54 protein-coding genes and 1 other annotated feature (2 of these 55 only partly in view) are annotated in these 56,586 nt (G+C 61.0%); of the genes, 23 read left to right on the top strand and 31 right to left on the bottom strand.

Features of this window, described 5'->3' with window-relative positions:
- From rplW to glf, 15 genes are all read right to left on the bottom strand, one after another.
- Positions 1 to 143, bottom strand: the beginning of a protein-coding gene (gene rplW, locus ACTQ3R_RS01755) for a 50S ribosomal protein L23 (RefSeq protein ID WP_441777415.1). 157 nt of this gene lie to the left of the window's left edge; 143 of the gene's 300 nt are visible here — the first part of the coding sequence; the start codon lies at positions 141 to 143; the stop codon falls past the left edge of the window.
- Positions 143 to 763, bottom strand: a complete 621-nt coding sequence (rplD, locus tag ACTQ3R_RS01760) for a 50S ribosomal protein L4 (RefSeq protein WP_441777414.1) — start codon at positions 761 to 763, stop codon at positions 143 to 145. Before rplD ends, rplW begins: the two co-directional genes overlap by 1 nt.
- Positions 764 to 782: 19 nt before the next feature.
- Complete coding sequence (rplC, locus tag ACTQ3R_RS01765) at positions 783 to 1,511, bottom strand: 50S ribosomal protein L3 (protein ID WP_441777413.1); 729 nt, start codon at positions 1,509 to 1,511, stop codon at positions 783 to 785.
- Between the two features lie 148 nt (positions 1,512 to 1,659).
- Positions 1,660 to 1,971, bottom strand: coding sequence for a 30S ribosomal protein S10 (gene rpsJ, locus ACTQ3R_RS01770; protein WP_441777412.1), 312 nt, complete (start codon positions 1,969 to 1,971; stop codon positions 1,660 to 1,662).
- Between the two features lie 419 nt (positions 1,972 to 2,390).
- Entirely contained in the window at positions 2,391 to 3,116 is a 726-nt protein-coding gene (locus ACTQ3R_RS01775; RefSeq protein ID WP_441777411.1) for a hypothetical protein, read from the bottom strand.
- Positions 3,113 to 3,910 carry a permease prefix domain 1-containing protein gene (locus ACTQ3R_RS01780; RefSeq protein ID WP_441777410.1) on the bottom strand — a complete coding sequence of 266 codons (798 nt, stop codon included), beginning with the start codon at positions 3,908 to 3,910 and terminating at the stop codon, positions 3,113 to 3,115. The genes ACTQ3R_RS01775 and ACTQ3R_RS01780 overlap by 4 nt, the downstream gene beginning before the upstream one ends.
- A 19-nt stretch (positions 3,911 to 3,929) precedes the next feature.
- Complete coding sequence (locus ACTQ3R_RS01785; protein ID WP_441777409.1) at positions 3,930 to 4,610, bottom strand: hypothetical protein; 681 nt, start codon at positions 4,608 to 4,610, stop codon at positions 3,930 to 3,932.
- Positions 4,607 to 5,449, bottom strand: a complete 843-nt coding sequence (locus tag ACTQ3R_RS01790) for a permease prefix domain 1-containing protein (RefSeq protein ID WP_441777408.1) — start codon at positions 5,447 to 5,449, stop codon at positions 4,607 to 4,609. The genes ACTQ3R_RS01785 and ACTQ3R_RS01790 overlap by 4 nt, the downstream gene beginning before the upstream one ends.
- Positions 5,450 to 5,467: 18 nt before the next feature.
- Positions 5,468 to 6,232 (bottom strand): hypothetical protein, encoded by a 765-nt coding sequence (locus ACTQ3R_RS01795; RefSeq protein WP_441777407.1) that lies wholly within the window; start codon positions 6,230 to 6,232, stop codon positions 5,468 to 5,470.
- Positions 6,229 to 7,098: a permease prefix domain 1-containing protein gene (locus tag ACTQ3R_RS01800; RefSeq protein WP_441777406.1), complete on the bottom strand. Its 870-nt coding sequence runs from the start codon at positions 7,096 to 7,098 to the stop codon at positions 6,229 to 6,231. The genes ACTQ3R_RS01795 and ACTQ3R_RS01800 overlap by 4 nt, the downstream gene beginning before the upstream one ends.
- A 15-nt stretch (positions 7,099 to 7,113) precedes the next feature.
- Positions 7,114 to 7,884, bottom strand: coding sequence for a hypothetical protein (locus ACTQ3R_RS01805; protein WP_441777405.1), 771 nt, complete (start codon positions 7,882 to 7,884; stop codon positions 7,114 to 7,116).
- Positions 7,881 to 8,831, bottom strand: a complete 951-nt coding sequence (locus ACTQ3R_RS01810; RefSeq protein WP_441777404.1) for a permease prefix domain 1-containing protein — start codon at positions 8,829 to 8,831, stop codon at positions 7,881 to 7,883. Before ACTQ3R_RS01810 ends, ACTQ3R_RS01805 begins: the two co-directional genes overlap by 4 nt.
- A gap of 70 nt (positions 8,832 to 8,901) precedes the next feature.
- Positions 8,902 to 9,252 carry a PadR family transcriptional regulator gene (locus ACTQ3R_RS01815; RefSeq protein WP_441777403.1) on the bottom strand — a complete coding sequence of 117 codons (351 nt, stop codon included), beginning with the start codon at positions 9,250 to 9,252 and terminating at the stop codon, positions 8,902 to 8,904.
- A gap of 124 nt (positions 9,253 to 9,376) precedes the next feature.
- Positions 9,377 to 10,405, bottom strand: coding sequence for a glycosyltransferase family 2 protein (locus tag ACTQ3R_RS01820; protein WP_441777402.1), 1,029 nt, complete (start codon positions 10,403 to 10,405; stop codon positions 9,377 to 9,379).
- Positions 10,406 to 10,418: 13 nt separating this feature from the next.
- Positions 10,419 to 11,585, bottom strand: a complete 1,167-nt coding sequence (gene glf, locus ACTQ3R_RS01825; RefSeq protein ID WP_441777401.1) for a UDP-galactopyranose mutase — start codon at positions 11,583 to 11,585, stop codon at positions 10,419 to 10,421.
- A gap of 173 nt (positions 11,586 to 11,758) precedes the next feature.
- Positions 11,759 to 11,979 (top strand) — a binding site (T-box leader).
- Between the two features lie 43 nt (positions 11,980 to 12,022).
- On the opposite strand from glf, the gene ACTQ3R_RS01830 reads away from it, so the two are divergent.
- The 3 genes from ACTQ3R_RS01830 (at position 12,023) to ACTQ3R_RS01840 (ending at position 15,805) form a co-directional block, all read left to right on the top strand.
- Positions 12,023 to 12,271 (top strand): PF20097 family protein, encoded by a 249-nt coding sequence (locus ACTQ3R_RS01830; protein WP_441777400.1) that lies wholly within the window; start codon positions 12,023 to 12,025, stop codon positions 12,269 to 12,271.
- A gap of 47 nt (positions 12,272 to 12,318) precedes the next feature.
- Complete coding sequence (gene ileS, locus ACTQ3R_RS01835; protein ID WP_441777399.1) at positions 12,319 to 15,087, top strand: isoleucine--tRNA ligase; 2,769 nt, start codon at positions 12,319 to 12,321, stop codon at positions 15,085 to 15,087.
- A 136-nt stretch (positions 15,088 to 15,223) separates the two neighbouring features.
- Positions 15,224 to 15,805, top strand: coding sequence for an AAA family ATPase (locus tag ACTQ3R_RS01840; protein ID WP_441777398.1), 582 nt, complete (start codon positions 15,224 to 15,226; stop codon positions 15,803 to 15,805).
- Between the two features lie 43 nt (positions 15,806 to 15,848).
- On the opposite strand, the gene ACTQ3R_RS01845 is transcribed toward ACTQ3R_RS01840, so the two are convergent.
- Positions 15,849 to 16,007 carry a hypothetical protein gene (locus tag ACTQ3R_RS01845; protein WP_441777397.1) on the bottom strand — a complete coding sequence of 53 codons (159 nt, stop codon included), beginning with the start codon at positions 16,005 to 16,007 and terminating at the stop codon, positions 15,849 to 15,851.
- Between the two features lie 343 nt (positions 16,008 to 16,350).
- Between ACTQ3R_RS01845 and rpsO the strand changes: the two genes are divergently transcribed.
- The 7 genes from rpsO to ACTQ3R_RS01880 all read left to right on the top strand — a co-directional run bounded on the left by rpsO (position 16,351) and on the right by ACTQ3R_RS01880 (position 24,579).
- Complete coding sequence (rpsO, locus tag ACTQ3R_RS01850; protein WP_087395918.1) at positions 16,351 to 16,617, top strand: 30S ribosomal protein S15; 267 nt, start codon at positions 16,351 to 16,353, stop codon at positions 16,615 to 16,617.
- Between the two features lie 180 nt (positions 16,618 to 16,797).
- Positions 16,798 to 18,948 carry a polyribonucleotide nucleotidyltransferase gene (locus ACTQ3R_RS01855; protein ID WP_441777396.1) on the top strand — a complete coding sequence of 717 codons (2,151 nt, stop codon included), beginning with the start codon at positions 16,798 to 16,800 and terminating at the stop codon, positions 18,946 to 18,948.
- 127 nt (positions 18,949 to 19,075) lie between these two features.
- Positions 19,076 to 19,852, top strand: a complete 777-nt coding sequence (locus ACTQ3R_RS01860) for a TIGR00282 family metallophosphoesterase (protein ID WP_441777395.1) — start codon at positions 19,076 to 19,078, stop codon at positions 19,850 to 19,852.
- A 4-nt stretch (positions 19,853 to 19,856) separates the two neighbouring features.
- Positions 19,857 to 20,942, top strand: a complete 1,086-nt coding sequence (locus ACTQ3R_RS01865) for a metallophosphoesterase family protein (protein ID WP_441777394.1) — start codon at positions 19,857 to 19,859, stop codon at positions 20,940 to 20,942.
- Positions 20,939 to 23,449 (top strand): AAA family ATPase, encoded by a 2,511-nt coding sequence (locus ACTQ3R_RS01870; RefSeq protein ID WP_441777393.1) that lies wholly within the window; start codon positions 20,939 to 20,941, stop codon positions 23,447 to 23,449. Before ACTQ3R_RS01865 ends, ACTQ3R_RS01870 begins: the two co-directional genes overlap by 4 nt.
- 68 nt (positions 23,450 to 23,517) lie before the next feature.
- Positions 23,518 to 24,114, top strand: a complete 597-nt coding sequence (gene lepB, locus ACTQ3R_RS01875) for a signal peptidase I (protein WP_441777392.1) — start codon at positions 23,518 to 23,520, stop codon at positions 24,112 to 24,114.
- 120 nt (positions 24,115 to 24,234) lie between these two features.
- Positions 24,235 to 24,579: a YerC/YecD family TrpR-related protein gene (locus ACTQ3R_RS01880; RefSeq protein ID WP_441777391.1), complete on the top strand. Its 345-nt coding sequence runs from the start codon at positions 24,235 to 24,237 to the stop codon at positions 24,577 to 24,579.
- Positions 24,580 to 24,623: 44 nt separating this feature from the next.
- Here ACTQ3R_RS01880 and ACTQ3R_RS01885 read toward each other — a convergent pair whose 3' ends face one another.
- The 3 genes from ACTQ3R_RS01885 to ACTQ3R_RS01895 form a co-directional block, all read right to left on the bottom strand.
- The gene (locus tag ACTQ3R_RS01885; RefSeq protein WP_441777390.1) at positions 24,624 to 25,406 is read right to left on the bottom strand and encodes a hypothetical protein; all 783 of its coding nucleotides are present in this window, start codon (positions 25,404 to 25,406) and stop codon (positions 24,624 to 24,626) included.
- An 84-nt stretch (positions 25,407 to 25,490) separates the two neighbouring features.
- Positions 25,491 to 27,056 (bottom strand): histidine ammonia-lyase, encoded by a 1,566-nt coding sequence (gene hutH / locus ACTQ3R_RS01890; RefSeq protein WP_441777389.1) that lies wholly within the window; start codon positions 27,054 to 27,056, stop codon positions 25,491 to 25,493.
- Positions 27,057 to 27,187: 131 nt separating this feature from the next.
- Positions 27,188 to 28,510: a Na+/H+ antiporter family protein gene (locus ACTQ3R_RS01895; RefSeq protein WP_441777388.1), complete on the bottom strand. Its 1,323-nt coding sequence runs from the start codon at positions 28,508 to 28,510 to the stop codon at positions 27,188 to 27,190.
- A 635-nt stretch (positions 28,511 to 29,145) separates the two neighbouring features.
- Between ACTQ3R_RS01895 and recJ the strand changes: the two genes are divergently transcribed.
- From recJ to ACTQ3R_RS01940, 9 genes are all read left to right on the top strand, one after another.
- Positions 29,146 to 31,236 carry a single-stranded-DNA-specific exonuclease RecJ gene (recJ, locus tag ACTQ3R_RS01900; protein ID WP_441777387.1) on the top strand — a complete coding sequence of 697 codons (2,091 nt, stop codon included), beginning with the start codon at positions 29,146 to 29,148 and terminating at the stop codon, positions 31,234 to 31,236.
- 18 nt (positions 31,237 to 31,254) lie between these two features.
- Complete coding sequence (locus ACTQ3R_RS01905) at positions 31,255 to 33,492, top strand: RelA/SpoT family protein (protein WP_441777386.1); 2,238 nt, start codon at positions 31,255 to 31,257, stop codon at positions 33,490 to 33,492.
- 19 nt (positions 33,493 to 33,511) lie between these two features.
- Complete coding sequence (dtd, locus tag ACTQ3R_RS01910) at positions 33,512 to 33,952, top strand: D-aminoacyl-tRNA deacylase (RefSeq protein WP_441777385.1); 441 nt, start codon at positions 33,512 to 33,514, stop codon at positions 33,950 to 33,952.
- A gap of 12 nt (positions 33,953 to 33,964) precedes the next feature.
- Positions 33,965 to 34,579 (top strand): MBL fold metallo-hydrolase, encoded by a 615-nt coding sequence (locus ACTQ3R_RS01915; protein ID WP_441777384.1) that lies wholly within the window; start codon positions 33,965 to 33,967, stop codon positions 34,577 to 34,579.
- Entirely contained in the window at positions 34,576 to 36,081 is a 1,506-nt protein-coding gene (hemZ, locus tag ACTQ3R_RS01920; protein ID WP_441777383.1) for a coproporphyrinogen dehydrogenase HemZ, read from the top strand. Before ACTQ3R_RS01915 ends, hemZ begins: the two co-directional genes overlap by 4 nt.
- 28 nt (positions 36,082 to 36,109) lie before the next feature.
- Complete coding sequence (locus ACTQ3R_RS01925) at positions 36,110 to 37,048, top strand: adenylyl-sulfate kinase (protein WP_441777382.1); 939 nt, start codon at positions 36,110 to 36,112, stop codon at positions 37,046 to 37,048.
- A 47-nt stretch (positions 37,049 to 37,095) separates the two neighbouring features.
- On the top strand, positions 37,096 to 38,946 hold the full coding sequence (locus ACTQ3R_RS01930) for a glycoside hydrolase family 13 protein (protein ID WP_441777381.1): 1,851 nt from the start codon (positions 37,096 to 37,098) through the stop codon (positions 38,944 to 38,946).
- Positions 38,947 to 39,070: 124 nt separating this feature from the next.
- Positions 39,071 to 39,961, top strand: coding sequence for a helix-turn-helix transcriptional regulator (locus ACTQ3R_RS01935; protein WP_441777380.1), 891 nt, complete (start codon positions 39,071 to 39,073; stop codon positions 39,959 to 39,961).
- An 85-nt stretch (positions 39,962 to 40,046) separates the two neighbouring features.
- Positions 40,047 to 40,778 (top strand): helix-turn-helix transcriptional regulator, encoded by a 732-nt coding sequence (locus ACTQ3R_RS01940; protein WP_441777379.1) that lies wholly within the window; start codon positions 40,047 to 40,049, stop codon positions 40,776 to 40,778.
- Positions 40,779 to 40,850: 72 nt separating this feature from the next.
- On the opposite strand, the gene ACTQ3R_RS01945 is transcribed toward ACTQ3R_RS01940, so the two are convergent.
- The 11 genes from ACTQ3R_RS01945 to ACTQ3R_RS01995 all read right to left on the bottom strand — a co-directional run bounded on the left by ACTQ3R_RS01945 (position 40,851) and on the right by ACTQ3R_RS01995 (position 49,592).
- A complete protein-coding gene (locus tag ACTQ3R_RS01945) occupies positions 40,851 to 41,642 on the bottom strand; it encodes an MBL fold metallo-hydrolase (protein ID WP_441777378.1) in 792 nt (263 codons plus the stop codon).
- A gap of 19 nt (positions 41,643 to 41,661) precedes the next feature.
- On the bottom strand, positions 41,662 to 42,177 hold the full coding sequence (locus tag ACTQ3R_RS01950; protein WP_441777377.1) for a Gx transporter family protein: 516 nt from the start codon (positions 42,175 to 42,177) through the stop codon (positions 41,662 to 41,664).
- On the bottom strand, positions 42,158 to 42,532 hold the full coding sequence (locus tag ACTQ3R_RS01955) for a NusG domain II-containing protein (RefSeq protein ID WP_441777376.1): 375 nt from the start codon (positions 42,530 to 42,532) through the stop codon (positions 42,158 to 42,160). Before ACTQ3R_RS01955 ends, ACTQ3R_RS01950 begins: the two co-directional genes overlap by 20 nt.
- Positions 42,529 to 43,599 carry an FAD:protein FMN transferase gene (locus ACTQ3R_RS01960; RefSeq protein ID WP_441777375.1) on the bottom strand — a complete coding sequence of 357 codons (1,071 nt, stop codon included), beginning with the start codon at positions 43,597 to 43,599 and terminating at the stop codon, positions 42,529 to 42,531. Before ACTQ3R_RS01960 ends, ACTQ3R_RS01955 begins: the two co-directional genes overlap by 4 nt.
- Position 43,600: 1 nt before the next feature.
- Entirely contained in the window at positions 43,601 to 43,843 is a 243-nt protein-coding gene (locus ACTQ3R_RS01965; protein ID WP_441777374.1) for an RNA-binding S4 domain-containing protein, read from the bottom strand.
- Between the two features lie 70 nt (positions 43,844 to 43,913).
- Positions 43,914 to 44,210, bottom strand: a complete 297-nt coding sequence (locus tag ACTQ3R_RS01970; RefSeq protein WP_441777373.1) for an HU family DNA-binding protein — start codon at positions 44,208 to 44,210, stop codon at positions 43,914 to 43,916.
- Between the two features lie 49 nt (positions 44,211 to 44,259).
- Complete coding sequence (gene mazG / locus ACTQ3R_RS01975; protein WP_441777372.1) at positions 44,260 to 45,078, bottom strand: nucleoside triphosphate pyrophosphohydrolase; 819 nt, start codon at positions 45,076 to 45,078, stop codon at positions 44,260 to 44,262.
- 99 nt (positions 45,079 to 45,177) lie between these two features.
- Complete coding sequence (locus ACTQ3R_RS01980) at positions 45,178 to 47,034, bottom strand: putative polysaccharide biosynthesis protein (protein WP_441777371.1); 1,857 nt, start codon at positions 47,032 to 47,034, stop codon at positions 45,178 to 45,180.
- Between the two features lie 15 nt (positions 47,035 to 47,049).
- A complete protein-coding gene (locus ACTQ3R_RS01985) occupies positions 47,050 to 48,351 on the bottom strand; it encodes an amidohydrolase family protein (RefSeq protein WP_441777370.1) in 1,302 nt (433 codons plus the stop codon).
- 11 nt (positions 48,352 to 48,362) lie between these two features.
- Positions 48,363 to 49,187, bottom strand: coding sequence for a purine-nucleoside phosphorylase (locus ACTQ3R_RS01990; RefSeq protein ID WP_441777369.1), 825 nt, complete (start codon positions 49,185 to 49,187; stop codon positions 48,363 to 48,365).
- A 12-nt stretch (positions 49,188 to 49,199) separates the two neighbouring features.
- Complete coding sequence (locus tag ACTQ3R_RS01995) at positions 49,200 to 49,592, bottom strand: zinc ribbon domain-containing protein (RefSeq protein WP_441777368.1); 393 nt, start codon at positions 49,590 to 49,592, stop codon at positions 49,200 to 49,202.
- Between the two features lie 253 nt (positions 49,593 to 49,845).
- Here ACTQ3R_RS01995 and ACTQ3R_RS02000 point away from each other — a divergent pair, with 253 nt between their 5' ends.
- The 4 genes from ACTQ3R_RS02000 to argB all read left to right on the top strand — a co-directional run bounded on the left by ACTQ3R_RS02000 (position 49,846) and on the right by argB (position 55,513).
- Positions 49,846 to 50,913 carry an alanine racemase gene (locus ACTQ3R_RS02000; RefSeq protein ID WP_441777367.1) on the top strand — a complete coding sequence of 356 codons (1,068 nt, stop codon included), beginning with the start codon at positions 49,846 to 49,848 and terminating at the stop codon, positions 50,911 to 50,913.
- A 57-nt stretch (positions 50,914 to 50,970) separates the two neighbouring features.
- Complete coding sequence (locus ACTQ3R_RS02005) at positions 50,971 to 52,191, top strand: carboxylate--amine ligase (RefSeq protein WP_441777366.1); 1,221 nt, start codon at positions 50,971 to 50,973, stop codon at positions 52,189 to 52,191.
- Between the two features lie 229 nt (positions 52,192 to 52,420).
- A complete protein-coding gene (locus ACTQ3R_RS02010) occupies positions 52,421 to 53,137 on the top strand; it encodes an aspartate/glutamate racemase family protein (RefSeq protein WP_441777365.1) in 717 nt (238 codons plus the stop codon).
- Positions 53,138 to 53,149: 12 nt separating this feature from the next.
- Positions 53,150 to 55,513, top strand: coding sequence for an acetylglutamate kinase (gene argB / locus ACTQ3R_RS02015; RefSeq protein WP_441777364.1), 2,364 nt, complete (start codon positions 53,150 to 53,152; stop codon positions 55,511 to 55,513).
- Positions 55,514 to 55,637: 124 nt separating this feature from the next.
- On the opposite strand, the gene ACTQ3R_RS02020 is transcribed toward argB, so the two are convergent.
- Positions 55,638 to 56,586 carry the final stretch of a hypothetical protein gene (locus tag ACTQ3R_RS02020; protein ID WP_441777363.1) on the bottom strand. The gene runs 953 nt beyond the window's last position, so the window shows 949 of its 1,902 coding nt (coding positions 954–1,902); its start codon lies off the right edge, out of view; the stop codon is at positions 55,638 to 55,640.

Consider the following 56,586-nt stretch of genomic DNA (forward strand, 5'->3'; position numbering starts at 1 on the left):
AAGATCTCCTCGATCGCCTTGGCGATCTCGATCTTGTTGGCGGTCTTGGCGACCTCGAAGGTGTAGCGCTTCATCTCAGTCTGCTCCATGGACTGCTCGGTGATGATGGGGCGCTTGATGATGTCATAAGCCTTGGTAGCCATTACGCGTACACCTCCTCGATGATAGCCAGGGCAGCCTTGTCGATGACCAGCTGCTTGGCGTTGACGATGTCATAGACGCTGAGGATATTGGCGGTGGTGGTGACCACACCGGGGATGTTGCGGGCGGACAGAACCACGTTCTGCTCCACCTCAGGGGTGATCATCACGGACTTGGTGACCCCGGCAGCATCCATGAAGGACTGCATGGCGCGGGTCTTGACCTCGGGCAGCTTCAGGCCGTCCACCACCAGGATGGCGCCCTCGGCAGCCTTGGCGGACAGGGCGGACTTCAGAGCCAGACGCTTCACCTTCTTATTCAGGGTGTAGCGATAGGTGCGGGGCTTGGGGGCAAACACGATGCCGCCGTGGGTCCACTGGGGAGCACGGGTAGAACCCTGACGGGCGTGGCCGGTGCCCTTCTGGCGCCAGGGCTTCTTGCCGCCGCCGGAAACTTCGGCGTGGGTCAGAGCGCTCTGAGTGCCCTGACGGCAGTTGGCCAGGTGATTCTTGACCACCTCGTGGACAACAGCCTCGTTGGGCTCAATGCCGAAAATGGCCTCGGAGAGCTCGATCTCGCCGATCTGCTTACCGGCCATATCATAAAGGTTCGCTTTAGGCATGACTCAATCTCTCCTTTCCTTACTTGTTGCGGGCGGAAGCCTTCTGCGGGTTGACACGGGCAGAAGCCTTCTGCGGGTTGACGCGGCCAGCCTCGGTGGCCTTCTTCTCCACGTGGACCTTGACGGTGTTCTTCACGAACACAACGCCGCCCTTGGGGCCGGGGATAGCGCCGCGCACGGCGATCAGGCCCAGCTCCTCGTCCACCTGCACGATGTCCAGGTTCAGGACAGTGACCTGCTCGTTGCCCATCTGACCGGCGCCGTCACGGCCCTTGAAGATGTGGCCGGGAGTGGTGCCGGCGCCCAGGGAGCCCTGGTGACGGTGGACAGGGCCGCCGCCGTGGGTGTTGCGCTTGACAGCAGCGCCGTGGCGCTTAACAACGCCCTGGAAGCCGTGGCCCTTGCTGATGCCGGTCACGTCGACAAACTCGCCGGCGGCAAACAGGTTGGCAGTGAGCTGATCGCCCACCTCAAACTTGGAGCAGTCCTCCAGAGGGAACTCTTTGAGGACCTTCACGAACTCAGTCAGGCCGGCCTTCTTCTGATGGCCGATCTCAGGCTTGGTGAGCTTGCGCTCGGGGACGTTCTCGAAACCCAGCTGAATGGCCTCATAGCCATCCTTCTCGGCGGTCTTCTTCTGCACCACGGTGCAGGGGCCAGCCTGGATCAGGGTGACAGGCACCACACGGCCGGCTTCATCGAAGATCTGGGTCATGCCGATCTTTTTGCCGATGATCGCTTTCTGCATTTGGATTTCCTCCTATTAAGGTTATTGGTCGGCGTAGTTGGTCATCCCATTGGGCTGGGGGCCATTGCTCCGACGACTTGACCCGTCCATCTCAAATAACGCGATGGACTGCGGTACTAACAAAGGAATGCTGCTGAAATCAGGCCTATTACAGCTTGATCTCGATCTCCACACCAGCGGGAAGCTCCAGGCTCATCAGGGCCTCCACGGTCTTGGGGGAGGGCTTGATGACGTCGATCAGGCGCTTGTGGGTGCGGCGCTCAAACTGCTCACGGCTGTCCTTGTACTTGTGGACGGCCCGCAGGATGGTGACGACTTCCTTCTTGGTGGGCAGGGGAATGGGGCCGGAAACAGCAGCGCCGGTGCGCTTGGCGGTCTCCACGATCTTCTCAGCGCTCTGGTCGATGAGCTGGTGATCATAGGCCTTCAGACGGATGCGGATCATTTCTTTCTGAGCCATTTGGGTGTTCCTCCTTAAATACATACGAAGTTGAGTTTTATGGGTCTCGCTCGTCCTTCGTACGGTGAGAGTTCTTTGTACACGCTTTCGTGCGTATCACTCCAGGCCACGAAAAAACCGGCACAATGCAGGCCGGTTTCCTTCCTGCCAGGCGATATACGCCGTGACACGAAGCTCTCAGCCGCCCGATCGTCGGACATACTCCGCGGAAGTTACCTCGTTTCCGAGCAATCTCCCGCATCATCGCAGACTGCGCCCCTTGAGACGCTCGATTATCATACAACACTCTCCCGTGTGTGTCAAGGGTTTTTTCAAAAAAATTTCGTCGGATTTTTATTGAAGTTACCCCAGCGTTTTTGGGCACAATATCTGGACAAAACTGTGGTCTCCGCCCACAATTTGAGCGGAGACCAGGCAGCTTACCAAAAATCTCTTAAATTCAAATTTTCCGGGATTTCTCCCGTCAGCCGGGACAGCTCCTGTCCCTGAGCATCTGCCCAGATCACCGTATAGCGGTTCCCGGCAAAGTCATCGCCAATGGGCAAAAGCTGTCTCCACACCGCATCCAGGACACAGCACTGCTCCTCCCCGTGGTCGTGGGGCAGAAGGCGGAAGAAGTAATAGCCGTTTTCTTCCCGCTGGCACCGGGCGGTAAAGGTCTCGTCTTTCACGATTTCGCCAGGTACACCCCAGTCCGGTTCTACCGCTGCCACCTCCAGGGTAAGTTCTGCCTGTGCCGCCTCTTCCGGCCCCCCAAAGGCGGCCAGCACCGTGGCGTCATCCTTATCCTGAGCAGGAATCACCAGCAGCCCCGGTTCCTCCCGATCCACAATCCGGGTAATGATCGGTTCATCCCGCTCCAGGGGCCTGCTGGTACCGCTTAACTTACGCACCTGTCCGGCCGCTACCCAGCCCTCTCCCTGGAAGAGGTAACCCTGGGTGTCTCCCTGCCGGGTCCGGTAAAGGAGCTCAGAAGGGGTGAGGAGGTATTTGCCCTGCATCTTGGCCAGCGCCCCGTCCTGGGTCAGGGCGGGCCACCCCAGGGCCGCCGGGAGCAGCAGGGCCGTCAGCAGCACAAAGGTGATGTTCCGGACGGTCTTTCCGTTCCGGCTCAGTTTAGGGAGGCGCCCCCACAGCTTCTTCATGCCGCCACCTCCTTTAACTCCACTCTCAGATCCAGACCGGTCCCTGGCAGATAGCGGAGCGTAATGTACTCCAGGTCTCGGGGCACATTCTCTACCATCATATTGATGGAGAGCCCGCTAATGCCGGTCCGCTGTCCCCGTGCGGTGTAGCCCTGCTCCTCTCCGTAGGGGGTTCCCCGGTCGTCCTCCACCCACAGGTAGGCCAGGGGCCCCTCTGACCATTCCCAGGGCAAATCATAGGAGAGGCGGAGCTCCAGATAGAGGACGTTTTTCCCCTGCTCCTCCCACATGGCCGCCCGCGGCACCGAGATGGTACACCGGCCCAGTCTGGTCTCTGCCTCCGGGGCGTAGACCGCCAGGCGCTTTCCCTCCCACTGGGGCTCCCCCTCTTCGTAGAGGGCCTGGGAAATCGCTTCTCCCTCCCGATTGTCCAGCCAGTCCTCCACCCGCCAGCGTACATCCTCCCACCAATTTCCGGTCAGCAGAAGGGTGGCCGCGATGGCACAGGCCGCCAGCACCGCCGCCCACCGGCTGAGCACCCACAAATACCCCAGCCAGGGCTTGTGGATGTTCGCCAGCTCCCGGCCCAGCTCCTCCGGGTCGCCCATGGACTCCAGCACCTGGCGCTCCGCCTCCCCCCGTGTCATATCCGGGAAGATGCGCCGCAAGTCCGCCTGTTTGTCCTCCAGATGGGCAAAGAGCTCCTCCCGCACCGCCATTCGGTCCGGTTTAAAACGGATGCCACGGGTGGCGGCGTCCAGCCATCCGTATTCACTTAAATATTTTCGCTCCATGGTGTCCTCCCCATGTTCTTCACCCTCTTACCGGCACTGTCCCCGTCTGCTCCAGCAGAAGCTTACCCGCCGCATCATAACACCGCAGGGTGTAGGGCAGCCCCTGCACCCAGTCATACGAATATGAACTGAGGCGGCTTTGGAAGGCGAAGAGGCAAAGGCCCCGCTCCAGCACTTCGCTCTCCTCCTGATAGATACCCTCCTCCGCCTCCACAATCATCTCACCCCGTGCCGTTCCCTCCGGCAGTTCCAGGGCCGCCACGGCCATACAGGACTCCCGCTCCGGCCAGTCCTCGCCACGGGTGTCGCTGATGGCAGAGAGCAGCGGCGCCAGCTTCACCTGTCCCGGCTGTTCTCCAAAGGGCCAGCAGACCAGCTGATTTCCGCTGGTGGAAAAGGGATGCTTCCAAAAAGCCACGGCATAGTCCTCTCCCAGGCCCAGGATCTGTTCCTGTGTGACCTTTGGGACCGGATCGTACGGTTCGTGGGAGTGGGCCACGGTGATCTGGCCCGTACGCAGCACAATCTCAGAGGGGGGCAGCAGATTTTTCCGCTCCATGCGGCGAAACTCCAGTTCCAGGGTAGGCAGGGGACAGCCGTACTGGGCCCAGATGACCAGGGCCAACGCGGCAGCCAGCACCAGGTTGCGCACGATCTTTCCGCCACGCCCCAGCTTGGGAAGAAAGCGCCTCTTCTTCATTGGTCCCCCTCCTTTAATTCCACGGCAAAGGAAAACAGCGGCTGTGTGGGGCCGTAATCCAGATAAATCCACCCAGCTTCCGGGTCCAAATTTCGAATGTATACCTCATACCCGCTGTGGAAGGGACCAAAGCCCCACATGCCCAGGCCATTCATCAGACTCCCGTCCTTGGGGTGTTCTCCGGACTCCACTCCCAGGACATAACAGTTGCCCCGGTCGTCGGTGACCTTCATCCATTCCTCCCGCAGCACGCCCCGCTCCCAAAAGCGCCAGGTGTTGACGCGCAGATAGAGGTACAGCTCCAGTCCGTCCTCCCCCTGCCACAGGGCCGCCCGGCGAAGGGAGACGTCCTGTCCCGCAACGCGTTGCGTCTGTCCGATCTCCAGGGCCAGCAGCTGGTTGGGGTCGTCCCCAGGCAGATAGCGCAGGTCGTCATCGTCTCCCATCGTTGCGGTTCGGGGCAGGTCATCCGCATCCCACAGCTCGGAACAGGGGTGGTCGCCCAAATAGGCGTCATCCCCCCGGAAAAATCCGAAGGACACCAGCCACAGGCAGGCCAGCACCGCCAAAACCTGGCTCAGGCGCCATAAATATCCCAGCCAGGGCCTGTGGATTTTGGCCAGCTGTTTCCGCACCTCCCAGGCATCCCCCATGGACTCCACCGCCCGGCGCTGGGCCTCCTCGGGGGACAGGTCGGGGAAAATCCGCTGAAGATCGGTCTGTTTATCCTCCAGATGGGCCGCAAGCTCAGCTCGCACCGCCGCCCGGTCGGGCTTAAAGCGAATCCCCTGGGTAGCGATGTAAAGCCACTGAAACCCATTCATCTGATCCCGCTGCATGGTCTCCTCCTGTCATTTTCATAGGGGCCTGGGAATGGCTCCCTCCCGCTGCTTCAGCAATGTATCCTTCTCATCATAAAGGCGCAGGGTGTAGGAGCCCTCCAGCCACGGGGAAGGGGACTGGCCGTCCTCCCGCCAGGCTCCAACCAGCCACACTCCGCCGCCCAGGCCCCAGCTGTCCGCCTGGTAGGGCAGTATCTGCGTTCCCGTTTCCTGCCGCAGCTCCAGGCTCAGCTCCACACGCCGGGTCTCCCCCGGTACATCCAGCAGAAGAAACGGCACAAAATTGTGATAGGTATAGTGGGCGCCCACACTGTAATCCACTTCCACCCAATAGGCCCGTGGAATCTCCCACTCGGACTGGGAAAGCGGGAGCAGCAGAGGCCCGCCGTCTCTGGCATAACCCCGCAGCTGACCATCACCGGCCAGCAGCAGGCCCCGCTCCACCGAAGCGATCACCACGCTCTCTTCTGTAAGCCCTGCAAACCAGCAGTCCTCCAGATAGAGCTTTGTGCCGTCCAGTGCCTCCACCATCCGGTCCCGTTTGGATGCGGCATCGGTACCCTGTCCATACTCCGGCGTAGAAAAAACCAGCTCACTGGGGGAGAGCAGGTGCTGCCGCTCCAGACGGCGGAAGGTCATCTCCGCCGTGGGCAGGGGATAACCCCAGAAGCTCCAGAGCAGATATCCGCCCACCGCCCCCAGCGCCAGATTCCGCACCAGCTTCCAGCCCCGGCTGAGCTTGGGCCGCCGGGCCCAGGTGTTTTTCCACCAGGTTCTCATGGCTCTCCCTCCAGTACCACAGGGATGGACAGGTCCGCTCCCCCATAGGTATAGCGCAGCTTCACCTGCCCGGTCTCTCGGCTCAGCACCGGGAGTACCACTTCATAAACGCAGCTGAAAGGGGTACGGGCAAGGACGCCGCAATGGAGAAGCTGCGCCTCCCCCCACCGGGGCATATCGTCTGCGTTATGATAGTAGTCCTCGTAGCTTACGTAGCCGTTCCCCCGGTCGTCCTCCGCCCACAGTTCCCCACTGAAATTGGCGGCCAGGGGCTGGTCGGGCCGGCTCCATTTCACCCGCAGGGTGAGCAGCACCGCCTGCTCATAGGGAACAAAGCGGTTTTCGGGCATCTCCGCCAGCGGCTCCCACACCGTCCCCTCCTCCACCGTGAAGGTGTATCCTCTATATTCCACCGTCCCTTGGACAGGCAGGGGGCGGGACTGGATTTTGCTTCCAAACACGATCCGCTCCAGTTCCTCTTGCCGGTCCTCCGGCTGCTCTCCCAGCCAGGACGGGTTGGTATGGACCCAAATGTCCGGCGGATTGGACCCGCTCATGGCTCCCCACAGCGCAGCCAATACCACCAGCGTGCAGAGCACCTGGCTCATCCGCCACAAATACCCCAGCCAGGGCCTGTGGATTTTGGCCAGCTCCCGGCCCAGCTCCTCCGGGTCCCCCATGGCCTCCAGGGCCCGGACTTCCGCCTCCTGGGGCGGAATATCCGGAAAAATCCGCTGGAGGTCCGCCTGTTTATCCTCCAAATGGGCCGCAAGCTCAGCTCGCACCGCCGCCCGGTCCGGCCGAAAGCGGATGCCGGCCACGGCTTTGTCCAGCCACTGGGCTTGCCCATATTTGTCATCTGCCATGGTCTTCTCCTATTCTCACATGCCGCAAAAAAGTGTTTCCTCCGGTGAAAGGCGGGCCTCACCTATGCACACTCCCTGTTCATCATAAAACGTGGCCTGGGCTAAAAAGTCCGGGTTGTGTTCCGATCCTGTCTGGGTGTACAAGTAATCCCAGGCCAGCTCTGCCAGCGCCATCTGCTCCCCCACCCGTCTGCCGGGTGCTTCCTGCCAGGGGGTCTGGTCGTGGGCGTCCACCCGGAACAAAAACTCCCCGGACAAAAGCCGTTCTCCCTCCACAGAGTAGCTCCAGCGTTCCTGCCAGTATTCCCCCTCCCGGTTCTTGGGCAGCTCCAGGACGATTTCCTCCCGGTCCGGTCCGATCTTCACCATCCAGGCGGACAGCTCCAGCTCCAAACGGGCGGTGACCGCATCTTCCGGTGCCCTCATGGACAGCAGCCAAGTGGTGGGAACATTGACCTTCCGGCTACTCCCGGCCACCATTAGCCCCGTCCCCTCCTCCGGCAAGCTCCAAAAGGAAAGGCTGCCCCCCTCCAGGTCACCCAGAACCGCCTCTTGTTCGCCAAAACCCACTACATAGGTTTCTCCGTCCTGCTCCACCTGGGCCACAATTTGGGAAGGCTCCCGCAGATAGCGCAGCTCCAGGCGGTGGAAGTCCAAGGAAGGGGGGAGAGGGGCGCCCAGCGCCGCCCACACCAGCACCAGCAGCAGCAGAGAAATGGCCAGATTCCGCAGAATCTTGCCCCCTCTCCCCAGGCGCGGGAGGGACCAGCCCCGTTTTCCGCTCATATCCTCTCCTCCTTCAAGGGGACAGTCAAGGTCCAGTCCACCCCGCCCCAGCTGTACTCCAACCGGAACCACTCCGCCTGCGGGGGAACCTCCCACACGGACAGGCGGTACCGCTGGTTCAGTCCTTTCCCAGCCAGCTCCATGGCCAGGATATAAGCTGTCTCGGTACCGTGTCCCCCTCTGGTGTTTTGATAGGTGTTGCCCAGACTGTCAAAGCCGGAAATGTGATAGGCCGCTTCTGGGTGGAGGGGCAGGCCGGGCAGCCCCGTTACCGTCAGCTCACATTCCAGAACGTACCGGGGCGACTGCGTTCCAGGCTCCTGGATGCCCTCCCCCGCAAGCCTCCACAGGGCTCCCCGGCTCACTGCCAGGGCATAGAGCCCTGCCCGAATGGTCTCCGTCTCCTCCGCCCAGCGCACCGGAGTGCGGGTGATCCCGGTTTCCACCTCATTCTCTCCCTCTTGTTGGGGGAAGGGAGCCTCCGGGTCCCCGGCCAGGTAGTACTCATAGACCTGCTCCCCATAGGGCGCCTTGCCCTGGTTGACCTCCTCCAGCGTCCGCCGGTTTTCCAGCTCAGACAGCCCTCTTCCGCCCCAGAGCACAAGCGCCAGAGCCAGAGCCACCCCTAAGGCCCACTGGCTGGCCATCCACAGGTATCCCAGCCAGGGCCTGTGGATGTTGGCCAGCTCCCGGCCCAGCACCTCCGGGTCCCCCATGGCCTCCAGGGCCCGGACTTCCGCCTCCTGGGGCGGAATGTCTGGGAAAATCCGCTGGAGATCTGCCTGTTTATCCTCCAAATGGGCCGCAAGCTCAGCTCGTACCGCCGCCCGGTCCGGCCGAAAGCGGATGCCGGCCACGGCTTTGTCCAGCCACTGGACTTGCCCGCGTTCTCCGGTTTCCACGGTCCCGTCCTTTTGCCGGCCCCGCCTCGTTTCATCCTGATTCATATTCTCCTCCCTCGGATTCCCTAGAGGGGCGAAACGCAGTTTTGCATCAATTCTTTTGCTCCTTTTCTTTTTAAGAAAAGGAGAGGGCGTTGGCCCCGCCGGAGAGCACATCCTCTACGCCGCGGTGAAACTTCTCCCATTCGCTTTTCTTCTCTGTCAGCAGCTCCCGGCCCTTCCGGGTCAGCTTATAGTACTTGCGCATACGCCCTGTGGGAGCCTGCTGTTCGTAGGAGGAGAGATACTTTCCCTTCTCCAGGGTGTGCAGGATCGGGTAGAGGGTCCCCTCCTGCATCTGAAACACCTGGTTGGAGCGGCGGGAGAGCTCCTCAATCATCTGATAGCCATACATGTCCCCCGACTCCAGCAGCGTCAGCACCAGCATGGTGCTGCTGCCCGCCATCAAGCCCTTGTCCAGTTTCATATCCGTCATCCTTTCCCGGGAAATTCCCGTGGCAGCATACCTTGTTCTTCCAGGTATATTATACCTAGAGTTTCAAGGTATTGTCAAGAAAAAAAGAGAGCGGCAGCCGCCGCTCTCCCGAAGGTCAGTTGAACTTATAAATTTTCCGGGCCATCCGGTACAGGGCCACGGAAAGCCGCCGTCCCTGATAGGTAGGAATGTTGGTAAAGGCAGGCACGGCCAGGTAGCGCATGCGCCGGTACAGCCGGGAATCCTGCTGGCGGATGTGCTCCCAGAGCTGCTTTTTCTTCCCCAGGGCCTCGGGGCTTCCGTCAATGGTCAGGAAGATGGAGGAGATGGCCACCATCATAGCCAGGTAGTTGAACATATACTTGCCCAGCTTCCGGTGCTTGGCGGTGACCTCGTGGAGGTCGTGGGCGTCGATCATGTAGTAGTTGACCCGCAGCTGCTGGTCCACACGGGTAACCATCACGCTCTCGTTGACGCTCTGGTCGGAGCGGCCAATGAAGTAGCGGTACAGGTCCACATCCATGTAATACATATTCTTCACATAGGGGAGAGGCTGGTAGACAAAGATGTTGTCCACATAGAAGGTATGCTTGGGCAGCTCCAGCTTGCAGTCCCGCAGCAGCTGGGTGCGGTAAATGACCGAGTGCATAAGCAGGTACTGGGAGGGGCGGAAGCGTCCGATCTTGTCCCAGCCGAAGACCCGGCCGGTGGGGAAGACGTTGGTGTAGCGGATGACCCGCTGGGTGTTGTCCTCCACATGCTCATAGACATAGTTGGCAATGAGCATGTCCACCAGCTTCTCGTCCCGGACAAACTGGCGCAGCTTATTGAGCACCTGGTGCAGGGCGTCCACATCCACCCAGTCGTCGGAGTCCACCACCTTATAATAGATGCCCCTGGCGTTGCGGATGCCCTGGTTCACGCCCTCCCCGTGGCCGCCGTTGGGCTGGTGGATGGCCCGGACAATGTCGGGGTACTGCTCCTGATACCGGTCGCAGATGGCGGGGGTATCGTCCTTGGTGGAGCCGTCGTCCACCAGAATAATCTCAATGTCGTCTCCCCCCTGGAGCAGGGTGTCCACACAGTGCTCCATGTAGGCGGCGGAGTTATAGCAGGGGACCGCAAAGGTAATGAGCTTATCCATATGTTTCTCTCTCCTAATTCATGCTGTCCGCCAGCTCCAGCGCTTTGGCCGCGATGGCGTCCATATTATAATATTTGTACTCTGCCAGCCGGCCCAGTAAGTACAGGTTGCCGAATTTGGCCGCCTCCTGCCGGTACTGGCCGTACCGGGCGTTGTTTTCCGGGTTGATGATGGCATAGTAGGGCGTCTCTCCAGCCGCCCCGGTATAGGCCTTGGAGTACTCCCGGACGATGGTGGTCACGCCGGGAATGGTCTGGCCGGTGAGGTGTTTAAACTCGGTGATGCGGGTGTAGGGCTCGTCCACGGTGTAGTTGACCGTGCCATACCCCTGGAAATCGTCCTGGGGAAGGGTCTCAAAGTCGAAATCCAATGTACGGTAGGGGAGGGGACCAAAGGAGAAGCCAAACAGCTCGTCCGCCTGGCCAGTGTAGATGACTGCCCCCGTGAAGACCGCTCCGTCCACCAAAATCCGCTCCCCGTCCAGCTTCAGCCGCTTGAGAGCGTCGGTGCCCAGCTCCACGGTGATGTTGGGGTGGTCCAGCATGCGCTCAAACATGGGGGTGTAGCCCTCCAGCGGCATGCCCTGGTAGGCGTCCTGGAAATACCGGTCGTCCCGCGAGAGAAACACAGGCACACGGGCGGTGGTGTTGGGGTCGATCTCCTCGGGCTTCTGCCCCCACTGCTTCATGGTGTAGTGGACAAAGACGTGCTCATAGACATAGTCCGCCAGGTGGGAAATTTCCGGATCCGGATTCTGCCGCAGCTCCAGAATGGTCACCTTTTTCTCCGCCCCGTAGGCGGCAAGGAGCTTGTCCCCCAGGCGCTTGCCCTCCTGGGGGCCGAAGGCGGTCTCCAGGGAGGTAAGGTTAAAGGGGACGGGGTAGGTCATGCGGCCGCCCTTGCCGTCGGGAATGTTGGCAATGACCCGGTGCTGGTAGTCCCGCCACTGGGTGAACCGGGACAGCCAGTCAAAGACCTTTTTGTCGTTGGTGTGAAAAATGTGGGGACCATACTGGTGAATGAGCACCCCGGCCTCATCCGGGCGGTCGTAGGCATTGCCGCCGATGTGACCGCGCCGCTCCAAGATCCGTACCTTCTTGCCCTGTTCCGCCAGCGCTCTGGCCGCCACGCTGCCGGCGTAGCCGGCGCCCACCACCAGAACATCAAACCCTTCGTTCACGCAACTACCATCCTTTCCAGCCCCGCGCTTGGGGCGTACATTCATTCTTCCGGTTCAGTATACCATATTTCAACCCGAAAACAAATTAAATTTCCTTAATATTTCCGCATTTCTCTCCCCTTCGGCCCTTGACATTCCCAGGAAAAACAGATAAGATATTGAGCACATATCAATGAAATGCGCAGAAAAGGACAAGTACCTGCCCCCAGCACGCACAGAGAGCCGCCGTTTGGTGCGAGGCGGACGGAAAGGGGCCGGGAAGATCACCTTGGAGCAGAGGGCTGAACCAGAAGTAGGCTCCTCCGGACGCCCCCGTTACCGGGCAGAGCTTGAGTGGCCGGACGTTTTCCGGCAAGAAGAGTGGTACCGCAGAGGTTATGCCTTTGTCTCTTTGTGGAGACAAGGGCTTTTTTGTTTTTTGGAAAGGAGCGTTCCCTATGAACTGCCCCCAATGCGGACAAGAAATGCAGTGCGGCAATCTCCACACCCGAAACTACCCCTTTTGGACCCAGCAGGAGCTGCATTTTTTCCGTTCCCCCACCGATACAGTGGAGGTAGCTCCCCTGGATGACGATACCACCAGCCTGTTTACCAGAGACCCCTTTCCCACCTTTCCCGGCGCCTGGCTCTGCCGGAGCTGCGGCCTGGTCGTCTTTTCCGGCAAGCTGCTGGAAAAGAGGAAATAACCGAAGAAAACTCATTCTTTTTCAAGATCAACAGGAGGCATACAAACATGGACTACAACAAGACCATCAATCTTCCCAAGACCGACTTCCCCATGCGGGCGGGTCTCCCCAACCGGGAGCCCGGCATGCTGGAGAACTGGAACAAGATGGATCTCTATCACGAGATGCTCAAGAAGAACGAGGGCAAGCCCCGCTTTGCCCTCCACGACGGCCCTCCCTTTAGTAACGGCAACCTGCACATGGGCCACGCTCTCAACAAGTCCCTGAAGGACTTCATCACCCGTATGTACGCCATGCGGGGCTACTACACCCCCTATATCCCCGGCTGGGACAACCACGGCATGCCCATCGAGTCTGCCATCATCAAGGAGCAGAAGCTCAACCGCAAGCAGATGTCCGTCCCCGAGTTCCGCACCGCCTGCCACAACTACGCCCAGAAGTATATCGACATCCAGATGGAGGGCTTTAAGCGCATCGGCGTGCTGGGGGACTGGGAGCACCCCTACAAGACCATGGACCCCGGCTTTGAGGCCGAGGAGGTGAAGGTCTTCGGGGAGATGTACAAGAAGGGCTACATCTACAAGGGCCTCAAGCCCGTGTACTGGTGCCCCAAGGACGAGACCGCCCTGGCCGAGGCGGAGATCGAGTATCAGGACGACCCCTGTACCACCGTGTACGTGAAGTTCCAGGTGAAGGACGACCTGGGCAAGCTCAGCCCCTACGGCGACATCTCCAAGATGTACTTCGTCATCTGGACCACCACCATCTGGACCCTGCCCGGCAACCTGGCCATCGCCGTCCACCCCCGTGAGAGCTATGTGCTGGTGAAGGCCAACAACGGCGAACAGTATATCATGGCTGAGGCCCTGTGCGCCAAGGTGATGAAGATCGGCGGCTTTGAGGGCTATGAGATCGTCAAGCAGTTTGTGGGCGCTGACTTTGAGTATATGCTGGCCCAGCACCCCTTCCTGGACAAGACCTCCCAGCTTTGTACCGCCGAGTACGTCACCATGGACTCCGGTACCGGCTGCGTCCACACCGCCCCCGGCTTCGGCGCCGACGACTATGAGACCTGCAAGCGCTATAAAATCGACATGGTGGTGCCCGTGGACGACCAGGGCCGCCACACCGACTACGCCGGCAAGTACGCCGGCATGAAGACCGATGAGTCTAACCCCGTCATCCTGGCCGACATGAAGGAGAGCGGCGCCCTCTTTGCCAGCGAGGAGATCGTCCACTCCTACCCCCACTGCTGGCGCTGCAAGAACCCCATCATCTTCCGGGCCACGCCCCAGTGGTTCTGCTCCGTGGACGCTTTCAAGGACGAGGCCTGCGCCGCCTGTGACGACGTGCGCTGGGTGCCCGCCTGGGGCATCGACCGGATGAAGTCCATGATCCGGGAGCGTGCCGACTGGTGTATCTCCCGTCAGCGCCGGTGGGGCCTGCCCATCCCCGTGTTCTACTGTGCCGACTGCGGCAAGCCCATCTGCACCGACGAGACCATCCAGGCCGTCTCCAAGCTCTTTGGCGAGAAGGGCTCCAACGCCTGGTACGAGATGGAGGCCTGCGACATCCTGCCCCACGGCTTCACCTGCCCCCACTGCGGCAAAAACAGCGGCTTTACCAAGGAGGAGGACACCCTGGACGGCTGGTTCGACTCCGGCTCCACCCACTTTGCCTCCATGAAGAAGGACCAGGGCTTCTGGCCCGCCACCATGTACCTGGAGGGCCTGGACCAGTACCGTGGCTGGTTCCAGTCCTCTCTGCTCACCGCCGTGGGCGCTCTGGGTCAGGGCGCGCCCTTTAAGGAGTGCGTCACCCACGGCTGGACCGTGGACGGCGAGGGCAAGGCCATGCACAAGTCCCTGGGCAACGGCGTGGACCCCGCCGACATTTTCAAGAAGTACGGCGCCGACCTGCTGCGTCTGTGGGCGGGCTCTGCCGACTACCACGTGGATGTGCGCTGTTCCGACAACATCTTCAAGCAGCTTTCCCAGAACTACCTGAAGTTCCGCAACACCGCCCGGTACTGCCTGGGCAACCTGGAGGGCTTTGACCCCAACCACCTGGTGGCCCCCGGCGAGATGCTGGAGCTGGACAAGTGGGCGGTGAGCAAGCTCAATGAGCTGGTGGAAAAGTGCTTTGCCGCCTATGACAACTACGAGTTCCATGTGGTCTCCCACGCCATCAACGACTTCTGCGTGGTGGAGCTGTCCAGCTTCTATCTGGACATCATCAAGGACCGGCTCTACTGCGAGGAGAAGGACGGTCTCAGCCGCCGCTCCGCCCAGACCGCCCTGTTCCTGATCCTGGACACCATCACCAAGCTCTTCGCCCCCATTCTGTGCTTCACCTGCGACGAGATCTGGCAGGCCATGCCCCACCGGGACGGAGACGACGGGCGCAACGTGGTCCTCAACGAGATGAATAAGCCCTTTGCCGACTATGCCCTCTCTCCCGAGGAGATGGCCAAGTGGGACAAGGTCATCACCGTGCGGGATGCCGTCAACGGCGCGCTGGAGTCCGCCCGGAACGAGAAGAAGATCGGCAAGAGCCTGGAGGCCGCGGTGACGCTCACTGTCCCCGCCGAGGACGCCTTCCTGGCTGAGATGGATGCGGACTACCTGGCCGACCTGCTCATTGTCTCTCAGGTGAACATCACCGTGGGCGAGGCCCTCTCCGTGGCTGTGGCCCAGGCCGAGGGCGAGAAGTGTGAGCGCTGCTGGAAGCACCACCCGAAGGTGGGCGCCAGCGCTGACCATCCCACCCTGTGCCCCCGGTGCGCCAAGGTAATGGCTGCCATCACGCTGGACTAAGTTTTCCCGATTCTCCCGGAATGTCCCCTCCGGACATTCCGGGGTTCCTATTTCCCCTGACCCGGCCCCAGTGGGCCGTGCCGTTGGTGTGCCGGTGTTCCCTTGGCCCACCACATCGCTACACAGGAGGGTTATTATGAAAACACGCATCATCACCATCAGCCGTGAGTTCGGCAGCGGCGGCAGAACCGTGGGCAAGCAGACCGCCAAGCTGCTGGGCATCCCCTGCTATGACCAGGAGGTCATTGAGAAGGTGGCCCAGGAGAGCGGCTTTGCCAAGGAATTCATCAAAGAGAGAGGGGAGTACACCCCCTATGGCGGCTGGTTTGCCCAGGCCCTGACCGGCCGCTCCGCACGGGGCACCTCCCCTCAGGACGACCTGTGGGTCATCCAGCGCAAGGTCATTCTGGAGCTGGCCGAAAAGCCCTGCGTCATTGTGGGCCGCTGCGCGGACTATATCCTCCGGGAGGAGGCCGACCTGCTGAAGGCCTTTATCTACGCGGACATGGAAAAGCGGGCCGACCGCATCGTCCGGCTCTACGGCGAGACAGAGGAGGCCCCCATCAAGCGTCTGAAGGACAAGGACAAACGCCGGGCCGCCTACTATAATTTCTACACCGACACCCAGTGGGGCAGTGTCCACAGCTACCACATCTCCCTGGACAGCGGCGTGCTGGGCATTGACAAGTGCTCAGAAATCCTTGCCAGCCTCTACTAAGCCTGATCAAAACCGCCCGGCGCAAGGCTGCGCCGGGCGGTTTTCAGCTCTCTTTTCCCTTTCCTTTGGAGGAGAGGTATTCCTCCATCACCCGCACGATCAGGGCGGATACACTGCTCTTTTCGCTGCGGGCCTGCTGTTCCAGGCGGCTTTTCAGGTCCTTGGTCACCCGGATGCCCAGCTGTGCGTCAATCTTTGCCACGGCGATCTCCTCCTTTTGCCCCTATTATAAAGCCAGCCTCCCCGTTTGTCTATTTTCTTTCCCCGGCCGCAGCGTTGCCCCTGCCGTTTTTCTCTCCCCCATATCTTGTATAAGCAGGCAAATCCGGAAATTTTTTTGAAAATTCACGACTTTTTTCTTTACAGCAAGGGAAAAGTATGATATATTATCCCAGCATAAAAATGCGCAATCACGCCCATCTCCTTCGTTTCGGGGTACGGCTCGGGCAAGAGTCCGGGGCTTCACCTGCCCGATACGCAGAAGATCCGAGGTCCTCCCCCAGGGAGCCTCCCAGGGCAAATTATGATGAAAGGTGGAATTTCCCATGATTCGCAAGGACGAGAAGACGGCCGTTATCGAGGCCAACCGCACCCACGAGACCGATACTGGCTCCCCCGAGGTCCAGATCGCCATCCTCACTGCTCGCATCAACGAGCTGACCGAGCACCTGAAGGTGCACATCCACGACAACCACAGCCGCCGCGGCCTGTACAAGATGATCGGTAAGCGCCGCAAGCTGCTGGACTACCTGATGGCCAAGGACATCGAGCGTTACCGCGCCATCATCGCCAAGCTGGGCATTCGTAAGTAAGATTGTGTTTCATAGGGCAGCGTTTTACCGCGCTGCCCTATGTTCACACATGGATTAAGCCAAATTCGGAGCCAAACCGTTTTTTTAGCAGTTGAATGCGCGCCTGACCTGGGTTCAGACCCGGATTCAAGTGCTAAAAGACTGTTGTGCTCCGAGCAATTTCAGAAAAGGAGTGTCAACATGTCTACTGTAATCAAGCACAAGCAGTTTCCCAACTTCAAGACTTGGACCATGGACCTGTGCGGCCGTCCCCTGACCATCGAGGTGGGCAAGGTGGCCGAGCTGGCCAGCGCCAGCGCCCTGGTCAAGTATGGCGACACCACCGTGATGGTGGCCGTCACCGTCTCCCCCCGTCCCCGTGACGGCATCGACTTCTTCCCTCTGAGCGTGGAGTTCGAGGAGAAGCTGTACGCCGTGGGCCGCATCCCCGGCTCCTTCATGCGCCGTGAGGGCCGCCCCTCTCTGCCCGCCGTGCTGGCCAGCCGCCTCATCGACCGGCCCATGCGCCCCCTGTTCCCCTACGACTTCCGCAACGACGTGTGCATCCAGTGCACCGTCATGAGCGTGGACTACGACTGCTCCCCCGAGGTGGCCGCCATGATCGGCGCCTCCGCCTGTGTGAGCTACTCTGAGATCCCCTTCGCCGGCCCCATCGGCTGCCTGGAGGTGGGCTACTGCGACGGCCAGATCGTCCTTAACCCCAACCAGGAGCAGCGCAAGACCTCCCGCATGGACGTGACCGTGGCCGCCACCCGTGAGAAGGTGGTCATGATCGAGGCCGGCGCCGACGAGATCCCCGACGAGATCATGTATGCCGGTATCGTCAAGGCCCACGAGGAGATCCGCAAGCAGATCGACTTCATCGACCAGATCGTCGCTGAGATCGGCAAGCCCAAGATGGAGTATGACCACGCCCAGTTCAACCAGGAGCTCTTTGACAAGATCGTGGACGAGTTCATGGACGAGGCCAAGGCCGCCATGGACACCGATGACAAGAATGTCCGGGAGACCCGCTGGAACGCCATGATCGACAAGTGGCATGAGAAGTATCTGGAAGAGTACCCCGATATGGACCAGTTCCTGGAGGAGTTCACCTACAAGTTCCAGAAGAAGATCGTCAAGGCCTGGCTGCTGGAGGGCCACCGTGTGGACGGCCGCGCCAAGAACGAGATCCGTCCCCTGGCCGCCGAGGTCGGCGTGCTGCCCCGCGTCCACGGCTCCGGCCTGTTCACCCGCGGCCAGACTCAGGTTCTGTCCGTGTGTACCCTGAACACCCTGGCCGCCTGCCAGAAGCTGGACACCATCTGGGAAGAGGACGAGAAGCGGTATATGCACCACTACAACTTCCCCCCCTACTCTGTGGGTGAGGCCCGCGCTCCCCGTTCCACCAACCGCCGTGAGTACGGCCACGGCGCTCTGGCCGAGCGCGCCCTGGTGCCCGTGCTCCCCTCCGTGGAGGAGTTCCCCTACGCCATCCGCGTCGTTTCTGAGGTTCTCTCCTCCAACGGCTCCACCTCCCAGGGCTCCATCTGCGGCTCCACCCTGGCTCTGATGGACGCCGGTGTGCCCATCAAGGCCCCCGTGGCCGGCATCTCCTGCGGCCTCATCCAGGACGACAACGGCGGCTTCACCACCTTCATCGACATCCAGGGCGTGGAGGACTTCCACGGCGAGATGGACTTCAAGGTGGCCGGCACCAAGGCCGGTATCACCGCCATCCAGATGGACCTGAAGAACGACGGTCTGACCCATGAGATCATCAAGGAGGCCCTGGACATCACCCGTGACGCCCGCTTCGCCATCCTGGACGAGATCATGCTCCCCTGCATCTCCGCTCCCCGCGCCGAGGTGAGCAAGTACGCCCCCAAGATGATCACCATGAAGATCGACCCCGACAAGATCCGCGAGGTCATCGGCAAGGGCGGCTCCGTCATCCAGAAGATCACCGCCGACTCCGGCGCCACCGTGGACATCGAGGACGACGGCACCATCCACATCGCCTCCCCCAATGCCGAGGCCTGCGATGCCGCCAAGAAGATGATCGAGACCATCGTCTTCGTGCCCCAGGTGGGCGAGCTGTACTACGGCAAGGTGGTACGCATCCTCCAGTTCGGCGCCTTTGTGGAGCTGGCCCCCGGCAAGGACGGCATGGTCCACATCTCCAAGTTGGCTGAGCACCGGGTGGAGAAGGTGGAGGACGTGGTCAACATCGGCGACATGATCTGGGTCAAGGTCACCGATATCGACGACAAGGGCCGCGTGAACCTCTCCTATAAGGACGCTCTGCGGGAGATCAAGGCCAAGAAAGAGGCCGGCGAGCCCATCAAGTAAATTCCACAATTCCTCAGGGGACGGCTTGGGCCGTCCCCTGTTTTTTGTTTGCGGTTTTGCCCGCCATCCGATATAATGGAAGCAATCATAGAATGGAACCAACATCGCCTCAAAGGAGGAGTTTTGTATGCTGCTGAAGCTATTGGCCGTAGGAGACGTGGTAGGGGAGGGGGGACAGGACATCCTGTCCCGCCGGCTCTCCTCCCTGCGGGAGGAACTGGGGGCCCACTTTACCGTAGTCAACGGGGAAAACGCCTCAGGGGTGGGCGTCACCCCCGCCCAGGCCCGGCGGATGCTGGAGGCCGGGGCGGATGTGATTACATTGGGGAATCATACCTGGAATCGAATCCAGATCGGAGACTATCTGGACAAAGAACCCCGCATACTTCGCCCCGCCAATTACGCCGGGCGGGTACCCGGACGGGGGATGGGGGTCTATTCCTGCCAGGGAATGCGCATCGCGGTCCTGAACCTAATGGGCCGCCTGGAGCTCAATTCCAACCTGGACAGCCCCTTCAAATCCGCCGACTGGCTCTTAAACCGGGGCAATTATGACCTGGCGGTGGTGGACTTCCACGCCGAGGCCACCAGCGAGAAGGGGGCCATGGCCTGGTATCTGGACGGCCGGGCGGCCGCCGTGTGGGGCACCCACACCCATGTGCCCACCGCTGACTGCCAGATCCTCCCAAAGGGCACCGGCTTTGTCACGGACCTTGGCATGACGGGCCCCCGGCGTTCGGTGCTGGGGATTAAGCCCGAACACTCCATCAACCTCTTTTTAGGCGGACTTCCCCGCCGGTATGAGGAGGCTGAGGGGAACTGCAAGCTGAACGCCTGCCTGTTTACTTTTGACACGGAGAAGAAAAAGTGCGTGGCGGTGAGCCGGGCGGACATTGAGGAGTAATGGTATGGTAAAAATTATTCACGGGGCGGACTTTCATCTGGACAGCCCCTTTTCCGGCCTCAGCCCCCAGCATTCCGCCCAGCGGCGCAGCGAGCTGCGGCAGCTGCCCCGGCACCTGGCTGATTTGGCCCGGACGGAGGGAGCCGACCTGGTCCTTCTCTCCGGCGACCTGCTGGACGGAATGCATATCTACCGGGAAACCGTCCAGGCCCTGGCCCAGGCCCTGGGCTCCATCCCCTGCCCGGTATTCATTGCCCCAGGCAACCACGATTCCTGGTCCCAGCACAGCCCCTACGCCGGCCTTGCCTGGCCGGACAATGTCCATATTTTTTCCGCCCAGACCCCAGAGGGCATCGACCTGCCGGACCTGGGGTGCACGGTTTGGGGCCGGGCCTTCTGCGCTCCCCACCTGGAGCGCTCCCCCCTGGAGGGACTGAATATCCCCAAAAACGGCCGGCTCCACCTGGGCTGTTTCCACGGGGATGTGGCCCCTCAAAGCGACTACGGCCCCATTACACGGGAGGAGATCGCCGCCAGCGGCCTGACCTATCTGGCCCTGGGCCACATCCACCAGTGCAGCGGTCTGCAGCGGGAAGGGGATACCTTTTGGGCCTATCCCGGCTGCCCCGAGGGCCGGGGCTTTGACGAGACCGGAGCAAAGGGGGTCCTCCTGGTGGAGGCGGAGCCCGGCCAGGTGACGGCCCGGTTTGTCCCCCTGTGTCAGCGGCGGTATGAAATCCTCTCTGTGGACCTGACCGGCGCTTCCGATGGGGCCGCCGCCCTGCAAGGGGCCCTGCCGGAGGATGCCGCGCAGCATATTTTCCGCATCCTTCTCACCGGTGAGTGCGAGGCCCCCGATCTCTCCGCCCTGGAGCGCGCACTCTCCCCCCTGTGTTATGGCCTCACCCTCCGGGATCACACCCGCCTGCCCCAGAATTTATGGACCCGGCGGGAGGAGGATTCCCTCACCGGGCTCTTCCTGCGCTCCATGTGGGAAAAATGTCAGGCCGAGCCGGATAACCAGCTCTATCAGCTGTGCGCCCGGTACGGCCTGGCCGCCCTAGAAAACGGAGAGGAGGGCCGTCTATGAAGCTGATCTCCATGACTGCCACCTTTGGCAAGCTGAACAAGGCCCATCTGGAACCCAAGGAAGGCCTCAATCTCATCTACGCTCCCAACGAGGGAGGCAAATCCACCTGGGCTGCCTTCTGGAAGGCCATGCTCTATGGCATCGACACCCGCGACCGGGACAAAAAGGGCTATTTGGCCGACAAAAACCATTATCAGCCCTGGTCCGGCGCCCCCATGGAGGGGGAGATGCGCCTGGAGTGGAAGGGCCGTGACATCACCATCCGCCGGGGCCCACGGGGAAATACCCCCTTTGGTTCCTTTTCCGCCGTCTACACCGGCACCGAGGAGCCCGTCCCCGAACTCACCGCCGCAAACTGCGGCGAGCAGCTCACCGGGGTGGGCCTGCCTGTTTTTTCCCGTTCCGCCTTTTTGGGGGCAGGGGGGCTATCCCTCACCGCCGCCCCGGAGCTGGAGCGGCGCATTGCCGCCCTGGTCACCACCGGGGAAGAGGAGGTCTCCTTCTCCCAGGTGCAAAGCCGCCTGAAGGCCTGGCAGAATCAGCGCAAAGTGAATAAGAGCGTAGGGGAGATCCCCCGGCTGGAGGGAGAGATCGCCCAGGTCCGGGAGGACCTGGCGGCACTAAACGCCGCCTCCCTGCAGGCAGATCAGCTGGAAGAGCAGGTCCGTACCCTGGAGGAGCAGCGCAGTCAGCTTCAGCAGGAGCAGCGCATCCACCAGGCCCTGGCCCGGAGCGCTCTGGAGAAGGAAATTTCCGCCCTGGAGCAGCGCTCTCACGCTCTGGCCGAGGAAAAGCAGCATCTCCAACAGGAACAGGCCCTCCACACCCAACTGGCCCGGCGGGAGCTGGACCTGCGGTATACCCAGGCCAAAGAGGCCCTCGCCTCTGCCTGCCAGCAGCTGGATGCCCTGCAGCGGGAGTCGGAGCGTTGGGGCGCCCTCCCCGAAAAGGAGCTTGTAAAGCGGGCCCAGGGGGAACTTCAATATTTAAAAGTACTGGATGAAGAAATCAAAGCCGGGGAAGATGCTCTCCGCCAGGCCGAGGAGGCCTATGTCCAGGCCCAGATCGCCGCACGGGACAAGTACTTTGACGGACTTACCAGCGAGCAGGCCGGGGAGCAGGTAGAGCGCCAGGTGCGCGCTGGGGAACAGGCCCAGGCCAAAGCCAAAGCCTGGACGCTGCGCGGAATTGGCTCCTTTGTCCTGTCCGCGGCCATCGTGGTCTTTTTCCAGGTCTATTTCTCCATTAACGTCGGGGTATACCCCAACGCCTGGTGGTTCTCCTACGGTCTGCCCGTTCTGGCCGTAGCTCTGGCCCTGTTCGGGGTCTACGCCCTGAGCCGGGGCAGGAAAGGTGCCCGCGGACTGCGCGGGGTGTTTGACCGCTATCAGGTCCACTCCCAGGAGGAGCTCTCTGCCCTGGTCCGGGACTACGCCGCCCGCTGTCAGCAATCTGAGCAGGCGGCTCAGCAGGTCAAGACCATCCGCGGCACCCTCAACGACCGGAAGGCCCGGCGGGAAAATAGCTGGACGGACATCATCCATTTTGTCCACACCTTTGCCCCGGAGGTCCAAAATGAATTCGGCTGCTCCGCCGCCCTGTCCCGCGCCCTGAACCTGGACCACGAGCTCTCTTCCGCACGGGAACGTGTGGAGGAGCGCCGGCGCCGGCTGGACGACCTGGCTGCCCAGGGCGGCCGGGAGGCCGATGGCTCCGCCGCACCCCCTGTGCCTGTGCACACGCCGGCACAGACCCAGGCGGCGCTGGAGGCGGCGGCACGCCAGTGGGAACAGACGGACCAGGCCCTGAACCAGGCCCGAGGAAAGCTGTCAGCCCTGAAGGCAGAGGGGGAGGAGGTTCTTCCGGATTGCCCGGTCCCCCAGCGTTCCCCTCAAGAGACCCAGCAGGCCCTGGAGCAGGTGCTGGTCCAACTGGAAGGGCTGCGTACCCGCCTGAACCAGGCCCAGGGCGCTCTGGCCTCCATGGGAGAGGAGGCCGTCCTCTCCGAGCGTCTCTCTGCGCTCTCGGAGCAGCTGGCCCGGCGCACACTGGAATATGACGCTCTGGAGCTGGCCATGAAAACTATGGAAGAGGCCAACGCCCGCCTGCAGGAGCGCTTTTCTCCCGAGCTCAACCGCCTGGCCGGGGAATACCTGGCCAGGCTCACCGGGGGGCAATATCCTTCCGTCAGCCTAAGCAGGGAGCTGGAGGGCTCTGTGCGCGGACGGGAGGATGTGCTCCCCCACAGCGCCCTGTACCTCTCACGGGGCACGGCGGACCAGCTCTATCTGGCTGTGCGGCTTGCCATCTGTCACCTGTGTCTGCCGGAACGTCCTCCCATCTTTCTCGACGATGCCCTTACCGCCTTTGATGACAGCCGCCTCCAGGCCGCCTTGGACCTGCTGCGGGAGCTGGGACAGGAGCAGCAGCTTCTGCTGTTCTCCTGCCACCGGCGGGAGCAGGCGCGGATGGCAGGCATCCCCGGCGTGACCTGTCTGGAGCTTTAGCGGGTTGCATTCCCGGAGAGAACCCGGTATAATACCCTTATCCTCATACCCATAAGGAGGCCCCATCAATGGACGAATTGAACGACCTGCCTCAGTCCCCGGAGCAGGAACAGCCCCGCCGAAAGGGCAACGACCTGTTTGAGTGGCTGCAGCTGCTCATGGGCTGCGTACTGGTGGCGGTAGTCCTGTTTAACTGCTTTGCCCGCCTGACCAGGGTGGACGGAAATTCTATGGACAACACCCTGAAGGACGGGGAGATGATGCTCATCTGGTCCCTGGGCTATCAGCCCAAACAGGGAGATATTGTGGTGCTCAACAAAACTGACCAGGTGACTGACCAGCTTCTCCACAGCAAGGCCATTGTCAAGCGGGTCATCGCCACCGGAGGACAGAGCGTGGACATCGACTACTCCACCGGCACCGTCTATGTGGACGGAGAACCCCTGGATGAGCCCTATATCAAAGAAGAGATGTATCTGCCCGCCAATCCCATGATGTACAATACCCATTGGGACATTCCTGAGGGGTCCATCTTTGTCATGGGCGATAACCGCAACGCCTCCACCGACAGCCGCCATGAAATGGTCGGTCCCATTGATGAGGACTATATCCTGGGCAAGGTAGTCTTTGCCCTGTGGCCTTTGGAAAAATTCGGTCCCATGTAATGCCTGGGGCCAGAGGACATACCAGTCCAACGTCAGGTGCTCCCAATAAATTAAGGTGACTTATCCACTTTTTTATGTTAAAATAAACGCAACTGATTGAGTGAGGAGGCCTCATGGGCTATGTCCAACGTCGATAATAACCGCAGTCAGGCAATCAACCAGCTATTCCACGGGATCCTGACCCTGCAGGATGTTGACGAATGCTATCGCTTTTTCGGAGACCTGTTTACTGTGCAGGAGCTTGCCGCCTTTGCCCAGCGGTTTCAGGTAGCTGAGCTGCTGGCACAGGGCTACACCTATGACGGTGTGCGGGAAAAGGTCCCCACCAGCTATTCCACCATCACCCGCATCAACACAGAGCTGCGCTATGGCTCCGGTGGATATCAGCTTGTGCTGGACCGGCTCAAGCCGGAGCAGGAGCAGGAAGCTTCTCAACAGGCCCTGAAAAATTTCCCCTTTATTTGATAATAAAAAACCCCGGCCAGCTTTTTAAGCTGGCCGGGGTTTTTTTATCGATCAACCTGGATCACCGGGTCCAAAATCACTGGGCCGCCAATGTAGGCGGCGGTCACGGCTCCCTTTGTTCGCACCACGGCCGCCCGTACCACACCGGCGGGCTGGACATAGTCCCGTGCAAATTCTCCTTCCGGCAGTCCTTCACTCTGGGCTACCGCACAGGCCAGGGAACCGGAGCCACAGCTCCCCTCCCAAACCAGGGTGTTGGCGGCGGGAACCTTGACCAAGGGGGTCATCTTTCCCGTCTCCGGCTCCAGGAAAATTACACCGTAGGCATCCAGCCCGGAAATGTCCTGAAATACCGGCTCTGCACGGTCAAAAAACGTCTGGCTGGGCTCTACATGCTCCACCACCAGGTGGGCAATCCCTCCCAGGTGGACCAGCTTTCCGGTCACGCCGCCTGCTTCCACCTCTTTGACCCACAGGGGAAGGGGCATCTCCGACCGGGCGGTCCCGGCCTCCAGATCCACATCCACGGTGACAGGGTGGTCACATCCGCTGACCTCCACCTGCACCTGCTTGAGGCCGCCATGTTCCTTGGCCATCAGCATCCCAAAGGCACGGGTGGCGTTGCCGCAGAACTCACCGCCGGCCATCTCCATCCGGCCCACACAGCCCTGCTCCGGCTGGCAGAGAAAGCCCACTTGCTCCCCATGGAGCTCTTCAATTTCCATCAGCCGCCCCGCCAATTCCGCACGCGCGGCCTTTTCAACGGGGTCCAGGACAAACAAGGTAATGTTTCCCGCCGGATTTGCCCGCAAAATGCTTACCTTCATGGTGTTTCTCCTCCGATAAAAATAGAAGCCCCCAGAGGAGAGGGGCCTGGGTCCCTCCCCTCCGGGGGCAGTTTGTGTTTTCTCTTACTGGAAGTCAGGCATATACTCCTTGACGATCTCCAGCAGCTCGCCGCTGCGGACCATCTTCTCCACCTCGGCGATGTCGGGCCAGATCTCACGGTCCAGCTCGAAGAAGGCAACCTTCTCACGCACGTGCTTGTACAGAGCCTCATGCAGGGGGGTGATGCCCTGGCCATGGGTGTTCAGGCGGCGGCGGATGTCAATGGCCTGGCAGGCAGTCAGCAGCTCCAGAGCCAGCACGGACAGGGTGTTCTGGACGATCATGCCCGCCTTGCGGCCCGCGGTGGTGCCCATGGACACGATATCCTCCTGGTTGGCGGAGGAGGGGATGGAGTCCACGGAAGCGGGGTGAGCGTAGACCTTGTTCTCAGACACCATGGAAGCGGCGGCATACTGCACGATCATGTAGCCGGAGTTCACGCCGCCCTCAGTGGTGAGGAAGGGGGTCAGGCCGTTGGACAGAGCGGCGTTGACCATACGCTCGGTACGGCGCTCGGAAGCGTCGGCGATCTCAGAGCAGGCAATGCCCAGAGTATCGAAGGGGATCGCCATGGGCTCGCCATGGAAGTTACCGCCGGAGATAACAGCCTCGTCCTCCAGGAACATCAGGGGGTTATCGGTGACGGCATTGAGCTCGATCTCAACCTTGTCCAGGACATAGTCCAGGGCGTCACGGACAGCGCCGTGCAGCTGAGGAATGCAGCGCAGAGCATAGGCGTCCTGAACACGGTCGTTCTGGCAGTTGTCCAGGATCTCGGAGCCCTCCAGCAGCATCTTCATGTTCTTGGCTACCAGCATCTGACCCTTCTGGCCACGGACCGCGTGGATGCGGGGGTCAAAGGCGTTGCGCAGACCGGTCAGGCCCTCGAAAGCCAGAGAGCCGATCACATCGCCCAGCTGAGCAGCGCAGATGGTGTCGTACAGGGCCAGGGAGCCCACGGAGGTCATGGCGCAGGTGCCGTTGGTCAGGCCCAGGCCCTCCTTGCTCACCAGGGTATCCAGAGTCTTGATGCCGGCCTTGGCCATAGCCTCGGCACCGGTCATCTTCTCGCCGTGATACATGGCCATGCCCTTGCCCAGCAGAGGCAGAGACATGTGGGCCAGAGGAGCCAGGTCGCCGGAGGAGCCCAGGGAGCCCTTCTGAGGCACCACGGGGTGGACGCCCTTGTTGAGCATCTCAATCATCATTTCCACCAGGATGGGGCGCACACCGGACACGCCCACGCACAGGGCGTTGGCACGCAGCAGCAGCATGCCGCGCACCACTTCCTCGGCGTAGGGCTCGCCAGTGGCGGTGCAGTGACTGAGGATCAGGTTGGTGGACAGCTGGTTGCTCATTTCCTTGCTGACAGCCACGCGCTGGAAGTCACCGAAGCCAGTGGTGATACCATAGGCAACACGGCCCTCCTCAGCGATCTTCTCAGCCAGGGCGCGGGACTTCTTCATGGCCTCCAGAGCGGAATCAGCCAGCTCGACCGTGGCGCCGTAACGGGCCACTGCAACAAAGGTCTCCAGGGTGAGGCTATGCCCATCCAGGACAACGTGCTTTACTTCTTTGGGATTGTACATGACTGTGATGTCTCCTTCCTTGATCCGTAGTACGGATGGTAAATGATGGTTGTATTGAGTGGTTAATCATTGGAAACTCTGGTTCAGCGTGAAAAACCCGCCGAACCAGAGCTCCTTAATTCGGGATGGATTTAGATGAACTGAGCCACAACGATGGCGCAGATCATCAGGGGGATGTTGAAGTGCAGGAAAGTGGGCACGCAGGTGTCCCAGATGTGATCGTGCTGGCCGTCGGCGCTCAGACCGGACGTGGGGCCAAGGGTGGTATCGGAGGCGGGGGAGCCGGCGTCACCCAGAGCAGCAGCAGCGGACATCAGCAGGATGGTAGCAGCGGGGGAGAAGCCAATGCTCTCGCACAGAGGCACGAACAGCACGGCCAGAACGGGGACGGTACCGAAGGAGGTGCCGATACCCATGGTAACCAGCAGGCCGATCAGAGTGATCACGGTAGCGGCAATGATCTTGCTGCCGCCCATGGCGTGGATACCGGCCTCAACCAGAGCCTCAACGCCGCCGGTAGCCTTCATAACGTCAGCATAGCCGCCAGCAATCAGCATAACGAAAGCGATCAGGCCCATCAGCTGCACGCCGCCGGCCAGCTGCTCGTCGATCTCTTTCCACTTGATGGCGCCGAAGACGATCATGACCAGAATGCCGGCCAGAGCGGACAGAGCCAGGTCCTGGCTGAAGATCTGGATCACGACCACGGCCACGATGGCGACCAGGGTCACATAGTGACGGTACTCCAGCTTCTCGCTGACAGCATCGGAAGCGGAGGTGTCGGCCTCGAGCATCTGATACTCACGGGGCTTGCGATAGGTAACAAACACGGCGATCAGCAGGCCGATGAACATGGCCACGCCCAGATACCAGTTGGCAGCGGTAACATCGCTGACGGTCACTTCCATACCGTTGGCAGTCAGGTTGTCAGCAATGATGCCCTGGAAGATCAGGCCGAAGCCGAAGGGGATGGTGATGTAAGGAGCCTTATGACCAAAGGCCAGGGCACAAGCCACGGCGCGGCGGTCCAGCTTCATCTTGTTCATCATGCTCAGCATGGGGGGGATGAGGATGGGAATGTAAGCAATGTGGATGGGAATCAGGTTCTGAGACAGGCAGGCGATGATGGTGATCATGCCCAGCAGAATCAGCTTGTTGCCGCCGATGACCTTGGACATCTTCTTGGAGAGGATGTCAGCCAGGCCGGTGGTGGCAATGGCGGTAGCGAAGGTGCCCAGCAGGATGTAAGCCAGGGCGGTGGTGGCGTTGCCGGCAAAGCCGCCGGTCAGGATGCCGAAGATGGTGGACTCGGTCTCGCTATAAATGGGAATACCGCCCACAAGGCCGCCGACCACACAGGCGATCAGCATGGACAGCAGTACGTTCAGCTTCAGCAAGCTGAGCACACACAGGACCAGGACCGATACGGTTACCGGGTTTAATAGGATTTCCATAAAATTGTTACCCCTCTTTCTTCTTTCCTCTTACGGTTGCTTTTTTCGAAACGCTCCGCTCCCTCATGCCCATCACAGCTTCTCCCATCCCAAATTGACGACTCCCATCGCCAAGAAGAAGTTTTTCCTAAACATGAAGGCCCCTCTGCGGAGGCGTCCCGCTTGCCCTTATCATAGCACGCATTTTGTGTTAAATCAACAAAAACTTTGGCGTTTCAAAAAAGTTATTTGTGCTCTATTTCAATTTTCCCCTGGTTTGTTAGCTTTCCATTGCTAGGTTGAATTAGTTTATGAAAGTTTTCTGTCATTTAGCTTGCTACATTTTCCTGCACAAAGTAGACAAAAACCGCCTGTTTTTCCCATTTTATTTGATCTTTTCCCCAGCTATTTCTGGTAATTTTTGGATTTCTGTCTTTTTCTGTTTTTCGCCCCGGCCGTCTGAAACCGTAATTTTTCCAGAATTTTCGCCGAAATTATTTTATTCTTTTTTCACAAGCCTCCTTCGGCCGAAAAAAGAAAAGCGCCCCTGGATTTTATCTTGAAGGTTTTCTGTCCTCTATGCTATAATAAAAAAGTTAATATGCCGTATTGTACCTACCTTTTTGCGGGTAAGACTGACTGGGGGTGTCCACCAAATGAAATACAAACACTGGCAGGTGGCCGCTCCCTGTCCTGAAGATCAATCTGCTTTGGAGGCGGCGGGAGTGCCTTCCCTCTTGGCCGCCATCCTGTCCGCCAGAGGGATCGCCGATCCGGAACAGGTCCGGCAGCTTTTATCTCCTGCCAAAGAACCCATCCTCTCCCCACATCAGATGAAGGATATGGACCGGGCGGCCGCCCGTGTGCGCCTGGCCTTGGAGCGCGGCGAGGTGATCGCCGTTTACGGCGATTATGATGTGGATGGGATCACCTCCACCTGTCTGCTGACCCGGTTCCTGCAGGAACGGGGCGGAAAGGTGCTTGCTTATATCCCCTGCCGGTTAGAGGAGGGATATGGCCTTAATCTGGAGGCCGTGCAGACCCTGGCCCAACAGGGAGTAAATCTCATTCTCACCGTGGACTGCGGCATCACCGCCGTGGAGGAGACGGAGCTTGCCAACCGTCTTGGGATGGAGGTGGTCATCACCGACCACCATACCTGCAAAGACGCCCTGCCCGCCGCCGCCGCGGTAGTGGATCCCCACCGCCCGGACTGCCCCTACCCCTTTAAGGGACTTGCCGGTGTGGGCGTGGCCCTGAAGCTGGCCATGGCCGTGGCCGGCCCGGAGCAGGCCGGCGCAGTTCTGGAAGAATATTGTGACCTGGCCGCCATCGGCACCGTAGCCGACGTTATGCCCATGGAAGGAGAGAACCGGGCTATCGTCAGCCTGGGGCTGTCCCGGCTCAATCCTCCCCGGCGGGTGGGTCTGGCCAGCCTGCTGCGGTGTGTTGGACTGGAGGATAAAGACATTACCTCCGTCTCCGTAGGATATACCCTGGCTCCCCGCATCAACGCCTCCGGCCGCCTCGGCCGGGCGGAGGTGGCGGTGGAGCTGCTGCTCACCCAGGACCCCGTTCGGGCCGACGAGCTGGCCATGGAGCTGTGCGAGCTGAACCGGGAGCGCCAGGGCCTGGAGGGCGAAATTTTTCACCAGTGCGTCCGCCACCTCACCGACGCCCCCCAGCAGGGGGCCATCCTCCTGGCCGGAAGCCAGTGGCATCAGGGCGTGGTGGGCATTGTGGCCTCCCGTTTGGCGGAAAAATACGCCTGTCCCTGCTTTATGATTTGTCTGGACCAGGGCATGGGCAAGGGCTCCTGCCGCTCTTGGGGGGGCGTCAATCTCTTCGAGCTGCTCTCCTCCTGCTCCCACCTGCTGGAGAACTTCGGCGGGCACGCCCTGGCCGCCGGCTTTACCGTGCGGGAGGAAAATATTCCCGCTCTGGCCCAGGCTCTTCGTCAGACTCTGGCCCAGAATTGCCAGGGGGCGGAGCTGCCCTCGGTGCTGGAAGTGGATATGGCCGTCCAGCCCCAGATGCTTTCGGTGGAGGCGGTGGAGGCCCTGGACCGGCTGGAGCCCTGCGGTACCGGCAACCCCCGCCCCATTTTGCTCCTGCAGGGGGCCCAGGTGCACACCCTGTCTCAGGTGGGCCGGGGACGGCACCTGAAAATGCGCCTGGAGGCCAGGGGCGTCAGCCTGGACGCCATCTGGTTTTCTGCCGACGCGGAGGAGACCGGGCTCTATCCCGGCTGCCGGGTGGACCTGGTCTTTTACCCTCAGATCAATGAGTTCCGGGGGCGGCGGGACCTTCAGCTCCAGGTGGTCGACCTGCGGGTGGTTCCCTCCCGTGCCCAGCTGGAGCGCGCGATCTATGAAAAATTTGTCCGGGGAGAGGTCCTCTCCGTTCAGGAGGCTCAGGTACTGCTCCCCAGCCGGGAGGATTTTGTCTGGCTGTGGCGGTGGCTGGAGCGCCAGTCTGCCGCGGGCAGCGTGGTGGAGGACACTCCCGTACGTATTGCCCGTGCCGTCTCCCGGTCCAGCCGGCAGCGGGAGGTACCCGCCCGCACCATGCTGTGCCTGAAGGTGATGGAGGAGCGCGGCCTCATTTACCTGACCCACCGCACCGACCGCCTTCAAATCACCCTGCGCCCGGTAGAGCGCAAGGTGGATTTGGAAGATTCTGCTCTTCTGAAGCGTCTGCGGAGCATTCTGGAGTGCGGCTCCCACCCAGACGCCCCACTTTCCTAACTCAACCGAGGTGATTTTATGGATCCCATTCTGGAGAGCTATCATGCCCTGGAACGAAAGGTTTCCACCTATACACCCAATTTGGATACCAAGCGGCTGTTTGACGCCTTTACCTACGCCGATGCCTCCCACCACGGCCAGCTGCGCAAAAGCGGCGAGCCCTATATCATCCACCCCATCGCCGTGGCGGAGATCGTGGCCGACCTGGAGCTGGACGTGGACAGCGTCATTGCCGCCCTGCTCCACGACTGCATCGAGGACACTGCCTCCACCCACGAGGAGATCGCCAAAAAGTTTGGACCCACGGTGGCCGAGCTGGTGGAAGGGGTCACCAAGCTGACCAGGGTGCAGTATGTCACCAAAGAAGAGGAGCAGATGGAAAATCTGCGCAAGATGCTCATTGCCATGAGCCGTGACATCCGGGTCATCCTCATCAAGGTGTGCGACCGGCTGCACAATATGCGCACCATGGAGTACCAGTCCCCTAAAAAGCAGCGGGAGAAAAGTCTGGAGACTATGGAGATCTACGCCCCCATTGCCCACCGCTTAGGTATGCAGCGGGTGAAGTGGGAGCTGGAGGACCTGTCCCTGCGGTATCTGGACCCCATCGGCTATAAGGAGATCGAGGACCAGCTGGCCGAGCGCTCCGCCGCCCACGAGGAATTTCTGGCGGGGATCCAGCACCGTATCCAGCAGCGCCTGAGCCAGGAGGGCATCCACTGCACCGTCTACGGCCGGGTGAAGCACATCTACTCCATTTACCGGAAAATGTACGCCCAGAACAAGACCCTGGATGAGATTTTCGACCTTTACGCTTTCCGGGTTATTGTGGACGACATCCCCGAGTGCTATAACGTCCTGGGCTGTATCCACGATATGTTCAAGCCGGTGCTGGGCCGGTTCAAGGACTATATCGGCACCCCCAAGCCCAACATGTACCAGTCCCTCCACACCACCGTCATCGGCCGGGAGGGCATCCCCTTTGAGGTGCAGATCCGCACCTGGGAGATGCACCAGACCGCCGAGTACGGCGTGGCCGCCCACTGGAAGTACAAGCAGGGCATGGCCAACAAGAACCTGGGCACCGAGCAGGAATTTGAATGGGTCCGCAAGCTTCTGGAAAGCCAGCAGGACACCGACGCGGAGGAGTTTGTCTCCACCATGAAGGTGGACCTGTTTGCCGACGAGGTGTTTGTCTTTACCCCCAACGGCGACGTGGTCAATCTCCCCGCCGGCGCCACCCCCATCGACTTTGCCTATAACATCCACTCTGCTGTGGGCAACAGCATGGTGGGCGCCCGTGTCAACGGGCGCATGGTCCCCTATGAAACGGTTTTGAAAAACGGCGACATTGTGGAGGTGCTCACCTCCAAGTCCGCCAAGGGCCCCAGCCGGGACTGGCTGAAGCTGTGTAAATCCAACGAGGCCCGCAACAAGATCCGCCAGTGGTTTAAAAAGGAGCGCCGGGAGGAGAACATCGCCACCGGCCGGGCCGCCTTTGAGTCGGAGCTCAAACACGCCAAGCTCTCCCTGGCCGCCGTCACCGCCGACGAGGTCCTGCCCCACATTCTTCATAAAGTGCGCTGCGGCACATTGGATGAGCTGTACGCCTCCATCGGCTACGGGGGCACCACCGCCGCCAAGGCAGTGGCCCGTGTGCGGGACGAGATGCTCCGCCTGGGCCGGCTCCAGGCGGAAAAGGCCGCCGCCGCATCCAAAACCACTGCAGAGAGCGTGATCGTTCCCGGCACCGCCGCGGGCGTCCCTGTGGCTGCGGCCGGTACTGCAGTGAAGTCCGACTCGGGTATCGTCGTGGAGGGGCTGGGCAACTGCCTGGTGAAGTTTGCCAAGTGCTGTACCCCCGTCCCCGGCGACCCGGTGGTGGGCTTTATCACCCGTGGCTACGGCGTATCCGTCCACCGCTCCGACTGTCCCAACGCCGCCCCGGACAAGCGAAAGCCCGAGGAAGCCGACCGCTGGGTGAAGGTATCCTGGGTGGACAGCAAGCTGCCCAACTACAAGACCGCTCTGGAGCTGTCCTCCAAGGACCGGGACGGTCTGACCCTGGACGTGGCTATGGCCCTGTCCACCGCGAAGGTAAAGGTCAACGCCCTGTCCGCCCGCTCCATGCCCGACGGCCATGCCATTGTGAACATGGTGCTGGAGGTCAAGGACAAGGACGAGCTGGCCACCGTTATCAACAAGCTCAACAACATCCAGGGGGTCTACCATGTGGCCAGAGCCTCTGGCAAGTAACGAAACAAGGAGAAACTCTATGCGTGCAGTCGTCACCCGTGTCTCCTCCGCCAGCGTCACCATCGACGGGAAGGTAGAGGGGGCCATTGAACAGGGCTACCTTATTTTGCTTGGAGTAGGCCCCAACGACACCGAGGCCGTATGCGACAAGCTGGCCGAAAAAATCTGCAATCTGCGGGTTTTTGAGGATGAACAGGGTAAAATGAATTTAAGTCTGGAGCAGGTGGGCGGTTCCATGCTGGTCATCAGCCAGTTTACCCTCTATGCCGACACCTCCTCCCGCCGCCCCGGCTTTTCCAAGGCCGCCAAGCCCGACCTGGCCATCCCTCTCTACGAGCGGTTTATGGACCAGTGCCGCCAGCGGGGCTTTTCTGTGGAACACGGCCGGTTTGGCGCAGACATGAAGGTTGCCTCGGTAAACGACGGCCCGGTGACCATTTTATATGATACCGAACAGTAGGAGGGATTGCCCATGAAAGTAAACGTCATGCAGGTGGGCCCCATCGGCACCAACTGCTACATTCTGGAAGACGAGCAGGCCCATGTGGCCGCCGTCATTGATCCCGGAGACGAGGCCGAGCGGATTTTGTCCGTCATGGAAAAGGAAGATGCCCAGGTGGAGTATATCCTGCTGACCCACGGCCACTATGACCATACCACCGCCGTGCCCCAGCTCCACGAGGCCTGGCCCCAGGCCAAGATCTACATCCACCAGGCCGACGCCAACGGGGCAGGCAGCCGCCTGTTCCCCCTGGCCGGACAGGTGGAGGGCCTGCTCACCTATGACGAGGGAGACACCCTTCCTCTGGGCAGCCTGACCATTGAGGTCCTGCACACCCCCGGCCACTCCAAGGGTTCGGTCACTTTGAAGGCGGCAGACGTGCTCTTTACCGGGGACACCCTCTTTGCCGGCGACTGCGGCCGCACCGATCTGGCCGGAGGCAGCTATGAGGAGATCCTCTCCTCCCTGAAGCGCCTGGGCGGGCTGGAGGGCAACTTCCACGTGCTGCCCGGCCATGGGGGCACCTCCACTCTGGATCAGGAGCGCCGGTTTAACCCCTATATGCGGGAGGCTATGTCCCGTTGAAGCTCTATTTTTACACGGATGCCGCTCTTTGGCAGCCGGAGCGGTATCATTACGCCGCCGAGCAGATGATGCTCACCCTTTTCCCTGGAGAAAAGCCGGAATACCCGGCCCAGCCGCCCCATACCCTGGAAGAGGAGCCCTTTGCCTGCTTCTCCCTGTCTCTGGATGGGGAGGAGGGGGTGCTGCGGGCTTCGGTCCAACGAAACGGCGCCCAGGCCCAGGGCCAGTCCCGCTTTCCTGCCCATGAACTGAAGCAGCCCCCTGAGGCGGTCTACCACACCCTTCAGCATGCCTTGAAGCTGGCCTTTTACCAGGCGGGGGTCACGCTGCTGGGGCAGGAGCCCCCCTGGGGGGCCCTCACCGGGGTGCGCCCAGTGAAGCTGCCCACCCGCTCCATGGCCGCCGGGGCCTCCCCGGCCCAGGCCCAGGAGCAGCTGGAGCGGGAGTACCGGGTGTCGCCCCAGCGCGCCCGGCTGGCGGTGGACTGCGCCAAGGCCAGTCTGGCCGTCCAGCGCTCCCTTCGGGAGAGGGAGGTATCCCTCTACATCGGCATCCCCTTCTGTCCCACCCGGTGCGCCTACTGTTCCTTCGTCTCCGCCGATGTGGGCCGGACCCTGAAGCTGGTAGACCCCTATGTGGAGGCTCTGGAGGAGGAAATCGATGCCATGGGCCAGCTTCTCCGGGAGCTGGGCCTTTCCGTGCGCTCCTTTTACATGGGCGGCGGCACTCCCACCACCCTGTCTCCGGAACAGCTGGAGGGCCTGCTGGGCCGCTGCCGCCGGGTTTTGCCCCTGGAGGGCTGCACAGAATACACCGTGGAGGCGGGACGGCCGGACACCATTACCTGGGAAAAGCTGCAGGTGCTGAAGGAGCAGGGCATCGGCCGTATCTCCATTAACCCCCAGACCCTGGAGGAGCCCGTTCTCCAGGCCATTGGCCGCCGACACACCGCCCAGGATATTCTGGAGGCCTACGCCACGGCCAGAAAGGTGGGCTTTGCCTCCATCAACATGGACCTGATCGCCGGACTGCCCCGAGACAGCTTTGAGGGCTTTTGCCGCTCTCTGGAGGGGGTCATGGCCCTCTGCCCGGAAAACATCACCGTCCACACCCTGGCCCTGAAGAAGGGCTCCACCTTGATGGAGCGGGGCGGGGCGCTGCCCTCGGGGGAGGAGACCGCCCATATGCTGGACTTCTCACGGGAGAAGCTGTCCGCCGCGGGCTATCTGCCCTATTACCTCTACCGGCAGAAGTATATGTCCGGCTCTCTGGAAAATGTGGGCTGGGCCGTGCCGGGCACGGAGAGCCTTTATAACATTGTGATGATGGAAGAGCTGCACACCGTCATCTCCCTGGGCGGGGGCGGCGTGACCAAGCTCATCGAGCCAAACAGCGGGAAAATTCTCCGCCTTACCAACCCAAAATACCCCCACGACTATCTGTCCGCACGGGAAAAGCTGGCACAGCAGCGGGGGGAAATTGCCGCCTTTTTTGCTCCCTGATGGGGCGGCAGATCGGAAAGGAGCGCCTATGGCTTACCAACTGCAGGAAATCAACAAACGGATTCAGAGCGATGTAACGGAATTTCTGGCCGAATGCGACCAGGCCTATCACCAGCGGGTCTCCCTGGCCGCGGACAAAATTCTGTCCAATCTGGACAAAAGCCCCATTGTGCTGCTGTCCGGCCCTTCTGGTTCGGGAAAGACCACCACGGCTATGAAAATCGCGGAGGAGCTCCAGCGCCGGGGCGTGGGCTCCCGTGCGGTGGCCATGGACAACTACTTCAAAACCCTCAACCGAAAGACCGCGCCCCGCACGCCCGAGGGCGACATCGACTACGAGTCCCCCCTGTGCATGGATATGGAGCTGCTGGACCAGCACTTTTCCGCTCTGTCCCGTGGGGAGGAGATCATCATCCCCAAATTTGAGTTTGCCCGCCAGATGCGAAACGACTCGCTGGGCACGCCCATGAAGCTGGAAAAAAACGAGATCGTTATTTTTGAGGGCATCCACGCCCTGAACGACGACATTGCCGGCCGCCACCCGGAGGCCACCAAGCTTTATATTTCCGCCCGCTCCAACGTCAACGAGGGGGCCATCCTCCGCTTTAAAGGCACCTGGATGCGCCTGACCCGCCGGGCCGTACGGGACTATAGCTTCCGGGGCACCGAGGTGGCCGAGACCCTGGACATGTGGGCCAACGTCCGCCGGGGAGAGAAGCTCTATATCTCCCCCTTCAAAAACCGGGCGGATATTATCTTTGACTCCTCTCTGCCCTATGAGGTGTCGGTGATGAAAAACTACGCCGTCCCCATTCTCCGCAGCGTTCCCGAGGACAACGAGCGCCATGACGAGATGCTTCAGCTGGTGGACGCGTTCCAGTATTTTGAGGCCATCGACCCCGCCCTGGTGGCCAAAGACTCCCTGCTGCGGGAATTTATCGGCGGTGGGAGCTACAAATATCACTGAGCGGCCAGCTCCCTTTTTCCGATTCCAAACTATTTGGAGTGATCTCTTTGACCTATCAACCTACCTACAATTCTCGGGATGAGCGCTATAAAAGCCCCTACGGGGCCGTGTCCTCCGGGACCGCGGTTCGCTTTTCTCTCCGCCCGCCCCGTGCCGAGGGGTTTTCCCATGCCGCTCTCACGGCCCGGTTTGAAAGCTGGGACAACAAAACGGTGACCATCCCCATGCCCTGGCAGGGCTTTGAGCTGAGTCAGGACGTCTTTTCCACCCAGCTGGACACCCAGGACTATGTGGGCCTGGTGTGGTACTCCTTTAAGCTGGAGCGTCTGGACGGGCGCAAGCAGGAGCTGGGCCCTTATCAGCTCACCGTGTACGACGGTTCCCAGGCTGTCCCCACCTGGTTTGGAGAGGGCGTCACTTATCAGATTTTCCCCGACCGCTTCCGCCGCAGCCGTATCCCCGACCCCACCGGCCTGGTGGGAGGCCGCACCGTCCACCAAAACTGGGAGGAGTCCCCCGAATACCGCCCCGACCACAAGGGAGAGGTGCGCAACCGGGACTTCTTCGGCGGTGATTTTAAGGGTGTGATGGAACAGCTGGACTATCTGAAAAACCTGGGGGTAGAGACGCTGTACTTCAACCCCATCTTTGAGGCGGCGGAAAACCACCGCTACGGCACCGCTGACTACAGCCGGGTGGACCCCATGCTGGGCACCAACGAGGACTTTTCCCACCTGTGCCAGGAGGCCCACAAGCGGGGCATGCGGGTCATGCTGGACGGGGTGTTCAACCACACGGGCTTTGTGAGCCGCTACTTTAACGGCGACGGCTTCTATCCCGATGTAGGCGCCAGCCAGAGCTGGGACTCTCCCTACCGCCCTTGGTTCAACTTCATCCAGTGGCCCAAGAAGTATGAGAGCTGGTGGGGCATCTACTCCCTGCCCGCCGTCAACGAGAGCAATCCCGACTACCGCAATTTCATCTTTGCCGGACCGGACAGTGTGGTGCGCCGGTGGCTCCGGGCAGGAGCGGACGGCTGGCGGCTGGACGTAGCCGACGAGCTGCCCGACGACTTTGTCCACGGCATCCACCAGGCCGCACGGGAGGAGAAGCCCGACGCTGTGGTCATCGGCGAGGTGTGGGAAGACGGCTCCACCAAAATTGCTTATGGAGTGCGCCGCAAGCACATTCTGGGCGGCCACTGTGACGGACTGATGAACTACCCCCTGCGCAGCGCCATTCTGGCCTTCTTCACCGGCGGGGGAGGGGAGCACTTTGTGGAGAGCATGGAGACCATCCGGGAAAATTACCCGGCCTTTGCCTTCTACTCCGCCATGAACTCTCTGGACACCCATGACACCCCCCGTTTCCTCACCCTCATGGGGGCGGGCGGGGAGTACCGGGACCAGTCCAAGGAGTGGCGGGCCAACTTCCGTCTCTCTCCCAAGCAGCGCCGCCGGGGCAAGGACCTGCTGCGGGCGGCCAGTCTGCTGCTGTTCTGCTTCCCCGGTTCCCCCACCATCTACTACGGAGATGAGGCGGGTATGGAGGGCTTTGAGGACCCCTTCAACCGCCAGACCTACCCCTGGGGCCATGAGGACCGGGAGCTGATGGACTGGTACCGGGCTCTGGGCCAGGTGCGGAAAAAGTACCAGGCCCTGCGCCGGGGCTCCATCCGCTACGTCTACGGCAAGGGGCCCCTGCTGGCCTTTGTCCGCCGGGAGGGGAAGCAGCGCCTGCTGTGCGCCTTTAACGCCAGCGAAACTCCCCAGGCCATGTTCCTGGAGGGGGAGGGAAAACCCGAGGCCATCCTGGGCCGGGCCAATGTGGAGATGGAGGAGAGCGGTTTCTCTCTGACGGTGCCTCCTCAGTCGGGCGTTCTCATGGAATTAAAATAACCCCCCAATCCCTTGCGGGACAGGGGGTGCAACCACAGATTGACAAGCTGTAAGGGACGGATGGTAGCCACTTTCCGTCCCTTTCCCTTATACTGGAAACACCAAACCAAAGGAGGTGGCCGCCATGACCCTGGGCCAGCGGATTCAGGAACTAAGAAAACAGCATAACCTCTCCCAAGAGGCCCTGGGGGAGAAGCTGGGGGTCTCCCGCCAGGCCATCTCCCGGTGGGAGATGGACGGGGCCGTCCCCGAGGTGGACAAGCTCATTGCCATGAGCAAGCTCTTTGGCGTTTCCCTGGACGAGCTGCTGGGGCTCAGCAAGCCCGCCCGGCCGCAGGTCAGGCAATGGCCCCGGCGAAAGCTGGTTTTCGCGGCTGGTTTGATGGTAATTTTGCTTCTCTGCGCCCTTCCTTCCCTCCTTCTGTGGCAGGAAAACCAGTCCCTTCGCCGTCAGATTGCAGTTTCCGCCGCCTCTGAGCCATACGTCCCCTGTGACGGCCGTCGTCTGTTCCAGGACTGGGATGTCTCCTTTGGCCACATCTCCATGGGCTTTCCCCAGGCCAGAGGCAGCGAGGATTTGACCATTCGGTTTTCCTTCCAGCTGGCCGAGGGACTGAAGGGGTGGAAGGTCACCGGTCTGGAGACCAAAATCGAGGGCTATGACCCCTGGGGGGAATATCCCGACGGCACCGAGGTGCCCAAGGACAAGCGCCAGTGGGAGCGGATCGAATATCTGCCTGTGAAAACGCCCCTGTTCGGGGACAGCCGTGCCACGCTGACTCTGCCCGACTACGGCGGGGAGGTAGTAACGGTGGCCGCCATCGAGCTGCGGGAGACCGGCACCGGACGCACCGCCACCATCGAGAATTTCCTCACCATTGGGACCGATGCCCAGCGGGGAAACAACTTTACCGTCAGCACCCTCTCCATTCAGGAGCAATACGTTCCTTGCGTTGCTGATCTTCCCCTTTCCGTGGCCAGACAGGTTCCCGGCTGCCAGCTGGAACTTTCCTGACCGCAGAAAAAACCGCCGCAGTGGGGCCCTTTCCCACAGCAGCACATATCCTTCCTTCCAAGATTCCACACAGGAGGTGTCTTAGATGACCCTGGGCCAGCGGATTCAAGAATTACGAAAGCAGCAGAACCTCTCTCAGGAGGCCCTGGGGGAGAAGCTGGGGGTCTCCCGCCAGGCCATCTCCCGCTGGGAGATGGACGGAGCCGTCCCCGAGGTGGACAAGCTCATCGCCATGGGCAAGCTTTTTGGGGTGTCCCTCAATGACCTGCTCCAGGTAGAGACCGGGGACGCCGGGCCGGAACCCAAGATCGTACTGGCCCTGCCCCGCCTGTGGCGTGTGGGGGTCATCATCCTGGCCCTGCTGACCCTCCTGTCTCTGGGTACTACCGCCTATCTGGGCTGGCGGCTGGGCGGGGTAGAGCAGCAGCTGGCGGCGGAGCAGAACGCCCTGGACCCAGAGCAGCCCCTGGTGGCCGACTTTGATCTGGACGTGAGTGTGTGGGGAGATCAAACCCACATTGACTACATCTTCTATCTCACCATGGCCCGGCAGGTGGAGGGGATGGAGGTCTCCCTCCAGCTGCTGGACGGAGACGGCCAGGTCCACACCCTTCCTCTGGAGGTGTTGGAAGGGACCATTTACACCGGATACACCTATCTTTCCTTCCCATCCGGGCACACCCTGACCATCAGCGCGGTCTTTCAGGATGCCCAGGGTACCGCCTATACCCAGCCGCTGGAAGAAATTCTTGTCTCCTCTGATTCCAATTGGCGGAGCACCGTTCTCTGGGACACGCTGAATCATACTCTGGGATAAGCAAAATATTTTCCTGCCCCCCGCAGCACAAAGGGCCGCCGGATTGTCCGGCGGCCCTTTTCGTTCCCTTGATTATACTGTGATAACCTGCCCGGAGGCCAGGTACTGAAGTTGGTCTCCCATGCGCTCTTTCAGGTACTGGAAGGGCTCCTGGCCCGTGCAATGGCAGGTATAGTAGTCCGTCTTGTGCTCCCGGAGCACGTGGGCCGCCTGGTCCAGAACGGAGTTGCCCTGGGGTGTGACCTCCTGCTTCATAAAGTGGAAGCCGCCGATGAGCACATCGGGCTCCAGCCAGTCCATGATGTTCAAAATCCCCTTGTGGGAGCAGCCGCTGATGAGCACTTTTTTCCCCTTCTCCCGGACCATCAGGTACTGCTCATGGAGAAATTGGTCGGGCTTTTGCTCTCCGTTCTGCTCCTCCGTCAGTCCCGCACTATCCAGCGGGTATTTTCTGGCCTTCTGATTACAGGAATACAGGGATAACTGGTCATCCAGCTCCAGAATATCCTCCACAAACCGCAGCCGTCCGCTCTCCCGGAGGGCAGGGTCAAGCCCGATGTACTTGCCCACCCCATTATACCGCTTGCCAAAGGCGTGGGCGCTGAGGTAGATGGGGGCGTGGTCATTCACTTCCAGAAAACGGCCCAGACCACCCCCGTGGTCGTAATGGTCGTGGGAGAGGATGACCAGCTCCACCTGGGACAGATCCACCCCCAGCCGCTCTGCGTTGTCTGCAAAGGCCCCGGAGGCACCAGTGTCAAAGAGGATCTTGTGCCGGTCGGTCTCCAGATAGAGGCTCAAACCGTGCTCCGCGGCAAAGGCCGGCTCATACGGGGTGTTTTCCATGAGCGCGTAAATCTTCATGGTGTTTTCCTCCCAACGACTACTGTTTCAGCCGCTCCAGACGGTTTATGAGGGCCTGGGCGGCCACGCCGGTAAAAAGTCCGGCGATGATCCCCGCCAGAACGAGGTAGGGGAGATAGGCCAGCACTGTCCAGGTCTTCATCACTGCCGCCGCGGCCAACAGCTGCCCCAGATTGTGAAATACTCCGGCCACCGGGCTGCACAGCCAGATCTGCCCGCGCTGGAGCATCCTGCGCAGCACCAGCAGCACGCACCAGCTCAGGAACCCTCCGGCAGCGGAGTAAATAAGGGTCATCATCTGCCCGGAAAATACCGCCCCCAGAAACACCCGTCCCGCCAACATCATCAGGGTATCCCCAGGCCCCAGGGTAAACATGGCGTACACGGTGACGATGTTGGCAAGGCCCAGCTTGATGCCCGGCACGATGGTGACCACCGGCAGCTGGGCCTCCACCATGAAGATGGTCAGGGCGATGGCGGTGAGCAGGGCCAGGCGGGTCATGCGCCCCGCCCCTTTAACCGGCTGCGGCGTCAAACGCGCTCCCTCCCCCCACGATCTCGATCATCAGCTTGTGGGGCAGGCACACCACCGGGACGGTACCGTCGGAAATAAACCCCTGGCTGACGCATACCTGGTCGGGGCAGTCCGCCTCGCTCACCCGGATGCGGCCGGGCTCCACCAAAATGGTATTGCAGCCCCCCTCGCTGTCTACGGTAAAGGAGTAGCTCTCCTCCACCTCATCCAGAGGGATCTCCTCCAGCACCTCCCCGTCCAGGGTGATCCGGGCCACCGGGGAGACAGGCTGCTCCCTTTGCAGCAGAAGATATCCCACCGAGAGGACTGCCGCCGCCAGCAGCAGGATCAAAATGATCTTGGCGTTTTTGCTCATGTCAGCACCTGTACCTCCCGGTCCTCATATCCCTGGGCCAGGGAAAATCGCTCGTCCATGCCAGGGGTTACGTATAGGGTCCCGTCCTCGGTGACAAAGAGGACCTCAATTTCAAGCTCCGGATGGTCGCGCCAGAACTGGGCGCCCTCCTCCAGGCCCATGACAAACAGGGCCGTGGACAGCCCGTCGCACACAAGGCCCGAGGGGCCCACCACCGTCACCGAGGTGAGGCCACTGCGTGCGGGGGCGGCGGTGTCCGGGTCTAAGATGTGCCAATAGGTCTCCCCGTCCTGCTCAAAAAACCGCTGGTAGCCCCCGGAGGTGCCTACTGCCAGATCGGTGAGCTCAATCACCCCCAGATAGCCCTCTCCCGCCGGGTCCTGGACGGCGATGCGCCAGGGGGAACCGTCGGGCTTGGCGCCCACGGCCATAATGGTGCTCTGGCCCAGGTCCAGCAGGGCGGTGTGGACGTCGCAGGCGGCCAAAATACCAGCCAGGGTATCCGCAAGCTTGCCCTTGGCCACCGCCCCCAGCTCCGCCTTCATCCCGGCGGGGAGCGAGACAAACCGCCCGCTCTCCGTTTCCTCCCCCAGGACGATGCGGGTATAGTCGATCTTCTGGGCCAGCTCCGCCAGCTCCTCCGCAGCGGGCACCCGGTAGTCTCCGGAGATAAAGCCCCAGGCCTCCACCGCCGGGTAGGCGGTGATATCCAGGGCCCCGCCGGTAAGCGCGCACAGCTCTATAGCCTCCCGCAAAAGACTGGCCGTGGGGTTGTTGACCTCTGTTGGTTCCCCGTTGGCAGCGTTCAGGCGGTACAGATCACCCTGGGGATCGGTGGCGGAATAAAAGCCCTCCAGCCACTTCACTTCATACTCCAGCTCTGCCAGCACCTCTTCCGCTGTCTGGGTCAATCCGTCGCCGTAAACGGTCAGGGTCATAATGGTGTCCATGGCGAAGACCTGCCTGTCATGCTTCTCCGGCTGGCGCTGGCAGCCCCCTAACAGGGTCAGGGTCAGGGCCAGCACCAGAGCCAGACCTTTTTTCCAATATCCCGCCCTCAGGACCATCTCAGAGTACCTCCCGGTACATGGCCGCCGCGTCTGCCTTGCCCACATTGTCGGCCACCACCAGCACCTCCACCTTGACGGTGTTGGTACCGAATTTCAGCTCCAGCTGGTCGCCCACCTTCACGTCATAGCTGGCTTTCACCGGCCGGCCGTTGGCGGTGACACGGGCGTTGTCGCAGGCCTCGTTGGCCACGGTGCGGCGCTTGATGAGCCGGGAAACTTTCAGCCATTTATCCAATCGCACAATGATCGCTCCTATTCTAAAACATAAGCGGGGGACGCCGTGACACAGCGTCCCCCGCTTTTCTTGGAGATTACTTGGACACAGCGTCCTTCAGAGCCTTGCCGGCCTTGAACACCGGAGCCTTGGAGGCAGGAATGGGAATGGCCTCCTTGGTCTGGGGGTTGCGGCCCATGCGCTCAGCGCGCTTCTTCACCTCAAAGGAACCAAAGCCCACCAGCTGAACCTTCTCTTCCTTCTGAAGCGCCTCAGTAATGGCCTCGATGGCGGCGGTAATGGCGGCCTCGGCGTCCTTCTTGGACAGCTCCGCCTTCTCGGCCACGGCGGCAATCAGTTCGGTTTTATTCATGTCATTTTTCCTCCTGTACATGTTGGCAGTCTTTCCCGGCTGCCGCTGATCTATACTTAAAGCCCTGGAATCAGGGGGCTTTTAAGTTGTCATTTGACGTTTGGGCGCGCTCTTCCCATTTGGCCTTCTGCCAAAGCCGTTCCAGCTCAGGCACATCCAACCCGGTTAAGGGTCCGCCTGCGGACTGCTCCACCCGGCGGAACCGCCGGATAAATTTCTCACAGGCCTTTTGGAGGGCGGTCTCACTGTCCACACCGGCAAACCGGCCTACCTTCACCGCAGCAAAGAGCAGGTCGCCCAGCTCCTCCTCCACATTGGAGTGCTCCCTCACCGCCTGCCGAAGCTCCCCGACCTCTTCGGACAGCTTGTCCAGGGCAGGGGAGACCTCCTCCCAGTCAAAGCCCGCCTTCCGGGCTTTTCCCTGGATTTTCTCCGCCCGCATAAGGGCGGGCATGGCTCGGGCCACGCAGTCCATGGCATCGGCGGTGGTGCGCTGGCCCTTCTCCCGGCGCTTCTGGGCGTCCCAGGTACTGAGGGCCCCCTGGGCGTCCTCCGCCTCCACTGCGCCAAACACATGGGGGTGGCGGTAAACGAGCTTTCGGCACACACCGTCCACCACATCGTCAAAGGTGAACTGTCCGGCCTCCTGGGCCATGCGGGCGTGAAACACCACCTGGAGCAGTACGTCACCCAGCTCCTCCTTCAGGTTCTCCATGTCTTCATGGTCAATGGCGTCGGCAGCCTCATAGGCCTCCTCCAGCATGTTCTGCCGGATGGACTGGTGGGTCTGTTCCCGGTCCCAGGGACAGCCCCCCGGAGCACGCAGGGTCTTCATAATTTCCAGCAAATCATCCATCTGATACTGGGCGTTACATTGAGAATTTACCACAGTTCCTCTTCCTTATCAAGCTATTTTTCTATTTTCCACAGAAAAGAGGGGGAAATGGCTCCACTTCCCCCAGTTTTCCCTATAATGTGGAAATTTATGTCAAATTCTCAGCAGCTTCGCAATTTTCTCCCCTTTGGGCATCAGGGCCAGGTCCTCCCGTGACACGGCCCGCAGCGCCGCCACCAGCACCACATACACGATCATGGCCACGCCGATGGCGCCTAAGGTGGCCATCGCGTTGCCCATCCAGGTGATGACCCGCTCGGTCTCTCCATCGGGCACATAGGACAGCACCCGGTACAATAGGCCATACACCGCCCAGGCCGCCGCACCCATCATGGCCGAGGCAAGGAAGGGTTTTAGGAAAATGGGGCCAAACTTGGGCCGGTGGGGGATGACCCGTGCGATAATCGCCAGGTCGAGGATCAGGCACAGGGCAAAGCACAGTACGCTGCCCGTGGGGGCTCCGTAGATGCCGATCTGGGCGGTGCCCACCAGGTTATAGTTGGTGACAATTTTCACGATTCCGCCCAGCACCATGACGATGACGGGCAAAATCACAAAGCCATAGGCCTGGAGCACCGAGTTGCACACCAGGGTCACACAGGAGAAGATGGCCGTCAGTCCCAGGGTGGACAGCAGAGAACCGGCCAGCTCCGCATTGAGGCTGGCAAACAGCAGCCGGACAATGGGCGTGCCCAGCACAAACAGGCCGATGCCCATAGGGAAGGAGAGCAGGGCGGTAATGCGCAGGGCAGAACCGGAGATCCGGGCCGCTCCTTTCCGGTCACGGCGGGCCAATCCGCCGGAGACGGCGGGAATCACCGAGGCGGTGATGGCGGCCATGAGGGAGGTGGGCAGGTTATAGATGTTGATGGCACCGGAGTAGTTGCCATAGAGGGTGCGGCTCAGGTCCTGAAGCACCTCGTCCACGGCCAGGGCGGCCGTCTGGATGGCATTGGGATGCTGGGCCGCTGCGGCGGCCTTCAGCTGCTCTGTCAGCGTGGTCATGGTGACCTGTGCCCCCGCGCCCATGGCCTGCTTCCAGGCGTCAATGGCATCCTGCAGGGGGGCAAAATCCGCCACCCCCGCATACAGGGTCCAGCTGCTGGGGTCCTCCAGCAGCACCTTCTGCACCTGTCCCTGGACCAAAGCGGAATCAATGACGGTCACAATGCCCACCATGGAGGAGCTGAGGGTGATGGGGATGGCGATCTGGAGCAGCTCCTTAAGAATCCTGCCCGCCGCTTCCGGCTCATCTCTGGACAGCCGGGGCTCCTCCAGGTTCTTTTTCACATGGTGCAGGGCCATGTAGACCACTGCAACCACGGTGCCCACGGTGACGCCGGTGATGGCGCCGGCGGCGGCGTTGCTCTGTCCCGCTCCGCTTTTGATGAGCCAATAGGCCAGACCCAGACCCACCACCAGCTTGCACAGGGCCTCGATAATCTGGGAAATGGCGGTGGGCGCCATGTCTCCGTGTCCCTGGGCATAGCCCCGGAAGGCAGACAGGCAGCCCACACACACCACCGCCGGGGCCAGCGCCCGGATGCCGATGGCGGCCTTGTCGTCGTTCATCATGCCCGCCAGCATCTCCGCCTGGAAGAACATAACGAGGAAGGAGATGCCTCCCAAGGTCAAAAACACCGTCAAAGACAGGCGGAAAATCTTGCGCACCTGGTTTTGGCGCCCCAGGGCATTGGCTTCACTCACCATTTTGGACACCGCCACCGGCAGGCCTGCGGTGGAGATGGTGAGCAGCACGGTATAAATATTATAGGCGTTGGTAAAGTCCGCAGTGCCCTGCTCTCCAATGATGTTGGTCAGCGGAATTTTATAGAACATCCCGATAACCTTGACCACCAGAATACCCACAGCCAGAATGGCCGCGCCGCCAAAGAAGGTGTTTTGCTTTTGCCCGCTCAGCCGGCGGGGCGGAGAATTACGCTGGGCCATAGGAAGCCTCCTACATCAACCAAAAATAAGGGGCAGGGCATAGTTCTCCACCTCGGAACGGATCTTTTCCAGGTCCAGGGTGAAAAACTCTCCCTTTTCATATATGATCTTGCCCCGTGCCATATTCATGGACACATCGCCCCCCCGTGCGGCAAACACCAGGTTTTCCTCCACATCGTGGCAGGGGATCAGGTTGGGGCGGTTAAAGTCCACCAGGATGAGGTCGGCCACCTTCCCCGGCGCCACCACGCCGGTGTTCCGGCCCAGGGCCCGTGCGGCATTCACCGTGGCCATCTCCAGGGCCTGGCGGGCCGTGACGGCCATGGGGTCCCGGCTGACGCCCTTGTGAAGCATGGCGGCCAGCTTGATCTCCTCAAAGAGGTCGGCGCTGTTGTTGGAAGACACCCCGTCGGTGCCCAGGGCCACATTGACCCCGGCTTTGAGCATCTGGGGCACCCGCGCCACGCCGGAGCCCAGCTTCAGGTTGGACACGGGGTTGTGCACGGCAGTGACATGCTTTTGGGCCATGATGGCCATGTCCTCGTCGCTCACCCACACGCAGTGGGCGGCGGTGCCGCCCCGCTCCCATACGCCATACTGGTCCAGAACGGCCAGGGGCGTTTTCCCGTGGCGCTCCAGACTCTGCTCATGCTCCAGCTTGGTTTCGGAAATGTGCACATGCATGCCCAGCTTGTTCTTCTGGGCAAAGTCCGCGGTCCACTGCCACAGGGGGGCACTGGAGGTGTATTCCCCGTGGATGGAGGCATCCACCAGGATCTGGCCATCTCCCGCTCCGTGCCACTGCTGCATAAGCTCCTGCTGGTTTCGGCAGTCGGTGCACTTGTCAGGGGAGAAGTCCTTGGGATCACCAAAGTAGAGCCCGCCGCAGGAGAGGTTGGCGCTGATGCCGGCGTCCATCACCTGCTGGGCGATGGTGCCGGTCTTCATATACATATCCACAATGCAGGTGGTGCCTGTGGCGATCATCTCCGCCAGGCCCAGGGCCGCCCCGGCGGCCACTGCCCGCTCATCCAGCTTGGCCTCGGCGGGGAAAATATAGTCGCTGAGCCAGTGCTGCAGATCATGGCCGCCGCCATACCCCCGCATGAGGGTCATGGGCACATGGGTGTGGCAGTTGATGAGGCCGGGCATGAGCACCTGGCCCTTGCCGTCCACCACCCGGTCAAACTCCCCCTGGGGACGCTGGGTCCCCACAGAGGCGATGGTGGTCCCCTCCACCGCCACATAGGCGTCCTTCAGCAGGGGCTGGGCGGGGTCCATGGTGAGGACGGTGACATGTTGGAACAGTACAGACATAGTAAAACTCCTTACAGCTTCTTCAGGCAGGCACGCACCAGGCCGGAAAATTTCTCCCGTGCGGCCTCAGCGGCATCCAGCACCTCTTTTTCGGTAAGGGGCTGGTCCAGAATACCGGCGGCCATGTTGGAGAGCAGGGTCAGGCCCAAAATCTCCATGCCGCAGTGGCCGGCCACAATGGCCTCGGGGGCGGTGGACATCCCCACCGCGTCGCCGCCCAGAATCCGGGCAGCCCGGACCTCGGCAGGGGTCTCATACTGGGGGCCGTAGCAATAGAAGTAGACGCCCTCCCGCAGGGGGATGCCCATCTCCTTGGCCGTCTGGCGGGCCAGCTCCTGCAGACGCAGGGTATAGAGGTGGGACACATCGGGGAAGCGCTCGCCAAAGGCGGGCAGGTTCTCGCCCCGGAGGGGGGACTCGGAGAAGAGCTTGATTTGGTCGGTGATGAGCATGAGGTCACCGGCCTCCCACTGGGTGTTCACACAGCCGGCGGCGTTGGTGACGATCAAGGTGTCGCACCCCAGCAGGCGCAGCACCCGCACCGCATAGGACACGTCCTCATAGGAATAGCCCTCATAGTGGTGCATGCGGCCCTGCATCACCGCCACCTTCTGGCCCTCCAGGGTGCCGAACACCAGCCGGCCCTTGTGGCCGGGGGCGGTGGAGGACTTAAAGTGGGGAATGTCTCCGTAGGGGATGGCGATGGGGTTTTCCACCTCGTCCCCCAGATAGCCCAGGCCGGAACCCAGCACCATTGCTACCTTGGGGACAAAATCCCCCAACTGACTGCGGATGGCCTGTGCGCTGGCCTCATACTGTTCCATGGTATACTGCATGTTTTTTCCTCCTTAAAGTGCCTGGCCGCAGGTGCGGCAGAATTTGTCGCCCTTCCCGCAGGGAGCGCCGCATGCGGGACAGGTCTGGGCCTGGCGCAGGTCTGCGATCCGGGCCTTTACCTCGGCAATTCTCTCTGCAAGCTCATCTGCTTTTATAAGAAGCTGGGTCACCGGGTCACCCTCAGGGGCCTGCCCCTTGTGGGTGTCGTACATCACCTGGCCCAGCTGGCGCATAACCTCGTTATAGTCCCCGTTCAGGTCAAACAGCTGCACATTGAGCTTGGCCACATCCACCATCTGGCCGGCCTTTTTTCCGGCCACACGGGCGGTGTCAGCGGCGGCATCCGCCGCCACGCTGGCGGTTCCCCGGATTCGGTCCAGCAGATCCTTTACCTTGTCGTCCATACCTGCGCGCTCCTTTCCAGTATTCAAATTTTCCTTATAATTTCACCAAGTGTGGATATATTTTACACCAACCGCCCCTGGAATGCAACCGAAACCGGGCTGGAGACGGCCAGGCCCACCTTTTTCATTGCTATTTCCCCCAATGGGTGGTAAAATAAAGTGATATGGTATGTCGTGAAGGTACACGCGCTTTGGGAATGCAGGAACCAAATTGGATCGGAACCATCCCGAGATAAAAAAAGGGGGCCTTTTTATGCGCAAGCTGATCATTGACAAGTCGGCGGTGAAGCACAACCTCTCCGTCATTAAGGACCGGGCCGCGGGGGCGGCCATCTTTGGGGTGCTCACCGGCGACGGGGGTGGAGCGGGCATCGTCCCCCTGGCTCAGCTGCTGCGCGCGGAGGGCATCGGCCGGTTTGCCGTGTCTGAGGTCAAAGAGGCCGAGAAGCTTCGCCAGGCGGGCTTTGTGGACGAGGAGATTTTAATGCTCCGCTCCACCACCGACCGGGAGGAGTTGGAGCGGCTGGTGGACCTGAATGTAGTGTGCACCATCTCCTCGGTGGACACGGGCATGGCCCTCAACGCCCTGGCGGAAAACCGCTCCACCGTGGTGGACGCCCACATCCAGGTGGACACGGGCATGGGATTCGGCGGCTTTCTGGTCAGCGAGCCGGAGAAGATCCTGCTGGCCTACCGCTCCCTGCCCAACGTGGCCCTTTCCGGCATTTACACCCAGCTTCACGCCGCCAAGCTCAAGGACGCCCAGGCCCAGCAGCAGCTGGAGCAGTTCTCCCAGGTGCTGGATGTCATTCACAAGGCCGGGTTTGAGACGGGCCTTGTACACGCGGCGGGCTCCTTCGCCCTGCTTCACAACGACGGCGCCCGGCTGGACGCGGTGCGGGCGGGCTCGGCCATCCTGGGCCGGTGCCGGCGCACCAAGGATGACCGGCTGAAAACCGTGGGCTATGGGGAGGTCCCCCTGGCGGAGGTGCGGTGGCTGCCCAAGGGCCACATCATCGGCACCGACCGGCCCATCGTCCTGAGAAAGCCCACCCGTGTGGCGGTGCTCCCCGTGGGCTACCAGAACGGCTACGGAGTCACCCGTCCCAGAGAGAGCGGCTTCTGGGCCTTTTTCCACGCCTGGCGCCGGAACAAACACCGCACCGTGCGCATCGGCGACCAGCGGGCCAAGCTCCTGGGCCCCATCGGGGCAGGGGAGACCCTGCTGGACGTGACCAACCTGAAGTGCTCCAGCGGCGATTTGGCCATTTTCGACCTGGACCCCCTGTTTGCCAAGGGCTGCCAGATTGAATACCGATAAGCTTTCACAGGTCCCATCCTGTATGACAACTACTACAACAAAGGAAGTTATTCTGTTATGAATCAAGCCCTTCCCTTCCAGCCCCTTCTCTTCGGCGGCGACATCAACGTATACAGCGTGGCCCGTGCCTTTCACGAGGCCTATGGGGTGCGCTCCATTGCCTTTGGCAAATACCCCTCCTTTCCCTGCCACGGCAGCGCCATCATTGACTACCGGGTGTGCCCGGAAAACGAGGATATGGATGCCTTCCGCCGGAATGTAGAGGCGGTTTCCCGGGAGTTTCCGGATAAGAAAATCCTCCTGCTGGGCTGCGGGGACAGCTATGTCCAGCTGGCGGCCCACTGCAAGGACAACCTGCCGGACAATGTCATTGCCCCCTACATTGACGGGGAACTGCTGGACACCCTGATCAACAAGGAGAAGTTCTATGAGCTGTGCGACCAGCACGGGGTGGATCACCCAGCTACCTTCATTTACGACAAGTCCATGGGCCACGACTTCTCCCTTCCCTGGGGGCCGCCCTACATCGCCAAGCCTGCGGACTCTGTGGCCTACTGGGCCTGCGGCGACCACTCCCTGGCCAAGGTGTACATCTGCCAGAGCTGGGAGGAGCTGCTTGAAAGCCTGGACCATGTCTACGCCGCCGGCTACGCCGACCACATGGTGCTCCAGGAGTTTATTCCCGGAGACGACAGCTACATGCGGGTACTGACCAACTACTCCGACCACAATGGCAAGGTGAAGCTCATGTGCCTGGGCCACGTGCTTCTGGAAGAGCACTCCCCCCACGGCATCGGCAACCACGCCGTCATCATCACCGATCACGATGAGGCCCTGGAGGAGAACATCAAAGCCCTGCTGGAAAGCCTCCACTTTGTGGGCTTCTCCAACTTTGACATCAAGTACGACCGCCGGGACGGCAAGTACAAGGCCTTTGAGATCAACTGCCGCCAGGGCCGGAGCAACTACTATGTCACCGGGGCGGGGCACAACATCGCAAAGCTGGTGGTGGAGGACTATGTGGAGGGGAAGGAGCTTCCCTTCCGCATGACCAAAAACCGCTCCCTGTGGCGGATGGTGCCCCGGAAGGTGGCCTTCAAGTTTACCCCCAAGAAGTACCACCCGGAGATGCGCGCCCTCATCAAGGCAGGGGCGGACTGCCACTCCCTGGTCTACTCCGGGGACAGCTCTCTGAAGCGCCGGATTCGGGTGTGGAAAAACCACCTGGGCAACATCAAGCGCTTTGACCAATACAACAAGGTACCCAGCGAGGATTAAACTATGAACAAACGTCTCGGCGTCCTGGGCGGCATGGGGCCCCGCGTCGTCGCGGGCTTCCTATCCCTCCCTTTGCCCTGACGGGCAAAGCTCGCTCACTGCGCCGCTCCTCCTTTCCAAATGGAACCCGCTTCGCTGGGCTTCCATTTGGGGGCGGCTGTGCCGCCTTTTGCGTGGCCTGTGGCCCCCTTTTGGGAGAAACAAAACCCTCTCTTTAAATGGTGATACTATGAACAAACGTCTCGGCGTCCTGGGCGGCATGGGGCCCCAGGCCACCAACACCTTTTATCAATTTGTCATCGACCGCACCGATGCCCGCACCGACCAGGAGCATGTCAACGCCCTGATCCTCTCGGACAGCGACATGCCCGACCGCACCGCCGCCATTTTGGGCAGCGAGAAGGCCCGGCAGGCGGTCTATGAGCGCCTGCTCTCCGACGCCCGGCTGCTGGAGTCGGCAGGCTGCACCGCCATCGCGGTGCCCTGCAACACCTCCCACTTTTTTCTGGACCGGGTGCAGGAGCAGATCTCCATCCCCATCCTCCATATGATCCGGGAGACTGCCAAGCTGCTGGCCGCCCAGGGCTACAAACGCCCAGGCATCCTGGCCACCGACGGAACCATCCAGACCGGACTATACCAAAAGGAATTTTCTGCTGTGGGAATACAGGCTGTCATTCCTTCTCCCCAGGCCCAGGAGCTGGTCATGTCTCTCATTTACGACGACATTAAAGCCGGGCGGGACGGCGACCCCCAAAAATTTGCCGACATCCATCAGGACCTGCTCAGTCAGGGCTGCGACTGCGGGGTGCTGGCCTGCACAGAGCTGTCCGTCTTTGCCGACAAGCACCACCTGCCTCCCTTCTACACCGACGCCATGGCCGTGCTGGCCGAGCGGGCCGTCCAGGCCTGCGGCAAGCCCCTGCGCCATATTTTCATCAAATAAAAGAGGTGCCCTATGGTACACACACTGAAGGAATATCTCGCCCTGCTGGAGAAAGAGAACCTGCTCTCCGCCCCCATTTCCCCGGAAATGGACCAAAATTCCCCCATTGCCCTGGTCTCTTACGACTCCCGTGAGGTGGTGCCCGGCACCCTGTTTCTCTGCAAGGGCGCCCACTTCAAGCCGGAATTTCTGGACATGGCACGGGAGAAGGGGGCCATTGCCTATGTGAGCGAAACCCCCTATCCCCAGGCGGGACTGCCGGGCATTTTGGTCCATGACATGCGCCGGACCATTGCCCCCCTGGCCGACCTCTTCTACGACCACCCCTCCGGGCGGTTAAAGGTCATCGGCCTTACAGGCACCAAGGGCAAATCCTCCACCGCCTATTACCTGAAGTATATTCTGGACGAGTATATGGCGGAAAAAGGGGGGCAGGAGAGCGGCATCGTCTCCTCCATCGACACCTACGACGGGGTGGAGCGCTTTGAGTCCCACCTGACCACCCCCGAGCCTCTGGAGCTCCAGCGCCACTTTGCCCACGGAGCCCAGTCGGGGATGGAGTACCTCACCATGGAGGTGTCCAGCCAGGCCCTGAAGTACCACCGCTCCCTGTGTACCGACTTTGCCGCCACCTGCTTCCTCAACATCGGCTACGACCACATTTCCCCCATTGAGCACCCGGACTTTGAGGACTACTTCTCCTCCAAGCTGAAGATCTTTGCCCAGGGGGCCGTCAACTGCGTCAACCTGGACTGCGAACACGCCGACCGGATCCTGGCCGCAGCCCAGGGGGCCGGAAAGCCGGTCTATACCTTCTCTCAGAAAAACGAGCAGGCAGACGTCTACGCCTCCCAGGTGCGCAAGCGGGGCAACGACATTCTCTTCCGGGTGCGCACCCGCCGCTTTTTCCGGGAGTTCCGGCTGACCATGCCGGGCCTGTTCAATGTGGAAAACGCCCTGGCCGCCATCGCCGTGTGCGAGGGGCTCCAGATCCCCGAGCGGTGCATCTATGTGGGCCTGATGAAGGCCCGTGTCCCCGGACGGATGGAGGTCTACTCCAACGCCGACGACACAGTCATCGCCATTGTGGATTACGCCCACAACCGCATGAGCTTTGAGACCCTGTTCCGCTCTGTCCAGGCGGAGTACCCCGGCCGCCGGGTGGTCACGGTCTTTGGCTGCCCCGGCAAAAAGGCCCTGGACCGGCGAAAGGATCTGGGGGAGATCTCGGGCAAGTACTCCGACCTTGTCATCCTCACCGAGGAGGACAGCGGGGAGGAGGACACCCTGGACATCTGCCGGTGGATTTCCCAGTATGTGGCAAAGGAAAACTGTGAATATTCCATCGAGCCCAACCGGGGAGAGGCCATCCGCCAGGCCATTCTGGGCTGCCATGCGCCCTCCGTCCTGCTTATCACCGGCAAGGGGGCAGAGACCCGCCAGAAGCGGGGCAACCAGTATATCGACACTCCCTCGGACGTGGACTATGTCCACACCTTCCTCCAGGAATACGACGTGCAGCACGGCCTGGACGGCATGGAGAAGGTGCGAAACCTGCTGTCCATTCTCCCCATCCTCAAGCGCCACGAGGGAAAGACCGTGGTGGTGAAATACGGCGGCTCGGCCATCGGGGCAGCGTCCGACCAGGACACCACCCTCCAGGACGTGGCCGCCCTGCGGATGGTGGGCATGCGGGTGGTGCTGGTCCACGGAGGCGGCAAGCACATTACCGCCCTTTTGGACAAGCTCCAGGTACCCACCCACTTTGTAAACGGCTACCGCTACACCGATGAAACCACCCTGGAGACCGCCGAGCTGGCCCTGTCCGCCCAGGTGAACAAGGCCATCGTGGCCGACCTGGCCCGGCTGGAGGTGTCCGGCGTGGGGATCTCCGGCAAGGACGGCAGTCTCATCACCGCCGCGGTGAAGGACCCCGCTCTGGGACGGGTGGGGGAGATCACCAAAGTCAATCCCAAGGTATTAAATACCCTTCTGGACGCGGACTTTGTTCCCGTCGTCTCTCCCATCGCTCTGGGTGAGGACGGGGGGAGCCTCAACTGCAACGCCGACGATGCCGCCCGTGCGGTGGCCGAGGCCCTGGGGGCCGAGCACCTGGTATTCCTCACCGACGTGGGAGGTATCCTCATCGACAGCCACAACAGCAAAACCGCGGTGGACCGCATGGACATCAAGCGGGCGGAGGAGCTCATCGATGCCGGGCTCATTGCCGGGGGCATGGCCCCCAAGGTCCGGGGCTGCGTCCACGCCATCCGCGCCGGGGTAGGGGAGGTCTCCATCCTGGACGGCCGGGGGGAGCATGCCCTGCTGCTGCACATGCTGGGCCAGCGCTCGGCAGGTACTACCATCATCGGATAAATCCCATGGAAACAGCGGCAAAATGAAATTTTATTCTGCCGCCTGCGGGCGTCAGAACTCCTTGCAGCAGGACTTTTCAATAGGCTTAAAAAAACGGATGGCGTTTGCCATCCGTTTTTTTGCCTTAATTGTCGTGGAAGAGCCGATAACCCCCATTGGGCAATCCCATCTCCTCCAGGCAGGCCAGAGTGTGCTTTGCCTGGGGCGTGACGGCAATGGTGCATTCCTCATAGAGGATGGACTTGGAGCCCTCCCGGTCTGAGGTGGGGCTTCTGCTATCCGTCTCAAAAACCCAGGTAAACTCCAGCTTCGGGTTCATGTCGCCCTGGCCGGGGTCGGTGAAGAGGGTGTGTACGCCGATGTTCCCTTCCTCAAAGTCCAGACGCACCGCCTCCCACAGCTTGCGCAGATCGGCAAGGGACTGGTCCTCCAGGAAGAGGGTCCCAAAGTACTCCTCCTTCTCCTGCCAGACATCCACCAGATAGGTCTGGGTAAGCTGGCCCTGCTCATAGTAGTCAAAGTTATACATCTGCTCGATGAGCTCCCGGTCCTCCAGCATCCCCTGGGCCCAGCCGGTGAGGGTATCCGGATCCTGGAGCTCGTCTTTGTAGACCGGAATGCTGGTATAATTTCGGCTGATGGTGGAACCGTTTTTCAGGGTGTAGTCGATATTGAAATAGATATAGTCGTCCCCACCCACCTGCTGGGCCCGGCCTTTCTCCTCCACAGCCTTCTGATGGAGCTGGGTGACCATTTCAATCAGCCGGGGGTCGCTGGTGTTGTCAAAATGCAGCCGCCCGTCATCATAGGGGTAACCGATGTCCCCGTAGAAGTAGACCTTTTCCACACTGTCCACACTGGGTACCCGCTTCTCCACCCCAAACAGGTCGAAAACGCACACCGCACACAAAAGGCCCATCACCGCCACGGCGGCCACGCCGCCCTTCCAGGCCTTCCACACCCGGAAGGACTTTTTCAGCAGCATTTCGGCGGCAAAGTAGCCCACCGCCGTCCAAAGGAGCACGCAGACAATCAGCCCCGTGGGGGGATCGTTGCGCCAGTTGAAAAAGCTT

Source organism: Lawsonibacter sp. LCP25S3_E2, from assembly GCF_052117285.1.
GTDB lineage: Bacteria > Bacillota > Clostridia > Oscillospirales > Oscillospiraceae > Lawsonibacter.

Coding starts and splice junctions, on each gene's coding strand:
- ACTQ3R_RS01955 (WP_441777376.1), bottom strand. CDS start 42,532: ATGAGCAAAAACGCCAAGATCATTTTGATCCTGCTGCTGGCGGCGGCA.
- ACTQ3R_RS01895 (WP_441777388.1), bottom strand. CDS start 28,510: ATGGAAATCCTATTAAACCCGGTAACCGTATCGGTCCTGGTCCTGTGT.
- ACTQ3R_RS01925 (WP_441777382.1), top strand. CDS start 36,110: ATGGCTTACCAACTGCAGGAAATCAACAAACGGATTCAGAGCGATGTA.
- ACTQ3R_RS01790 (WP_441777408.1), bottom strand. CDS start 5,449: ATGCAGCGGGATCAGATGAATGGGTTTCAGTGGCTTTACATCGCTACC.
- ACTQ3R_RS01815 (WP_441777403.1), bottom strand. CDS start 9,252: ATGAAACTGGACAAGGGCTTGATGGCGGGCAGCAGCACCATGCTGGTG.
- ACTQ3R_RS01795 (WP_441777407.1), bottom strand. CDS start 6,232: ATGAGAACCTGGTGGAAAAACACCTGGGCCCGGCGGCCCAAGCTCAGC.
- ACTQ3R_RS01820 (WP_441777402.1), bottom strand. CDS start 10,405: ATGGATAAGCTCATTACCTTTGCGGTCCCCTGCTATAACTCCGCCGCC.
- ACTQ3R_RS02010 (WP_441777365.1), top strand. CDS start 52,421: ATGAACAAACGTCTCGGCGTCCTGGGCGGCATGGGGCCCCAGGCCACC.
- ACTQ3R_RS01995 (WP_441777368.1), bottom strand. CDS start 49,592: ATGGACGACAAGGTAAAGGATCTGCTGGACCGAATCCGGGGAACCGCC.
- ACTQ3R_RS01880 (WP_441777391.1), top strand. CDS start 24,235: ATGTCCAACGTCGATAATAACCGCAGTCAGGCAATCAACCAGCTATTC.
- rplD (WP_441777414.1), bottom strand. CDS start 763: ATGCCTAAAGCGAACCTTTATGATATGGCCGGTAAGCAGATCGGCGAG.
- ACTQ3R_RS01870 (WP_441777393.1), top strand. CDS start 20,939: ATGAAGCTGATCTCCATGACTGCCACCTTTGGCAAGCTGAACAAGGCC.
- ACTQ3R_RS01885 (WP_441777390.1), bottom strand. CDS start 25,406: ATGAAGGTAAGCATTTTGCGGGCAAATCCGGCGGGAAACATTACCTTG.
- ACTQ3R_RS01935 (WP_441777380.1), top strand. CDS start 39,071: ATGACCCTGGGCCAGCGGATTCAGGAACTAAGAAAACAGCATAACCTC.
- ACTQ3R_RS01805 (WP_441777405.1), bottom strand. CDS start 7,884: ATGAGCGGAAAACGGGGCTGGTCCCTCCCGCGCCTGGGGAGAGGGGGC.
- ACTQ3R_RS01840 (WP_441777398.1), top strand. CDS start 15,224: ATGAAAACACGCATCATCACCATCAGCCGTGAGTTCGGCAGCGGCGGC.
- rpsO (WP_087395918.1), top strand. CDS start 16,351: ATGATTCGCAAGGACGAGAAGACGGCCGTTATCGAGGCCAACCGCACC.
- argB (WP_441777364.1), top strand. CDS start 53,150: ATGGTACACACACTGAAGGAATATCTCGCCCTGCTGGAGAAAGAGAAC.
- rplC (WP_441777413.1), bottom strand. CDS start 1,511: ATGCAGAAAGCGATCATCGGCAAAAAGATCGGCATGACCCAGATCTTC.
- hutH (WP_441777389.1), bottom strand. CDS start 27,056: ATGTACAATCCCAAAGAAGTAAAGCACGTTGTCCTGGATGGGCATAGC.
- ACTQ3R_RS01985 (WP_441777370.1), bottom strand. CDS start 48,351: ATGTCTGTACTGTTCCAACATGTCACCGTCCTCACCATGGACCCCGCC.
- ACTQ3R_RS01940 (WP_441777379.1), top strand. CDS start 40,047: ATGACCCTGGGCCAGCGGATTCAAGAATTACGAAAGCAGCAGAACCTC.
- ACTQ3R_RS01915 (WP_441777384.1), top strand. CDS start 33,965: ATGAAAGTAAACGTCATGCAGGTGGGCCCCATCGGCACCAACTGCTAC.
- ACTQ3R_RS01960 (WP_441777375.1), bottom strand. CDS start 43,599: ATGGTCCTGAGGGCGGGATATTGGAAAAAAGGTCTGGCTCTGGTGCTG.
- ileS (WP_441777399.1), top strand. CDS start 12,319: ATGGACTACAACAAGACCATCAATCTTCCCAAGACCGACTTCCCCATG.
- recJ (WP_441777387.1), top strand. CDS start 29,146: ATGAAATACAAACACTGGCAGGTGGCCGCTCCCTGTCCTGAAGATCAA.
- ACTQ3R_RS02000 (WP_441777367.1), top strand. CDS start 49,846: ATGCGCAAGCTGATCATTGACAAGTCGGCGGTGAAGCACAACCTCTCC.
- ACTQ3R_RS01990 (WP_441777369.1), bottom strand. CDS start 49,187: ATGCAGTATACCATGGAACAGTATGAGGCCAGCGCACAGGCCATCCGC.
- ACTQ3R_RS01810 (WP_441777404.1), bottom strand. CDS start 8,831: ATGAATCAGGATGAAACGAGGCGGGGCCGGCAAAAGGACGGGACCGTG.
- ACTQ3R_RS01905 (WP_441777386.1), top strand. CDS start 31,255: ATGGATCCCATTCTGGAGAGCTATCATGCCCTGGAACGAAAGGTTTCC.
- ACTQ3R_RS01785 (WP_441777409.1), bottom strand. CDS start 4,610: ATGAAGAAGAGGCGCTTTCTTCCCAAGCTGGGGCGTGGCGGAAAGATC.
- ACTQ3R_RS01980 (WP_441777371.1), bottom strand. CDS start 47,034: ATGGCCCAGCGTAATTCTCCGCCCCGCCGGCTGAGCGGGCAAAAGCAA.
- ACTQ3R_RS01780 (WP_441777410.1), bottom strand. CDS start 3,910: ATGGAGCGAAAATATTTAAGTGAATACGGATGGCTGGACGCCGCCACC.
- dtd (WP_441777385.1), top strand. CDS start 33,512: ATGCGTGCAGTCGTCACCCGTGTCTCCTCCGCCAGCGTCACCATCGAC.
- ACTQ3R_RS01945 (WP_441777378.1), bottom strand. CDS start 41,642: ATGAAGATTTACGCGCTCATGGAAAACACCCCGTATGAGCCGGCCTTT.
- ACTQ3R_RS01800 (WP_441777406.1), bottom strand. CDS start 7,098: ATGGCAGATGACAAATATGGGCAAGCCCAGTGGCTGGACAAAGCCGTG.
- ACTQ3R_RS01855 (WP_441777396.1), top strand. CDS start 16,798: ATGTCTACTGTAATCAAGCACAAGCAGTTTCCCAACTTCAAGACTTGG.
- ACTQ3R_RS01970 (WP_441777373.1), bottom strand. CDS start 44,210: ATGTACAGGAGGAAAAATGACATGAATAAAACCGAACTGATTGCCGCC.
- ACTQ3R_RS01865 (WP_441777394.1), top strand. CDS start 19,857: ATGGTAAAAATTATTCACGGGGCGGACTTTCATCTGGACAGCCCCTTT.
- ACTQ3R_RS01830 (WP_441777400.1), top strand. CDS start 12,023: ATGAACTGCCCCCAATGCGGACAAGAAATGCAGTGCGGCAATCTCCAC.
- lepB (WP_441777392.1), top strand. CDS start 23,518: ATGGACGAATTGAACGACCTGCCTCAGTCCCCGGAGCAGGAACAGCCC.
- ACTQ3R_RS01860 (WP_441777395.1), top strand. CDS start 19,076: ATGCTGCTGAAGCTATTGGCCGTAGGAGACGTGGTAGGGGAGGGGGGA.
- ACTQ3R_RS01775 (WP_441777411.1), bottom strand. CDS start 3,116: ATGAAGAAGCTGTGGGGGCGCCTCCCTAAACTGAGCCGGAACGGAAAG.
- ACTQ3R_RS02005 (WP_441777366.1), top strand. CDS start 50,971: ATGAATCAAGCCCTTCCCTTCCAGCCCCTTCTCTTCGGCGGCGACATC.
- rpsJ (WP_441777412.1), bottom strand. CDS start 1,971: ATGGCTCAGAAAGAAATGATCCGCATCCGTCTGAAGGCCTATGATCAC.